48 protein-coding genes (2 of these 48 running past the window's edge) are annotated in these 57,671 nt (G+C 65.1%); 23 read left to right on the top strand and 25 right to left on the bottom strand.

The window, feature by feature from the left end; all coding sequences use genetic code 11:
* The 3 genes from xseA to J7548_RS12425 all read left to right on the top strand — a co-directional run.
* On the top strand, positions 1 to 844 hold the 3' portion of the coding sequence (xseA, locus tag J7548_RS12435; protein WP_290974894.1) for an exodeoxyribonuclease VII large subunit. Its footprint begins 539 nt before the window's first position; 844 of the gene's 1,383 nt are visible here — the last part of the coding sequence; its start codon lies off the left edge, out of view; its stop codon occupies positions 842 to 844.
* Positions 845 to 1,153: 309 nt separating this feature from the next.
* Positions 1,154 to 1,732 (top strand): superoxide dismutase [Fe], encoded by a 579-nt coding sequence (gene sodB / locus J7548_RS12430; RefSeq protein WP_290974893.1) that lies wholly within the window; start codon positions 1,154 to 1,156, stop codon positions 1,730 to 1,732.
* Between the two features lie 175 nt (positions 1,733 to 1,907).
* Entirely contained in the window at positions 1,908 to 2,819 is a 912-nt protein-coding gene (locus tag J7548_RS12425; RefSeq protein ID WP_290974892.1) for a LysR family transcriptional regulator, read from the top strand.
* Positions 2,820 to 2,894: 75 nt separating this feature from the next.
* On the opposite strand, the gene J7548_RS12420 is transcribed toward J7548_RS12425, so the two are convergent.
* On the bottom strand, positions 2,895 to 4,196 hold the full coding sequence (locus J7548_RS12420) for an MFS transporter (RefSeq protein WP_290974891.1): 1,302 nt from the start codon (positions 4,194 to 4,196) through the stop codon (positions 2,895 to 2,897).
* A gap of 149 nt (positions 4,197 to 4,345) precedes the next feature.
* Complete coding sequence (locus J7548_RS12415; RefSeq protein WP_290974890.1) at positions 4,346 to 5,188, bottom strand: class II aldolase/adducin family protein; 843 nt, start codon at positions 5,186 to 5,188, stop codon at positions 4,346 to 4,348.
* Positions 5,189 to 5,362: 174 nt separating this feature from the next.
* On the opposite strand from J7548_RS12415, the gene J7548_RS12410 reads away from it, so the two are divergent.
* The gene (locus tag J7548_RS12410) at positions 5,363 to 5,749 is read left to right on the top strand and encodes an OsmC family protein (protein ID WP_290974889.1); all 387 of its coding nucleotides are present in this window, start codon (positions 5,363 to 5,365) and stop codon (positions 5,747 to 5,749) included.
* Here the strand turns inward: J7548_RS12410 and J7548_RS12405 are convergent.
* The 7 genes from J7548_RS12405 to J7548_RS12375 form a co-directional block, all read right to left on the bottom strand.
* Positions 5,731 to 6,654 carry a DedA family protein/thiosulfate sulfurtransferase GlpE gene (locus tag J7548_RS12405; protein WP_290974943.1) on the bottom strand — a complete coding sequence of 308 codons (924 nt, stop codon included), beginning with the start codon at positions 6,652 to 6,654 and terminating at the stop codon, positions 5,731 to 5,733. The genes J7548_RS12410 and J7548_RS12405 overlap by 19 nt on opposite strands.
* 245 nt (positions 6,655 to 6,899) lie before the next feature.
* Positions 6,900 to 8,285 (bottom strand): MFS transporter, encoded by a 1,386-nt coding sequence (locus J7548_RS12400; RefSeq protein ID WP_290974888.1) that lies wholly within the window; start codon positions 8,283 to 8,285, stop codon positions 6,900 to 6,902.
* A 121-nt stretch (positions 8,286 to 8,406) separates the two neighbouring features.
* Entirely contained in the window at positions 8,407 to 9,762 is a 1,356-nt protein-coding gene (gene gudD, locus J7548_RS12395; RefSeq protein ID WP_290974887.1) for a glucarate dehydratase, read from the bottom strand.
* A gap of 170 nt (positions 9,763 to 9,932) precedes the next feature.
* Positions 9,933 to 11,015, bottom strand: coding sequence for a LacI family DNA-binding transcriptional regulator (locus J7548_RS12390; protein ID WP_290974886.1), 1,083 nt, complete (start codon positions 11,013 to 11,015; stop codon positions 9,933 to 9,935).
* Between the two features lie 115 nt (positions 11,016 to 11,130).
* On the bottom strand, positions 11,131 to 12,423 hold the full coding sequence (locus tag J7548_RS12385; protein WP_290974885.1) for an MFS transporter: 1,293 nt from the start codon (positions 12,421 to 12,423) through the stop codon (positions 11,131 to 11,133).
* A gap of 58 nt (positions 12,424 to 12,481) precedes the next feature.
* The gene (locus J7548_RS12380) at positions 12,482 to 12,919 is read right to left on the bottom strand and encodes a MarR family transcriptional regulator (RefSeq protein ID WP_290974884.1); all 438 of its coding nucleotides are present in this window, start codon (positions 12,917 to 12,919) and stop codon (positions 12,482 to 12,484) included.
* A gap of 154 nt (positions 12,920 to 13,073) precedes the next feature.
* Entirely contained in the window at positions 13,074 to 13,667 is a 594-nt protein-coding gene (locus J7548_RS12375) for a helix-turn-helix domain-containing protein (protein ID WP_290974883.1), read from the bottom strand.
* A 106-nt stretch (positions 13,668 to 13,773) separates the two neighbouring features.
* Here J7548_RS12375 and J7548_RS12370 point away from each other — a divergent pair, with 106 nt between their 5' ends.
* Positions 13,774 to 14,226, top strand: coding sequence for a MaoC family dehydratase (locus J7548_RS12370; protein WP_290974882.1), 453 nt, complete (start codon positions 13,774 to 13,776; stop codon positions 14,224 to 14,226).
* A 25-nt stretch (positions 14,227 to 14,251) separates the two neighbouring features.
* Here J7548_RS12370 and maiA read toward each other — a convergent pair whose 3' ends face one another.
* Genes maiA through J7548_RS12350 form a run of 4 tightly spaced genes read right to left on the bottom strand, consistent with a single transcriptional unit; the run spans position 14,252 to position 18,950 of the window.
* Positions 14,252 to 14,899 (bottom strand): maleylacetoacetate isomerase, encoded by a 648-nt coding sequence (maiA, locus tag J7548_RS12365; RefSeq protein WP_290974881.1) that lies wholly within the window; start codon positions 14,897 to 14,899, stop codon positions 14,252 to 14,254.
* A 35-nt stretch (positions 14,900 to 14,934) separates the two neighbouring features.
* The gene (fahA, locus tag J7548_RS12360) at positions 14,935 to 16,281 is read right to left on the bottom strand and encodes a fumarylacetoacetase (RefSeq protein ID WP_290974880.1); all 1,347 of its coding nucleotides are present in this window, start codon (positions 16,279 to 16,281) and stop codon (positions 14,935 to 14,937) included.
* Positions 16,278 to 17,600 carry a homogentisate 1,2-dioxygenase gene (gene hmgA / locus J7548_RS12355; RefSeq protein ID WP_290974879.1) on the bottom strand — a complete coding sequence of 441 codons (1,323 nt, stop codon included), beginning with the start codon at positions 17,598 to 17,600 and terminating at the stop codon, positions 16,278 to 16,280. Before hmgA ends, fahA begins: the two co-directional genes overlap by 4 nt.
* Positions 17,601 to 17,621: 21 nt before the next feature.
* Positions 17,622 to 18,950: an MFS transporter gene (locus J7548_RS12350; RefSeq protein WP_290974878.1), complete on the bottom strand. Its 1,329-nt coding sequence runs from the start codon at positions 18,948 to 18,950 to the stop codon at positions 17,622 to 17,624.
* 197 nt (positions 18,951 to 19,147) lie between these two features.
* Here J7548_RS12350 and J7548_RS12345 point away from each other — a divergent pair, with 197 nt between their 5' ends.
* Both J7548_RS12345 and J7548_RS12340 read left to right on the top strand, forming a co-directional pair.
* Positions 19,148 to 20,056, top strand: coding sequence for a LysR substrate-binding domain-containing protein (locus J7548_RS12345; protein ID WP_290974877.1), 909 nt, complete (start codon positions 19,148 to 19,150; stop codon positions 20,054 to 20,056).
* Positions 20,057 to 20,088: 32 nt separating this feature from the next.
* Entirely contained in the window at positions 20,089 to 20,925 is an 837-nt protein-coding gene (locus J7548_RS12340) for an alpha/beta hydrolase (protein ID WP_290974876.1), read from the top strand.
* Positions 20,926 to 20,958: 33 nt separating this feature from the next.
* On the opposite strand, the gene J7548_RS12335 is transcribed toward J7548_RS12340, so the two are convergent.
* Positions 20,959 to 22,047 carry a LuxR C-terminal-related transcriptional regulator gene (locus tag J7548_RS12335; RefSeq protein ID WP_290974875.1) on the bottom strand — a complete coding sequence of 363 codons (1,089 nt, stop codon included), beginning with the start codon at positions 22,045 to 22,047 and terminating at the stop codon, positions 20,959 to 20,961.
* A gap of 402 nt (positions 22,048 to 22,449) precedes the next feature.
* On the opposite strand from J7548_RS12335, the gene J7548_RS12330 reads away from it, so the two are divergent.
* Complete coding sequence (locus tag J7548_RS12330) at positions 22,450 to 25,056, top strand: sulfite reductase flavoprotein subunit alpha (RefSeq protein WP_290974874.1); 2,607 nt, start codon at positions 22,450 to 22,452, stop codon at positions 25,054 to 25,056.
* 133 nt (positions 25,057 to 25,189) lie between these two features.
* Here J7548_RS12330 and J7548_RS12325 read toward each other — a convergent pair whose 3' ends face one another.
* Both J7548_RS12325 and ilvD read right to left on the bottom strand, forming a co-directional pair.
* The gene (locus J7548_RS12325) at positions 25,190 to 25,504 is read right to left on the bottom strand and encodes a c-type cytochrome (RefSeq protein WP_290974873.1); all 315 of its coding nucleotides are present in this window, start codon (positions 25,502 to 25,504) and stop codon (positions 25,190 to 25,192) included.
* A 227-nt stretch (positions 25,505 to 25,731) separates the two neighbouring features.
* Positions 25,732 to 27,402, bottom strand: a complete 1,671-nt coding sequence (gene ilvD / locus J7548_RS12320) for a dihydroxy-acid dehydratase (RefSeq protein WP_290974872.1) — start codon at positions 27,400 to 27,402, stop codon at positions 25,732 to 25,734.
* 183 nt (positions 27,403 to 27,585) lie between these two features.
* Between ilvD and J7548_RS12315 the strand changes: the two genes are divergently transcribed.
* Together J7548_RS12315 and lgt are read left to right on the top strand one after the other, a co-directional pair.
* Complete coding sequence (locus J7548_RS12315; RefSeq protein WP_290974871.1) at positions 27,586 to 28,488, top strand: LysR family transcriptional regulator; 903 nt, start codon at positions 27,586 to 27,588, stop codon at positions 28,486 to 28,488.
* Between the two features lie 64 nt (positions 28,489 to 28,552).
* Positions 28,553 to 29,374 carry a prolipoprotein diacylglyceryl transferase gene (gene lgt / locus J7548_RS12310; protein WP_290974870.1) on the top strand — a complete coding sequence of 274 codons (822 nt, stop codon included), beginning with the start codon at positions 28,553 to 28,555 and terminating at the stop codon, positions 29,372 to 29,374.
* 74 nt (positions 29,375 to 29,448) lie between these two features.
* On the opposite strand, the gene J7548_RS12305 is transcribed toward lgt, so the two are convergent.
* A complete protein-coding gene (locus J7548_RS12305; protein ID WP_290974869.1) occupies positions 29,449 to 30,078 on the bottom strand; it encodes a bifunctional 4-hydroxy-2-oxoglutarate aldolase/2-dehydro-3-deoxy-phosphogluconate aldolase in 630 nt (209 codons plus the stop codon).
* Positions 30,075 to 31,946 carry a phosphogluconate dehydratase gene (gene edd, locus J7548_RS12300; RefSeq protein ID WP_290974868.1) on the bottom strand — a complete coding sequence of 624 codons (1,872 nt, stop codon included), beginning with the start codon at positions 31,944 to 31,946 and terminating at the stop codon, positions 30,075 to 30,077. The genes J7548_RS12305 and edd overlap by 4 nt, the downstream gene beginning before the upstream one ends.
* A gap of 320 nt (positions 31,947 to 32,266) precedes the next feature.
* Between edd and pgi the strand changes: the two genes are divergently transcribed.
* From pgi to tal, 4 genes are all read left to right on the top strand, one after another.
* Complete coding sequence (gene pgi, locus J7548_RS12295) at positions 32,267 to 33,922, top strand: glucose-6-phosphate isomerase (protein WP_290974867.1); 1,656 nt, start codon at positions 32,267 to 32,269, stop codon at positions 33,920 to 33,922.
* Between the two features lie 70 nt (positions 33,923 to 33,992).
* Complete coding sequence (gene zwf, locus J7548_RS12290) at positions 33,993 to 35,462, top strand: glucose-6-phosphate dehydrogenase (RefSeq protein ID WP_290974866.1); 1,470 nt, start codon at positions 33,993 to 33,995, stop codon at positions 35,460 to 35,462.
* 21 nt (positions 35,463 to 35,483) lie between these two features.
* On the top strand, positions 35,484 to 36,338 hold the full coding sequence (locus J7548_RS12285) for an SIS domain-containing protein (RefSeq protein WP_209607375.1): 855 nt from the start codon (positions 35,484 to 35,486) through the stop codon (positions 36,336 to 36,338).
* Positions 36,339 to 36,454: 116 nt separating this feature from the next.
* Complete coding sequence (gene tal, locus J7548_RS12280) at positions 36,455 to 37,390, top strand: transaldolase (RefSeq protein WP_290974865.1); 936 nt, start codon at positions 36,455 to 36,457, stop codon at positions 37,388 to 37,390.
* A 239-nt stretch (positions 37,391 to 37,629) separates the two neighbouring features.
* Here the strand turns inward: tal and J7548_RS12275 are convergent, their stop codons facing one another.
* The 4 genes from J7548_RS12275 to J7548_RS12260 are packed head-to-tail and all read right to left on the bottom strand — an operon-like array spanning position 37,630 to position 42,505.
* Positions 37,630 to 38,667: an L-idonate 5-dehydrogenase gene (locus J7548_RS12275; RefSeq protein WP_290974864.1), complete on the bottom strand. Its 1,038-nt coding sequence runs from the start codon at positions 38,665 to 38,667 to the stop codon at positions 37,630 to 37,632.
* A 31-nt stretch (positions 38,668 to 38,698) separates the two neighbouring features.
* The gene (locus J7548_RS12270; protein WP_290974863.1) at positions 38,699 to 39,493 is read right to left on the bottom strand and encodes an SDR family NAD(P)-dependent oxidoreductase; all 795 of its coding nucleotides are present in this window, start codon (positions 39,491 to 39,493) and stop codon (positions 38,699 to 38,701) included.
* 54 nt (positions 39,494 to 39,547) lie between these two features.
* On the bottom strand, positions 39,548 to 41,101 hold the full coding sequence (gene gntK, locus J7548_RS12265) for a gluconokinase (protein WP_290974862.1): 1,554 nt from the start codon (positions 41,099 to 41,101) through the stop codon (positions 39,548 to 39,550).
* A 51-nt stretch (positions 41,102 to 41,152) separates the two neighbouring features.
* The gene (locus J7548_RS12260; RefSeq protein ID WP_290974861.1) at positions 41,153 to 42,505 is read right to left on the bottom strand and encodes a GntP family permease; all 1,353 of its coding nucleotides are present in this window, start codon (positions 42,503 to 42,505) and stop codon (positions 41,153 to 41,155) included.
* 402 nt (positions 42,506 to 42,907) lie between these two features.
* Here J7548_RS12260 and J7548_RS12255 point away from each other — a divergent pair, with 402 nt between their 5' ends.
* Positions 42,908 to 43,966, top strand: coding sequence for a LacI family DNA-binding transcriptional regulator (locus J7548_RS12255; protein ID WP_290974860.1), 1,059 nt, complete (start codon positions 42,908 to 42,910; stop codon positions 43,964 to 43,966).
* A gap of 299 nt (positions 43,967 to 44,265) precedes the next feature.
* On the top strand, positions 44,266 to 46,026 hold the full coding sequence (gene ggt, locus J7548_RS12250) for a gamma-glutamyltransferase (RefSeq protein ID WP_290974859.1): 1,761 nt from the start codon (positions 44,266 to 44,268) through the stop codon (positions 46,024 to 46,026).
* A gap of 137 nt (positions 46,027 to 46,163) precedes the next feature.
* Here the strand turns inward: ggt and J7548_RS12245 are convergent, their stop codons facing one another.
* A complete protein-coding gene (locus J7548_RS12245; RefSeq protein WP_290974942.1) occupies positions 46,164 to 47,066 on the bottom strand; it encodes a LysR family transcriptional regulator in 903 nt (300 codons plus the stop codon).
* Positions 47,067 to 47,164: 98 nt separating this feature from the next.
* On the opposite strand from J7548_RS12245, the gene J7548_RS12240 reads away from it, so the two are divergent.
* Positions 47,165 to 47,863 carry a type 1 glutamine amidotransferase domain-containing protein gene (locus tag J7548_RS12240; protein ID WP_290974858.1) on the top strand — a complete coding sequence of 233 codons (699 nt, stop codon included), beginning with the start codon at positions 47,165 to 47,167 and terminating at the stop codon, positions 47,861 to 47,863.
* Between the two features lie 93 nt (positions 47,864 to 47,956).
* Here J7548_RS12240 and J7548_RS12235 read toward each other — a convergent pair whose 3' ends face one another.
* Both J7548_RS12235 and J7548_RS12230 read right to left on the bottom strand, forming a co-directional pair.
* The gene (locus tag J7548_RS12235) at positions 47,957 to 49,279 is read right to left on the bottom strand and encodes a hemolysin family protein (protein ID WP_290974857.1); all 1,323 of its coding nucleotides are present in this window, start codon (positions 49,277 to 49,279) and stop codon (positions 47,957 to 47,959) included.
* A 161-nt stretch (positions 49,280 to 49,440) separates the two neighbouring features.
* Positions 49,441 to 50,994 carry a PLP-dependent aminotransferase family protein gene (locus tag J7548_RS12230; RefSeq protein ID WP_290974856.1) on the bottom strand — a complete coding sequence of 518 codons (1,554 nt, stop codon included), beginning with the start codon at positions 50,992 to 50,994 and terminating at the stop codon, positions 49,441 to 49,443.
* A gap of 117 nt (positions 50,995 to 51,111) precedes the next feature.
* Here J7548_RS12230 and gabT point away from each other — a divergent pair, with 117 nt between their 5' ends.
* From gabT to gabD, 6 genes are all read left to right on the top strand, one after another.
* A complete protein-coding gene (gene gabT, locus J7548_RS12225) occupies positions 51,112 to 52,395 on the top strand; it encodes a 4-aminobutyrate--2-oxoglutarate transaminase (protein ID WP_290974855.1) in 1,284 nt (427 codons plus the stop codon).
* A gap of 61 nt (positions 52,396 to 52,456) precedes the next feature.
* Positions 52,457 to 53,575, top strand: coding sequence for an ABC transporter ATP-binding protein (locus J7548_RS12220; protein WP_290974854.1), 1,119 nt, complete (start codon positions 52,457 to 52,459; stop codon positions 53,573 to 53,575).
* 101 nt (positions 53,576 to 53,676) lie between these two features.
* Positions 53,677 to 54,729, top strand: a complete 1,053-nt coding sequence (locus tag J7548_RS12215) for an ABC transporter substrate-binding protein (RefSeq protein WP_290974853.1) — start codon at positions 53,677 to 53,679, stop codon at positions 54,727 to 54,729.
* A gap of 81 nt (positions 54,730 to 54,810) precedes the next feature.
* Positions 54,811 to 56,094: an ABC transporter permease gene (locus tag J7548_RS12210; RefSeq protein ID WP_290974852.1), complete on the top strand. Its 1,284-nt coding sequence runs from the start codon at positions 54,811 to 54,813 to the stop codon at positions 56,092 to 56,094.
* A 28-nt stretch (positions 56,095 to 56,122) separates the two neighbouring features.
* Positions 56,123 to 56,956 (top strand): ABC transporter permease, encoded by an 834-nt coding sequence (locus tag J7548_RS12205; RefSeq protein ID WP_290974851.1) that lies wholly within the window; start codon positions 56,123 to 56,125, stop codon positions 56,954 to 56,956.
* 20 nt (positions 56,957 to 56,976) lie between these two features.
* Positions 56,977 to 57,671 carry the start of an NADP-dependent succinate-semialdehyde dehydrogenase gene (gene gabD / locus J7548_RS12200; RefSeq protein ID WP_290974850.1) on the top strand. Its footprint extends 760 nt past the window's final position, so the window shows 695 of its 1,455 coding nt (coding positions 1-695); the start codon lies at positions 56,977 to 56,979; the stop codon falls past the right edge of the window.

Raw genomic sequence — 57,671 nt, 5'->3', positions numbered from 1 at the left:
TGTGGAAGTGATCCTCTACCCGACGCCGGTGCAAGGCGAAGGCTCGGCCCAGCGCATCGCCGCCGCCATCGAGACCGCCTCCGCGCGCGCCGAGTGCGACCTGCTGCTGGTCTGCCGCGGCGGCGGCAGCATCGAAGACCTGTGGTCGTTCAACGAAGAGACCGTGGCGCGCGCCATCGCCGGCTGCTCGATGCCCGTCATCTCGGGCGTGGGCCACGAAACCGACTTCACCATCGCCGACTTCGCCGCCGACCTGCGCGCCCCGACCCCCACCGCCGCCGCCGAGATGGCCGCGACGGCGCGCGAAGACTGGCTGGCCGGACTGCGCGCCCACGCCCAGGACCTGACGCGCGCGCTGCGCCGCGCGCTGGCGGACAAGGCGCAGGCCGTCGACTGGATGTCGCGCCGGCTGGTCAACCCGGCCGCCTATATCCAGCATGAACGCGTCAAGCTGCTGGCGCTGCAAACCCGCCTGTCGCACGCCACCCGCGTGCCGCTGACGCAGGCGCGCCACCGTCTGCAGCAGTTGTCCACCCGGCTGGCGCACCAGTTGCCCGACACCGCCCATGCGCGACGCGATCTTGGCGACCTGGCGCGCCGCCTGCATGGCGCGCTGGCGACGCAGCAGTCGCGCCAGCGCCAGGCGCTGGCCGGCCTCAACGCCCAGCTGGAACTGCTCAACCCGCAACGCACGCTGGAACGCGGCTACGCCATCGTCACCGACCGCCAGGGCCGGGTGCTGCACTCGCCCGCCGAGCTGTCGGCGCGCAGCCGGATCACGGTCCGGCTGGCGCAAGGCAGCGCCGAAGTCAACATCGCCGGCGTCCAGCCACGCTTGGACTGACGCCGCCCATTCGACTTTTTTCTTATAAGCATTTTCCCTCCGGACGAGGGAGATGCCATGCCGGCTCCCATCGCCGCTTTCATGGATGAGCCGCAAGCTCCGGCCACATGCGGCCGGAGCCCGATTCGCCCGGGCTCCCGATGCGGCGATGCAGATGAGAACAATTCCAATTTACAAAACAGCCAGCACCGGCGCGGCCTGGCGGTCTATTGACCGGGTGCAAAGAATCCATATCCGCTTTAGAATCACAGGTTCAGAACAGCCCCTCGGTAACCACCCGATACATCAACAAGACAGAAAGGATTCACCATGGCACATACCCTGCCGGCACTGCCTTACGCTCTGGACGCACTGGCGCCCACGATTTCCAAAGAGACCCTGGAATATCACTACGGCAAGCACCACCAGACCTATGTGACCAACCTGAACAACCTGATCCCGGGCACTGAGTTCGAAAACCTGTCCCTGGAAGAGATCATCAAGAAATCCTCCGGCGGCGTCTTCAACAACGCAGCCCAGATCTGGAACCACACCTTCTACTGGAACGGCCTGACCCCGAAGGGCCAGGGCGCTCCGAGCGGCGCGCTGGCTGACGCCATCAACGCCAAGTGGGGTTCGTTCGACGCCTTCAAGGCCGAGTTCACCAAACAAGGCCTGGCCAACTTCGGTTCCGGCTGGACCTGGCTGGTCAAGAAGGCCGACGGTTCGCTGGACATCGTCAACACCACCGGCGCCGGCACCCCGCTGACCACCGACAGCAAGGCGCTGCTGACCGTGGACGTATGGGAACACGCCTACTACATCGACTACCGCAACGCCCGCGCCAAGTACGTGGAAGCGTTCTGGGGCATCATCAACTGGGATTTCGTCGCCAAGAACTTCGCCTAATCGGCGCCGCCTTTCCGGCACGAAAAAAGCCACGCACCGCGTGGCTTTTTTCTTTTACAAATACGTACGCAGCAAGCACGCCGCCCCCTCTCCTATCCGGTATCATCGTCCCCACCACAGGCGCCCCTGCCGGCAAGAGCGCCAAAGTTTTCCCGATCATACCGAGACGCTCCCCATGAAAGACGAACGCTTGCTCGAGATGCAAGTCTTCAAGGCCGTGGCCGACCACGGCGGATTCACCGCCGCTTCGCATGTGCTGGGCGCCAGCCAGCCCTTCGTCAGCCGCACCCTCAACAACCTGGAAAAACGCCTCGGCGTGGCGCTGCTGCGGCGCTCGACCCGCCAGGTCCACCTGACCGAGGAAGGCAGGATCTTCCTCGCCTCCTGCAACCGGATCATCGGCGACATCGAGCTGGCCGAAGGGCAAATCTCCTCTACCGGCGCCTCGGCCTCGGGCGACCTGCGCATCACCGCCGCGACCTCGTTCGGGATGGACCAGGTCGTGCCGCTGCTGCCCGAGTTCATGGAGACGTACCCCAACGTGCGGGTGCGGCTGTCGCTGTCCGACAACCTGGTGGACATCATCGGCAGCGGCGTCGACGTCGCCATCCGCATGGGCCACCTGCAGGATTCCATGCTGCTGTCGCGCAAGCTGTGCCACCTGCAGCGCCTGATCGTGGCCGCCCCTTCCTACATCGCACGCCACGGCGCCCCGAAAACGCCGGACGACCTGCGCCGGCACAACTGCCTGCAATGGGAAGCGCCGATGGACCATCTCAACCACTGGCCCTTTATCGTCGACGGCCAGCGCATCAGCGTGGAGATCCGCGGCAACTTCCAGTTCACCAGCGGCATGTCGTCGGTCGAGATGGTGCTGGCCGGCGTGGGCATGACGCGCATGGCCGAGCACTTCGCGCTACCGGCCATCCGCAGCAACAAACTGGTGCCTTTGCTGACCGAGTACCAGGCCCAGGACGATACCGCCATCTACGCCGTCTACGCCAAGGAGCGGCACGTGCATCCGCGCGTGCGCGCCTTCGTCAATTACCTCGCCGAGAAATTCAAGGAGCCGCCCTGGACGCGCTGAAGCGACCACCGGCGCAGACATAAAAAAAGCCGCCCCGAGGGGCGGCAAACACTTGCATGGTCGATGCCTGCGGCGTCACTTGTCCAGCCGCTTGGGCAGCATCATGGTCACCACCGCGCCGAACACCATGATCGCGCCGATGATGTACATGCCGATGTCGGTACGCCCGGTCGACACGTTGAGCCAGCCCACCAGGTAAGGCGACACGAAGCCGGCGATGTTGCCGAAGGAATTGACGAAGGCCAGCGCCGCCGCCACCGAGGCGCCGACGAACATGCTGGTCGGCAGCGCCCAGAACAGGCTGATGCAGGAGTACACGCCGGCTGCCGCCAGCGACAGGCAAGCCACCGTCACCGCCGGCCCGCCGTTGAGGATCATGGCCAGCGCCAGGCCGATGGCGCCGATCGTCAGCATGGAGGCGAAATACAGCCGGCGCTTGCCGCTGATGTCGGCGCCGCGGCCCGACAGGTAGAGCGCGATGGCGGCGACGATATTAGGGATGGCCGAGTACAGGCCGATCTGGAACGGGTCGGCGACACCGGCGCGCTTGATCAGCGAAGGCATCCAGAATCCGACCGCGTACAGTCCCATGATCAGGCAGAAATAAATCAGCACGAACACCCACAACTGGCGGCTGGCCAGGAATTCGCGCACGCTGCCGTGCTCGACCTTGCCGGCGTTCTCGGCGCGCAGGTCGGACTCGATCCGCTCCTTCTCGGCCGCGGTCAGCCAAGAAACCTTGCGGAAATCGTCGGCCATGCAGAAGAACACGACCACGCCCAGCACCAGCGCCGGAATCGCCTCCACCAGGAACAGCCATTGCCATGCCTGCAGCGGCTGCACATCCTTGAACGCATCCAGGATCCATCCCGACAGCGGGCCGCCGACGATGAACGCCAGCGGCGCCCCCATCACGTAGATCGCCATCGCGCGGCCGCGGCGCTGCGCCGGAAACCACAGGGTCAGCAGGTACATGATGCCCGGCGCGAAACCTGCCTCGGCCACACCCAGCAGGAAGCGCGCGATATAGAACTGCATTGGCGTGCGCACCAGCAGCATCGCCGCCGAGATGATGCCCCAGGTGATCATGATGCGGGCGATCCAGACACGGGCGCCGACGCGGCGCAGGATCATGTTGCTCGGCACCTCGAAGAGCATGTAGCCGATGAAGAAGATGCCCGATCCGAGGCCGTAGATGGCGTCGTCGAAACGCAGCGCGTCGAGCATCTGCAGCTTGGCGAAGCCGACGTTGACGCGGTCGAGGTAGGCCACCAGGTAGCAGGCGAGGATCAGCGGCAGCAGCCGCCAGTAGGCTTTCTTGTAAACGTCTGCGCCGTCGGCGTGCGCCAGCGAGCCGCTGTCGTATGCGGTAGTCATCTTGGTTGTCTCCTGAATGGCGTTGGCTGTTTTTTATCGTTGGAGCGGGTTGCGCCGTTTCCCGGCTGTCGCGCCTGCCCCACAAGGGCGCCCGCCGAGACGGGAACGCCCTGCCAATGCCTGTTGCCTGATTGTAGTAGGGGCCGGCCTTAGTCGAACAGGTCGGGCTGCAAGTGGGAAATTTCCGCGAACAGCGTCTGGAAGTGCAGCCAGCCGATGAACTCGTTGCCTAGGTGCTCGCGCGAATAGCCGGCGAACTTGGCGTCGATTTCCTTGGGCCGGATTTCCTTGGCGGCTTCGATCATCAGTTGCATGCGGCAGCAGTGGTCGAGCGCGATGAAGTGCCAGCAGGCATCGTCGATGCTGTGGCGGCTGGCCACCAGCAAGCCGTGGTTCTGGTGGATGATCGCCTTGTTGTTGGCGAACGCGCGCGCCACCGGATGGCCGGACTCCTGCGCCACCGGCACCTTGCCGGCGCCGTCGCCCAGCACCGCGTGGTCGCCGTAGAACATGCAGGCATCCTGCGTCACCGGCGACAGCGGGCGGCCGAACGCGGCCCAGGCGCCGCCGTGCACGGTGTGCGCGTGGCAGGAAGCGATGATGTCGGGGTTCTGCTCATGGATGGCCGAGTGCAGCACATAGCCGGCCTGGTTGATGGCGTACTTGCCTTCCACCACGCGGCCGCCGTGGTCGACCAGCACCAGCATCGAGGCCTTGACCATCGAGAACGGCACGGCCATCGGATTGGTCCAGAACAGGTCCGGATGCTCCGGGTCGCGCACCGTCAGGTGGCCGCCGAAGCCGAACGAAAAACCGTGCTTGGCGAACAGGCGGCAGGCCGCGGCCAGCCGTTCCTTGCGGTGCTGTCGCTCTTCGGCGACCGAGTTGAATACCGGCTCCTGCGGGAAGATCAGGCCTTCCTGGTCAGGCTGGTAAACGGATTTTTTCTGGGTTCCCGATTGGGGCTGGGCGGGCTTGGCTTCCATCAGCATGGCTGTCTCCTGGGTAATCGAGCAGCCATTATAGGAAGCGCCTATGGGCCGATTAAGCACCTGGCCGGCATAGGACTTATGCGGCGGCGAACGTAAATCGGAAGCGAATCCGGCGATGTGACACAATCAGACCCTGGCGCCCCGCCCTTCAAAACGACACCACGGAGAACCGACATGGCCCACGTCACCCTGCACAACACCGCCGGCTACGCCCAGGAAATCAAGGCGCGCAACCACCAGCTGAAGGCCGACGAACCCGAGAACAACGGCGGCAAGGATACCGGCCCGGCGCCTTACGAACTGCTGCTGGCGGCGCTGGCGGCCTGCACCTCGCTGACGCTGCGCATGTACGCCGACCGCAAGGGCTGGGACCTGGGCAGCATTTCGGTGGACGCGCATTTCGGCCGCGACGACAGCGGGCTGGAAACCATCACCCGCAAGATCAGCTTCGGCAATGCCCTGCCGGCCGAGCAACTGGCCCGCCTGGCGGAAATCTGCGAGAAGACGCCGGTCACCAAGACCATCCGCCAGGGTACCGCGATTCAGACGTCGATCGCGTAACCGGCGGCGCGCCAGGCATCGATGCCGCCGGTCAGCGGCCGCACCTTCTTGTAGCCGCGCTGCATCAGCTGGCGCGCCACCATCGCGGCCGACGCCTCGTTGGGACAGGCGCAGTACACCACCACCTCATCCTCGATCGGGCCGTCGAAGACGAAGGTCTGGATTTCCTGGTTGGACATCGTCACCGCGCCCGGAATCCTGCCGTCCTGCTGCGACAGCGGCGAACGCACATCGATGATGGTGGGCGCGATGCCCTCCTCCAGCATGTTGTTCAATTCCTGCACCGAGATGCGCGCCATTTCCAGCGACTTGCGGAAGCGACGGCGCTGCCACCACTTGTTGGCGATGAAAGCCGCCAATGCGATCCCGATGAGCAGCATGCCGTAATGGCCGAGCTGCGCCAGCACGTTCAGCAAGTCGTCCACCGCCGAGCTGAACAGCGAACCGAGGAAGATGCCCAAGCCGGCCCACAGCGCGCTGCCGATGGCGTCATACAGCAGGAAACTGGAACGGCGCGTGCCCATGGTGCCGGACAAGGCGCTGGCGATCGAGGCGAAACCGGGGATGAACTTGGCCGCCAGCAGCGAACGCGCGCCCCAGCGCAGGTAAATCGACTCGGTCTGGCGCACGCAGGAATCCGGCGACAGCGAGATGCGGCACAGGCGCGACATGATCTGGCGGCCGTAGCGCCGGCCGGCCAGGTACCAGAAGTAATCGGCGATCAATGCGGCCAGCACCGCCAGCGCCAGCAGCAAGGCGGCCGGATACTGCCCGCTGTGCGCCAGCGCGCCGGTGATGATCAAGGTGGGATAGGCGGGCACGGGCGCGCCCAGCTGCTCGACCAGCACATTGAAGAAGACGATGAGCAATCCGTATTGCTCGATCAGGTGGTACAGGGTTTCCATTGCATTGTCGCCATCGTTCTTGCCGCATGACAATCCGGCAAGCGCCTCCTGGTTGTCCACCATGGCCAACCGCAGAATGCCATTATAGGTTTGCCGCCCGCGTCTTGCTGTTGCATCGGCGGCGGCAACGGGAAATAAATGGGGGCGGAGGCGCGAAAGAAAAGCGCCCCGGCATCCGCCGGCAAGCGGAACGCGCGGAGCGCAAACGAGGAAGGCCTCGGAGAAAAACCTGTATCAGGACCGGGTCATGCCGGCAGCTTCATGCGCGCCTTGGCATCGCCCGGGACGGCCGGACTGCCGCCGGCGCTGCCGCTGCCGCCTTGCGGCGCCGGCCTGGTGCGGGCCAGGAACACCAGCACCGCGGCCGCCACCGAGGCGATCGACAGCGCATACAGGCCGCCCTGGATGGAACCGGTCTTCTGCTCCAGGTAGCCGAAGGTGGCCGGCGCGAAGAAGCCGCCCAGGTTACCCAGCGAATTGATCAGCGCCAGTACGGCGGCGGCGATGCGGCCGTCGAGATACCCCTGAGGTATCGGCCAGAACAGCGAGGATGCCGCCTTGAAACCGATGCCGGCAAAGCACACCGCGACGAAGCCGACCACCGGGCCGCTGCGGGCCGACACCGCCATCCCCACCGCCGAGATCAGCAGCGTCAGGGCGACCCAGAACTGCTGCTTCCTGAAGCGCCCCGCCAGCACCGCGAACGCATACATCGCGGCGATCGAGACGATCCAGGGAATGGAATTGAACAAGCCGACCTGGAAGTCGTTGAAATGCCCCATTTTCTTGATGATGGTCGGCAGCCAGAAGGTCGCGCCGTAGATGGTCAGCTGGATGGCGAAGTAGATGAAGCAGAACAGCACGATCTGCGGGTCGCGCAGCAGCGTGAAGGCGGAGACGTGCGCCGGACGGCTGGCGGCGCGCTGCTCCTGCTCGGCATCGATGACGGCGACCAGCGCCTGGCGCTGTTCGGGCGTGAGCCATTTGGCGTCGCGCGGGGCCGAATCGAGCAGGAACCACACCACGAAGCACAGCGCCATCGAGGCGCCGCCTTCGATCAGGAACATCCATTGCCAGCCACGCAGGCCGCCGCCTTCGATCAGCAGCAAGGCGCCGGTGATCGGCCCCGACAGGATGGAGGCGATCGCCGAACCGGAAAGGAACACCGCCATCGCGCGGCCGCGCTCATGGTTGGGCAGCCACTGCGTGAAGTAATACACCACGCCCGGGAAGAAACCGGCCTCGGCCACGCCGAGCAGGAAGCGCATGAAGTAGAAGCTGCTTTCGCTCTGCACGAACGCCATGCATGCCGCCACAAGGCCCCAGGTGAACATGATGCGGGTCAGCCAGGCCTTGGCGCCGTAGCGCTGCAGCAATATGTTGGACGGCACTTCGAACACGGCGTAGCCGACGAAGAACAGCCCGGCGCCCAGCCCGAAGGCGGCCGCGCCGATGCCGAGATCGGCGGCGAGATGGGCGCGCACGAAACCGATATTGACGCGGTCGATGTAGTTGACGATGAACATCACCACGAACAGGGGCAGGATGCGCCACTTGATCTTGCCCACCGCGGCGGTGAGCGTGAGATTGGCCGGTTCGGGAGCGCCGGCCGGCGTTGCGGATGTATTCACGAGTGTGTCTCCTCTTTCAGGACTCGGTATTACGCGTTGATGGAAAAACCGGTATTGCCTGTGTTTTTGTTTTTTCTTGTGCTTCTGCTGCCGTTCTTTTTTCCAGCCTTGCCGCCGGCGTTCAGCGCACCAGGCAGGGCTTCTTGTTGTCGAACTTCCAGCCGGGAATCAGGTACTGCATGGCCACCGCGTCGTCGCGCGCGCCCAGGCCCATGTTGCGGTAGGTCTGGTGCGCCGCTTCGATCTGCGCCATGTCGACCTCGATGCCCAGGCCCGGCTTGGCCGGCACCTTCACCTTACCGCCGACGATCTGCAGCGGATCCCGGGTCAGGCGCTGGCCGTCCTGCCAGATCCAGTGGGTGTCGATGGCGGTGATCTTGCCGGGCGCGGCGGCGGCCACGTGGGTGAACATCGCCAGCGAGATGTCGAAGTGGTTGTTGGAGTGCGAACCCCAGGTCAGGCCCCACTCGTGGCACATCTGCGCCACGCGCACCGAACCCTGCATGGTCCAGAAGTGCGGGTCGGCCAGCGGGATGTCGACCGACTGCAGCGAGATCGCATGGCCCATCTGGCGCCAGTCGGTGGCGACCATGTTGGTGGCGGTCTGCAAGCCGGTGGCGCGACGGAATTCGGCCATCACCTCGCGGCCGGAATAGCCGTCCTCGGCGCCGCACGGGTCTTCGGCGTAGGCCAGCACGTCGTGCTGGTCGCGGCACAGGCGGATCGCATCTTTCAGCAGCCAGCCGCCGTTGGGATCGAGCGTGATGCGCGCATGGGGGAAACGTTCGGCCAATGCGGTCACGGCCTCGATCTCTTCCTCGCCGCGCATGACGCCGCCCTTGAGCTTGAAATCGTTGAAGCCGTAGCGCTGAAAAGCGGCCTCGGCCAGACGCACGACAGCTTGCGGCGTGGTCGCTTCTTCATGGCGCAGGCGCAGCCAGTCGTCGCCCTCGCCTTCGGCCGAGAGGTACGGCAGCTCGGTCTTCTTGCGGTCGGCCACGTAGAACAGGTAGCCTAGCATCTCCACTTCATCGCGCTGCTGGCCCTCGCCCAGCAATGCCGCCACCGGCACTTCCAGGAACTGGCCGAGCAGGTCGAGCAGCGCCGCCTCCAGCGCGGTGACCGCATGGATGGCGATGCGCAGGTCGAACGTCTGCAAGCCGCGGCCGCCGCTGTCGCGGCCGGCGAACGCGGTGCGCGCGCGGTTCAGAATCGCCTGGTAGTTGCCGATGGCCTGGCCCACCACCAGCGTGCGCGCATCCTCCAGCGTCTGGCGGATGCCTTCGCCGCCCGGCACTTCCCCCACGCCGGTGCGGCCGGCGCTGTCGGTCAGGATGACGATGTTGCGGGTGAAATACGGCCCGTGCGCGCCGGACAGGTTGAGCAGCATGCTGTCGTGCCCGGCGACGGGGATGACGCGCATGTCGACGATCTTGGGGGCGCCGTGGACGGCGGATGCGGCTTGGGTGCTGCTCATGCTGGACTCCTGTTGGTGGCGCCGCGGCGGCGGCGTATTTCGGCGATGTTTCTTTTTTATATTTGGTAGCGCTACCAAATTAATTTTGAATGATGGTAGCGGTACCAAATATCGGTGTCAACTGTTGATTTCAGGCATCGGATGGAAATGGGAGAAGGCCGGCCGCGCCCTCAGGCGCTTTGCCGCTTGATGATGGAAAAGCCGATATCGACGATCGGTTCGGCGATCTCCAGCCCGGCGGCGCGGTCGATGATGAACTTTGCCGCGCGCTGGCCGATGCCGGTGCCGTCGATGCGCACCGTGGTCAGTTGCGGCTGCAGGTCGCGCGAGAATTCGAGGTCGCCGAAGCCGACCACGGCCAGTTGTTCGGGAATGCGGATGCCGCGGCTCTGGGCTTCGATCATCACGCCCAGCGCCAGCAGGTCGGAACTGCAGAAGATGGCATCCATGTCCGGCTGGCGCTCCAGCAGGTCGGCCAGCCCCTTGCGGCCCTGGCCCAGCGTGGTCGGCGCGCTCACATGGTGCATCGCCATCGGCGCACCGCCGGCCGTCATGCCGAGCGTAGCGGCTTCCTTGGCGAAAGCATTCATGCGGCGCTGGCTGCGCTCGTCGCGTCCACCCACCGCCACCGCCATGCGCCGTCCGGCGCCGTGCAGGTAGCGCGCCACTTCGCGGCCGATATCGTCGTGCGAAAAACCGACCAGCATGTCGATCGGCGTGGGCGTCAGGTCCCAGGTCTCGACCACCGGGATGCCGCTGGCCAGCAGGCGCTTGCGGGCCTCGGCCGAACGCATGATGCCGGTCAGCACCACGCCGTCGGGACGACGGCCGATGATGGCTTCGAGCAGCGCATCCTCGCGCGAATTCTCATAGCCGCTCTGCCCCAGCATCACCTGGTAGCCGGCCGCGGCCAGCGATTCAGTGAGCGTGTGGACGATCTCCTGGAATACCGGGCCGATCACGGTCGGCACCACCACCGCCACCAGCCGGCTCTTGTTCGAGGCCAGGCCGCCGGCCAGCAGGTTGGGCACGTAGCCGGTACGCTCCACCGCATCCTTGACCTTCTGCAGCACCTTGGGCGACACCGCCGAAGGCGTGTTCAGCGCGCGCGAAGCGGTGATCGGCGCCACCCCGGCCAATTGCGCCACGTCGCGCAGCGTAATGCCGCCAGCGCTCTTGCGGCTGGCGCGCCGGCGCGGCTCGGTGCTGTCGTCGTTGGAATCGGGATGGGAAGGAGGGACATTCTGTGACATGCGGGCATTCTAGCATCGCCGCTGGTAGCGTTACCAAAGGAAGCGACCTGCTCTCTCGCAATGAAAAAGCCGGCATCCGCCGGCTTTTTCCACATCGGAAAACTGAATCGATGCGTCAGGCCGCAGCCGGCACCGCCGTCGCCTTCTGCCCCTTGATGCGCAACACCATCACCGCGCCGATCAGGCAAGCCACGCCCATCATGATCGACGACAAGGTGTAGTTACCCAGCGTGGCGCGCAGGTAGCCCGCCAGCGTGGTGGCGGTAGCCGCGCCCAGCTGGTGGCCGGCGACGATCCAGCCGAACACAATGGGCGCCGCCAGGCGGCCGAACACGTCGTTGGCCAGGCGCACGGTGGGCGGCACGGTGGCGATCCAGTCCAGGCCGTAGAAGATGGCGAAGATGGCCAAACCGTAGTACTGCAGGCCGAAGGCGTAAGGCAGGAAGATCAGCGCCACGCCGCGCAGGCCGTAGTACCAGAACAGCAGCACGCGCGGGTTGTAGCGGTCCGACAACCAGCCCGACAGCGTGGTGCCGACCAGGTCCAGCATACCCATCGCCGCCAGGATGGAAGCGCCGCCGACCTCGTTGATGCCGTAGTCGTTGCACATGGCGATGAACTGGGTGCCGATATAGCCGTTGGTCGACAGGCCGCAGACGAAGAAGCTGAAGAACAGCAGCCAGAAATCGGGCATGCGCACCGAGCTGCGCAGCGCGTCGAAGGCGATCGCCAGCGGGTTCTTCTTGCTGGCGGCCTCTTCCTTGACATCAGCGGTCTGGCCGAACATCTTCTGACCGATCGCGGCCGGGCTTTCCGGCAGCAGCAGCCACACCAGCGGGATCGCCAGCAACGCCACCGCCGACACCAGGAACGCCACCGAACGCCAGCCGTAAGACCCCACCATCGCCGCCATCAGCGGCAGGAACACCATCTGCCCGGTAGCCGCGCTGGCGGTCAGCAAACCCATGGCCAGGCCGCGCCGGGCTTCGAACCAGCGGCTGACGATGGTGGCGCCCAGCGTATTGGCGGCCACGCCGGTGCCGGCGCCGACCAGCAAGCCCCAGGACAACAGCATGTGCCAAGGCATCTGCATCAGCGTCGACAGCGCGGTACCGCTGGCCAGCAGCAGCAGCGCGCCCAGCACCACGCAGCGGATGCCGAAGCGCTGCATGGCGGCGGCCGAGAACGGGCCGATCAGGCCGTACAGCGCGATGTTGACCGAGATCACCACGGAGATGGTGGAGCGGTTCCAGCCGAACTCCTGTTCCAGCGGCAGGATCATGACCGAGGGCGTGGCGCGGATGCCGGCCGAGCACAGCAGCACGAGGAAGATCACGCCGACCACGATCCAGGCGTAATGGAAGCGCGGCGTGACGGCATTGGCGAACGATTGGGTGAGCTTGTTCATTGCATTCTTTTTCGGGAGGTGGGTTGGCGGAAGTCCGTCCTGGTTTCGGCAGCTGTCGCTATACGTCCTGCAGCTTGCCGTAGGCGTCGTTGATGATCTCGGTCAGTTCGCCTGCCAGCCTGGGGCCGAGCTGGCGGTCGATCTCGTCCTGGGCGCGGCGCCAGTTGGGGCGCGCCTCGTCAAGCTTCTTGCGGCCGGCCGCGGTCAGTTGCAGCGCGAAGGAGCGCTTGTCCAGATGCGCCTCTTCCGGCAGATCGACCGTCTCCACCCATCCCGCGGCGGTCAGCGGCTTGAGCGCCCGGCTCAGGGTGCTGCGGTCCATGCCCATGTCGGTGGCCAGGGCGATGTTGGCGATCGGCCCGCCGCGGCCGATGCGGCTGAGCAGCGAGTACTGGGTGATGGTGAGCGCGTTGGGCTGCAGATGGTGGTCGTAGATGACCGTGATCTTGCGCGTCAGGCGGCGCAGCGGGGAGCAGGTGCAGATGTCGTTGCTCATCGGGAATCCTCAGGCGGGGCTGATCGGGCATGTTGGCGCCGATCAATTTAATGCATATACATCGATGTGTATGCATCATATTTTTCAAACCAATGGCTGTCAAGGCCATCCTTTGAAAAACGGGAGAGCTTGCGTTGCGCCGCTGGCAAGCCGCTCAGGCGCGCTTGCCAGCCTTCGCGGCCTTGGCCGACGCGGCGACCTTCTTCGCCTTGACCGGCTTGGCCGGCGGCGCTTCATCAACGGCTTCGTTGGCGGCTTCGCGGCGGTGCGCGATCAGCGCCAGGCGCTCGCGTGTGGCGCCGTCCGCCTGCGGGCCGGGCACGAGGGCGTAATCGCGTGAATTGATTTCACGGCCGGTCTTGCGGTCCACCAGCGCCAGGTCGACCTCCTTGCCGGTGTTGGCATCGACCAGCATCACGCTCGGGCCTTCCGGCGCGAAATGCTTGTTGCCCCAGGCATTGAGCGCGATGAGGATGGTGCGGAAATCGCGGCCGAGGTCGGTCAGCACATACTCGAAACGCGGCGGACGCTCGCTGTACTGGCGGCGCTCCAGCATGCCGGCTTCGACCAGGCTGTGCAGGCGGCGCGTGAGGATGTTGGGGGCGATGTCCAGGCTTTTCTGGAACTGGTCGAAGCGCGTCAGTCCGTGCAGCGCATCGCGCAGGATCAGGATGCTCCACCACTCGCCCACGCGTTCGAGCGTGCGCGCCACCGGGCATTGCATGTTGCCAAAACTCTTGCGTTCCATATCAGCCCCTCATGGCCTGTTCTTCACAGCCCTTTTTCCGCTATCATCAGTCACTATCATTTTGCAATGATAATGGGATTATATCCGAAGCAAAACGGGAGGCGCCATGAAAGAACCGATGTTCCTCGAAGACTTCGAGGTAGGACAAATCTTCCGCCACCCAGGCGGCGTGGCTGTGACGGCCGAGGAAATCAAGCAATTCGCCGGGCAATTCGATCCCCAGCCGTTCCACCTGGATGAAGCCGCCGCGCAACAGTCCTTCTTCCGCGGCCTGGCCGCCAGCGGCTGGCATACCGCCGGGCTGACCATGCGCATGCTGGTCGATACGCTGCCCGTCCACGGCGGGCTGATCGGCGCCGGCTTCGAGGAATTCCGCTGGCCGCGCCCGACCCGGCCGGGCGATGTGCTGCGGCTGGAAGCGGAAGTGCTGGGCATCAAGCTTTCCCAGTCCAAGCCGCTGCAGGGCTTCCTCTACCACCGCGTGACCACCTACAACCAGCACGATGAAGCGGTGCTGGTGATGACCGGCAACCTGCTGGCGCCGCGCCGGCCGCAATAAGCCCCCGCCCTGCCCGCGCCTGGCGTCAGGCCGCGTCCGGTTGCCGCGACGGATGCGCCTGCTGGAAAGCAGGCAAGGCATTACAGGCATCCTCGATGGCGCACAGCGTCGGATAGGGCCGCATGTCGAGCTCGAAGCGGCGCGCATTGAACATCTGCGGCACCAGGCAGCAATCGGCCATGGTGGGCATGTCGCCCACGCAGAAATGGCCACGCGCCTTGTCCGCGGCCAGTTGCTTTTCCAGCGCGGCGAAGCCGAGGGCGATCCAGTGCCGGACCCATTCGTTCTTCTGGTCGTCATCCACGCGCAGCTCATGCTTGAGATAACGCAGCACGCGCAAGTTGTTCAGCGGGTGGATCTCGCAGGCGATGGCCAGCGACAGCTCGCGGATACGCGCGCGCTGCGCCACATCGCCCGGCAGCAGCGAGGGCATCGGGAAGCGTTCTTCCAGGTATTCCAGCATCGCCAGCGATTGCGTCATCTGGTGGCCGTCATGTTCCAGCACCGGCACCAGCGAATGCGGATTCATCTCCGCGAAGGCCGGCAGGAACTGCTCGCCGCCCTGGTTGAGCAGGTGCACCGGCGCCGTGTCGTAAGGCAAACCCTTCAGGTTCAGGGCGATGCGCACGCGGTAAGACGCCGAACTGCGAAAGTATCCGTACAGGGTAGTCATTGCTCATCCTTCCTTCAGGAAACGTCTTGCCGGAATCAAGGCAGACTGCGCGCCGGCAGCACGGTTCCGGCGACTTCGCCGAAACCGATGCGCGGCAGGCCGTCTCGTTGCGCCACCGCGCGCATGACAATGGTATCCCCATCCTCGATGAAAATGCGCTTCTCGCCCCCCGGCAGCACGATCGCCTGCTTGCCGCCGGCGGTCAGTTCCAGCAGCGATCCGGCCTGATCCGGCTGCGGGCCGGATTGGGTGCCCGAACCGAGGAAATCGCCGGGACGCAGGTTGCAGCCGTTGACGGTATGGTGCGCCACCAGTTGCGACACGCTCCAGTACGAATCGCGGAAGTTCGACAACGACAGCCGCTGCGGCGGCTGCCCCGCTTCACGCATGGCGCGGGTCTGGATCAGCACTTCCAGTTGCAGGTCGATGGCGCCGCTCTCGCGCAGCGCCGCCGAATCGAGATAGGGCAGCGGCTGCGGATCGCCGGCCGCGCGCGTCCAGGCGCAGCGATAAGGCGCCAGCGCTTCCAGCGTGACGATCCAGGGCGAGACGGTGGAGGCGAAGCTCTTGGACAGGAACGGCCCCAGCGGCTGGTATTCCCAGGCCTGCACGTCGCGCGCCGACCAGTCGTTCAACAGGCACAGGCCGAATATCTTGTCCTCGGCCTGTTCCATCGGCACCGGTTCGCCCAGGGCATTGCCGCCGCCGATGTAGATGCCGACTTCCAGCTCGTAATCCAAGCGCTTGCACGGGCCGAACGACGGCGCCTCGGCATCCGGCGCCTTGGTCTGCCCGACCGGGCGGCGGAACTGCTGGCCGGAGACGGCGATGGAAGAGACGCGGCCGTGGTAGCCGATCGGCACCCACTTGTAATTGGGCAGCAGCGGGTTGTCGGGACGGAACAGCTTGCCCACCGCGGTGGCGTGGTGGATCGAGGTATAGAAATCGGTGTAGTCGCCGATGGCCGCCGGCAAGGCGTACTCGGCCTGCGCTTGCGGCACAAGGCAGGCGGCCAGTTCGGTCTCGTGCGCCGAGCCGGTGCGCAGCACATGCGACAGCGCCAGCCGCAGCTCGGACCAGGCCGCCGCATCCAGCGCCATCAGCGCGTTGAGCGTGGAACCTTCGGCGGCGGCATGCGCGGCCTTGCGCGCCAGCTCGTCGAAACCGGAAAAGGCGCTGGCAGCATGCGCCGCCTGCAGATCGAGGATCTGGTCGCCGATGGCCACGCCGGCGCGGAAGGCTTCATCGCTGCCGGCGCGGCGGAACACGCCGTACGGCAGGTTCTGGATCGGGAACGGACAGCCGTCCGCATTGGCGCTTTCCACCCAGCTGCGCAGTTCGGTGTCGTGGGTTTCGTTCAGTCGTTGAGTGGGCTGGCTCATGCTTGCTCCGGGTTGAAGTTCTTCTGGATGCCCAGCCAGCAGTTCTGGTAATCGCGTTGCAATGTCGGCGACTCCAGCGCATAGCGGGTGGGACGAATGATGTTGCGCGTCTCGAACATGAAGGCCATGGTGCTGTCGACCTTGTTGGGCTTGCTGGTGTCGGCGCGGCTGGCCTTCTCGAAGGTCGCGGCGTCGGGGCCGTGGCCGCTCATGCAATTATGCAGGCTGGCGCCGCCGGGGACAAAGCCGCCGGCCTTGGCATCGTATTCGCCGGTCACCAGGCCCATGAATTCGCTGGCCACGTTGCGGTGGAACCAGGGCGGGCGGAAGGTATGCTCGGCCGCCAGCCAGCGCGGCGGGAAGATCACGAAGTCGATCGTGTCCACGCCCGGCGTATCGCTTTGCGACTGCAGCACCAGGAAGATCGACGGATCGGGATGGTCGTAGCTGATCGAGCCGATGGTGTTGAAATGCCGCAGGTCGTATTTGTACGGCGCGTAGTTGCCGTGCCAGGCCACCACATCCAGCGGCGAATGGCCGATCTTCGCTTCCCACAGGTTGCCGCCGAACTTGGCGACCAGGCGGAAATCGCCTTCGCGGTCTTCATACCAGGCTTGCGGCGTGAGGAAGTCGCGTGGGTTGGCCAAGCCGTTGGAGCCCAGCGGGCCGAGGTCGGGCAGGCGCAGCAAGGCGCCGAAGTTCTCGCAGATGTAGCCGCTGGCCTGGCCGTCCGGCAGGCGCACCTGGAAGCGCACGCCGCGCGGGATCACGGCGATCTCCTGCGGCTCGACATCGATCACGCCCATTTCCGTCAACAACTGCAGGCGGCCGGCCTGCGGCACGATCAGCAGTTCGCCGTCGGCCGAATAGAAGAAGCGGTCGGTCATCGGCTGGTTGGCCGCATAGATGTGGATGGCGCAACCGCTCTGCGCCTCCGGCGAACCGTTGCCGGCCATGGTCACCATGCCGTCGATGAAATCGGTCGGCGCCGCGGGCATCGGTTGCGGGTCCCAGCGCATCTGGTTGGGCGGCGTGGGCACGCCGTCGAAATGGCTCAGCAGCTTGCCGCCGTCGATCTGCACGAACGCCTCGTGCACCGCAGCCGGGCGGATGCGGTACAGCCACGAGCGGCGGTTGTGGCCGCGCGGCGCCGTGAAGGCGGTGCCGGACACCTGCTCGGCATACAGGCCGTAGGCGACCTGCTGCGGCGAGTTCTGGTGCGCCGGCAAGGCTCCCGGCAGGGCTTCGGTGGCGAACTCGTTGCCGAAACCGGACAGGTAGCCGGCCGGCGCCAGGTGCGATGCTGCGATGGCGTTCATGCGTTTTCTCCTTCAATCATTTCAGCGCACGCGGTGCAGGCGCGCCACCGTCAATGCCGAGATCAGCGCCGGCACGGCGGCCGCGACGAACAGCGAGGCGTTGCTCCACTGCATGGCGATCAACTGGCCGCCGATCACCGGGCCCACGACCGAGCCGATGCGGCCGATGCCCAGCGCCCAGCCGATGCCGGTCGAACGCAGCGCGGTCGGATAGTAGGTGCCGGCCAGCGCATTGACGGCCGGCTGCCCGCCGACGATGCAAAAGCCGGCCACCACCACGGCGATGAACAAGAAGGCCGGCACCGCCGCCACCTTGCCGATCAGCGCGATGGCCACGCAGGCGGCCACGAAGCAGCAGCCCAGCACCTTGGTGAAGCCGTAGCGGTTGATGAACCAGCCCAATGTCAGTGTACCGACCACGCCGCCCACCTGCAGCGAAGTGCCGATCAGCACCGCCATGCCGGTCGGATAGCCGGCGTCGTGGATCAGCGTGGGCAGCCAGTTGGACAGGAAATACAGGTTGATCAGGTTCATGAAGCTGATCAGCCACAGCAACAATGTGATGCCGGTGCGGCCTTCGCGGAACAGCTCGGCCACCGGCATGCCGTCGGCCTTGGCTTCCTTGACCACGATGCGGGTCGAGGCGTCGACCGCGATCGACGGGTCCAGCTTGCGCAGCCAGCGCGCGGCCTTGGCCTGCGGGCGGCGGCGCAATACCAGGAACTGGATCGACTCCGGCAGCCAGAACAGCATGGCGATGCCCAGCAGCAGCGGCACCGCGCCGCCCACCCAGAATACCGAGTGCCAGCCGTAGGCCGGGATCAGCGCGGCGCTGACGAAGCCGCCGGCGGCGGCGCCCACGGTGAAGCCGCAGGAGACCAGCATCATGCGCGTCACGCGCGAGGAAGACGGGCTGAATTCACCCACCAGCGCCATCGCGTTGGGCATGATGCTGCCCAGGCCGAAACCTGTGATGAAACGCAGCACCAGCAACTGGTTGATCGTGGTGACCTGGGTCGTGGCCAGCATGCACACGGCGAAGAACAAAGTGGAAACGATCAGCACCGGACGCCGGCCGTAGCGGTCGCCCACCGGCGTCAACACCAGCGAGCCCAGCAGCATGCCGAACAGGCCGGCGCCGAACACCGGGCCCAGGCTGGCTTTACTCACGCCCCAGTCGCCGATGATGGCCGGCGCCACGTAGCCCATGGCCTGCACATCGAAACCGTCGACGATCAGGCACAGGCCGCACAGCAGCAGCAAGCCGAATTGAAACGCGCCGAAGCGCCCCTGCTCCACCACCTGGTCGACATTCACCGTGGGCGCGGCGCCCCTTGCTTGAGAACTCATGGTTCTGCTCCTCTCTTCTCTTTATGGATCCGGCTTGGCATGCGTGTGCGGATTGGCGTGGCCGCCGGCAACAATCGCATGCAAGGCATCGTTGATTGTTTTTATTTTGTCGACACTGTAGTGCAAGCGACTTTCTTTTACGATATAAATGCCGGAATGTGATCCATTGATTTTATGAATAAAGGGTACGGCTGCGCATGATCGAACCCCGCGATATCGACCTCAACCTGCTGGTGGTCTTCCAGGAAGTGTTCCAGGAGCGCCAGATCTCTTCCGTGGCGCGCCGCCTGGGGCTGTCGCAGCCGGCCGTCAGCAACGCGCTGGCGCGCCTGCGGCGCAGCTTTGGCGACGAACTGTTCGTGCGCACCGCGCAAGGCATGCAGCCCACGCCGTTCGCCGAACACCTGGCCGAGCCGGTGGCTGCCGCGCTGCAGCAAGTCTCGCGCGCGCTCAACCTGCAGGAAGGCTTCGCGCCGCAATCCAGCCAGCGCCATTTCACCATCGCCATGACCGACGTCGGCGAGGTCTATTTCATGCCGGCGCTGATCGAAACCTGCGGCCGCCTGGCGCCGGGGGTGCGCATCAGCACCGTGCGCGCCGGCGCCATCGACCTCAAGAGCGAAATGGAATCCGGCCGGGTGGACCTGGCCATCGGCGCCTTCGACAACGTCTCCGGCGCGCTCTACCAGCGCCGGCTGTTCCGCCAGAACTATGTCAGCATGTTCCGCATCGGCCATGCGCTGGACGGCAAGGACGACATTACGCTCAGGGAATTCCTGGCGGCCGAGCACCTGATGGTGTCGTCGCTGGAAAGCCCCTACGACCGCATCAACCAGAACCTGGAAAAGGCCGGGGTATTGCCCAGCGTGCGTTTCCGCGTGCCGCACTTCACCGCCGTGCCGTATATCGTCAGCACCACCGACCTGGTGGTGACGGTGCCGCGCAAGCTGGCCGAAAGCGCCGCCGCGCCGTTCGGCTTGCACTACGTCAGGCCGCCGCTGCGCCTGCCGTCGCTGCAGACCAATATCTTCTGGCATCGCCGCTACAATCAGGACGAGGGCAACCAGTGGCTGCGCGGCTTCATCTCCGAGCACTTCGCCGAATGAAAACAATGGAAACGACCGCACCGGGAAACGACATGCACATCTACCGCGGATACACCCGCGATGCGCTGGACCGGCAATACAACGTCAGGCTGGGCATTCCCGACTTCCAGGATTACTTCGACCGCTTCGCGCAGCAAGCCCTGACGGCGCGCAGCGCCCATCCGCATCTGGCCGACGTGCCTTACGGCGACGATCCGCTACAAACTTTCGATTTCTTCCCCGCCGCCGCCAACGGCCAGCCGCTGCTGCTGTTCATCCACGGCGGCTACTGGCGCTCGCTGGACAAGCACCAGTTCAGCCACCTCGCCCTGCCCTACCTGCAGGCCGGCATCAACGTCGCGCTGATCAATTACCGGATGGCGCCGCAGGTGCGGATGGACGCCATCGCCATCGACTGCGCCACGGCGCTGATGCACCTGCATGCCAGGGCCGGCGCCCTGGGCTTCGATGCGGATGCGATCTGGCTGATGGGCCATTCGGCCGGCGGCCACCTGGCGGCGCTGATCGCCGCGCTGGGGCCGGCGCCGGTCAAGGGGGTGTGCGGCATCAGCGGCATCTACGACCTGGAGCCGATCCGGCTGAGCTACCTCAATGAGCTGCTGCACCTGTCGCCGGGCGACGCCATCCAGGCCAGCCCGCTCTTGCGGCTGCCGCCGCCCGGCGTGAAAACGCTACTCTGCGCGGGCGGCCTCGAATCCGACGAATTCCGGCGCCAGCGGGATACCTACGCGGCCTGCCTGCGCCAGTCCGAGCATGAGGCGGCCATCGCCGAGGCGCCCGGCGCGCACCACCTGAGCATCATCGATGTGGCGGCCGATGCCGGCAGCGCATTGACCCGCGCCATGCTGGAAATGGTCCGGGCCGGCTGACCGGGCACCTGTATCCGGAAAGCGGCGAACAGGCTAAATGACCACGTTGAGGCGATTCAACAAGCGCTGCAACTCCGCTTGCCGGCTTACGTTCATTTTTGAAAAGATGGCTTTCAGATGGGTACGGGTCGTGGACTCGGAAATCTCCAGCACCGCGCTGATCTCCTTGACGCTGCCCCCATTCATTAGTTGCTGAAGCACACGAATCTCGCCAGGGGTCAGGTGGAACAGGTGCTTAAGGATGTCATCGCTACTACGGTTTTCGCCATCCGAACTGTGGATCCATACCAATGCCTGCGGCATGATGTCTCCCCAGCCATCGACCGGCAAAGATAGCGGGACCGCATTGACAAACTGCCGGGAGCCATCCGCAAGCGGCATGATGAAACCCGCAGCCCGCCGGGTGCCGTTCAAACCGGTTGCGGTCTTCAGCAAGCCGGTGAAGTGGCTGGAGAACGGCGAGGAGGCCGACATCGGATTGCCCGGCAAGGCAAGCCATTGCTGGCCAAGCGCATTGGCCAGCAGCACTTTCTTGTCGTACGTCACGACCAGCAAGGGGAAATTGATCCTGTCGAGGACGAGGGCGCTCAGTTCCTGTTGCTGCGCCACGCCCAGCAGCCGCACACGCAATGCGCTGGCGCGCTCAAGGTGCGGCAGCAACGGCGCCAGCCTGCGCACGACAGCAGCCTGGTCTCGCTTGCCGGCCCGGGCGCTGAGGGAGAGGAAGCCATCGATATGCACGCCCTTGAGCATCGGCGTGACCATGGTCGAATCCAATTCGTAACGCTTGAGGAAGTCCTGGTAAAACGAAGACTTCCGGATGAAGGGCAAACCCAGCTCACGCTCGTCCAGGTACCACTCGCCGCGCTTCACCTTGTCGCCAAAGTATCGTCCGGGATCTTCCTTGTCATAGTGCTCGCGATAATCGATCAGCAACTGGTCCGGCAAGCCGGCATACTCGCCGATCAGCGCCATGCTGTCCTCCCGGCGCCAGAGCATGATGGAAGCCGCATCCGAATCGGCATAGGCGGCCAATCGGCACAGCACTTTGGCCCAGCCCTGCGGATCGGTCACCCCGTCATAAAGCTCCCCAACGAGCTGCGCAAAATCTTCCGATCCCATGTTCTTTGACTTTTCATGAAGCAGATGATGGCAAATGGGCCGCGGCCGCACCCCGAGCCATGCCGGTTGATGGCGCAGGCATGCTGCCGCGGGCCTTTGAAATATAAAGGCAAGCCGGCGCGAAATGCTGACAAAACACTGACACGCCGTCTTTTTTGTTGGCAAGGGCAAGCCGCCTCCCGACAGGTATCGTTCGCCCCTCCCTCACCCAACGCTGCCGGCAAAAAAATTAATGCTAATCATTATCATTTCTAATAATCTATAATGGCGCCTTACCCGCATTTCCTGCCTGCGATGGACCTGCGGAAGATTTTCCCGGCGGGAAAAACCGGGCGTATCCGCCCGCCGGACATCGAACAACAATAGCTGCGCCACCAACCCGCAGCCCAACGCCGCACGAGCATGTTCAAGAATATCTGGTTCCAAATCCACTGGTTCATCGGCATCACCGCCGGCACCATCCTCATGGCCATCGGCGTTACCGGCGCCGTCCTCGCCTTCCGCGAAGAGATCATGGATGCGCTCAGCCCGGGCGTGATGCATGTGAAGGTACGCGAGCAGCAGCCATTGACGCCGCAGCAGTTGCTGGAAAAGATCCGCGCCGCCGAACCGGGCCGCCGCGTCGCCGTGCTGTCGGTGGAGTCCGAAGCGGGCGCTTCCGCGCGCGTGGTGTTCGCGCCGCCGCCGGGCGTGCGCCGCGGCGAAGCGGTGTACGCCGATCCCTATACCGGCCAGTTGCTGGGCCAGGCCACCGGCATGGAATTCTTCGAGATCGTGGAACGCTTCCATCGCTGGCTGCTGCTGCCCACCGAGACCGGCAAGATCGTGCTGGGCACGCTGGCGCTGGTGCTGCTCACGCTGGCGCTGTCCGGCCTGTACCTGCGCTGGCCGCGCCGGCCGCTGTCGCTGCGGGCCTGGTTCCGGCTCGACTTCAAACTCCAAGGCCGCTCCTTCCTGTGGAACCTGCATTCCGTCGTCGGCACCTGGTCGCTGGTGATGTATGTGATCTTCGCCACCACCGGCGCCTATTGGTCGCTCGACTGGTTCAAGCAAGGCGTGAACGCCCTGGCCGGCGAAGAGCGCGCGCCGCAGGCCAGACGCGGCGGCGGCAACGACCGCAAGGACAAGGACGAGGCTTTAGCGCCGCTGGACCTGACGCTGGCCTGGAACACCTTCCTGGCCAAGGCCCCCCGTTACGAAAACGCCCAGCTGCGCCTGCCCGAGAAATCGACGCAGCCGGTGCAGATCTTCTTCCTCGACGAACATGCTCCGCACGAGCGCGCGCGCAGCCGCATGACGGTGCTGCCGCAAAACGGCGAAGTCAGGCAACTGGAACGGTACGAGGACAAAAGCGCCGGCGGCAAATTCATCGCCGCCATTTACCCGCTGCACATGGGCACCTTCTTCGGCCTGCCCGGCCGCATCGTCATGGCCATCGCCAGCCTGATGATGCCGCTGTTCGGCATCACCGGCTGGATGCTGTACCTCGACCGCCGCCGCAAGAAAGCGGCGCTGCGCGCCGAACGCGCCGCGCTGGCGCAGGCGGCGGCCGCTGCGGCGCCGACAAGCGATGCAGGCGCCCAAGCCGGCCGTTACCTGGTGGCCTACGCCTCGCAAACCGGCCAGGCCGAACGCATGGCGCTGCATACCGCCGCCCTGCTGCGCCAGTCCGGCGCCGAAGCCACGGTACAGCCGCTGGCGCGCATGACGCCGGAAAAACTGCGCCACCACCCGCGCATCCTGTTCATCGCCAGCACCTTCGGCGAAGGCGAAGCGCCGGACAGCGCGCGCGCCTTCGAGCGCCGCCTGCGCTTGGCGACGGGAGAATCGCTGGCCCACGTCGAATACGCGCTGCTGGCGCTGGGCGACCGCAACTACGTCAAGTTCTGCGGCTTCGGCCACACGCTCGACCACTGGCTGCGCAATCGCGGCGCCAAGGCCCTGTTCCCGCTGCTGGAAGTCGACCGCATGGATGGCGCCACGCTGCGGCAATGGGAACGGATGCTGGCCGGCAACGGCATCCTCAGCCCCGCCGCTGTTGCTGCCGCCACGGCCTCAGCGCCGTCCATCGCGCAGCCGCACCCCGGCTGGCAAGCCTGGTCGCTCTCGAAGCGCCTGCAGCTGAACCCCGGCAGCCAGGGCGAACCGATCTTCCACATCGAATTGCAACGCGGCGATACCGCCCATGACGCATGGCAGCCGGGCGCGCTGGCGGAAATCCTGCCGCGCCACGCCCCTGACCGCATCGCGCTGCTGCAGCAGCGGCTGCGGCTGGATGGCGCCGCCATCGTCGAGCACCATGGCGTGCGCCTGCCGCTGCAAGACCTGCTGGCGCGCAGCGTGCTGCCGGCCGGCTATGCCGCCGCCCATGCCCGCGATGCGCAAGCCTTGGCAGACACCCTGCAGCCGCTGGCCCCGCGCAGCTACTCGGTGGCGTCGGTGCCGCAGGATGGCGCGCTGCACCTGCTGGTGCGCCAGACGCGGCACGAGGATGGCCTGGGCCTGGCGTCGGGCTGGCTGACCGAATACGCGGAGGTGGGCGCCACGCTGGATGTGCGCCTGGTCGCCAATGCCAACTTCGCAGCGGCCGAAGGCAATGCGCCGGCCATCTTCATCGGCAACGGCTCCGGCATGGCCGGCCTGCGCGGCCACCTGCGCGCGCGCATCCATGCAGGCCAGACCCGCAACTGGCTGCTGTTCGGCGAACGCAACCGCCGCTGCGACTTCCTCTACCAGGACGAACTGGAACAATGGCTGGCCGCCGGCAAGCTGGCGCGGCTGGACCTGGCTTTCTCGCGCGACCAGGGTGAACGCGTCTACGTACAGGACCGCCTGCGCGAAGCCGCCGAGGAATTGCGCCGCTGGATCGCCGATGGCGCCGTGGTGTATGTCTGCGGCAGCCTCGACGGCATGGCCGCCGGCGTCGATGCGGCGCTGGCCGAGGCATTGGGCGAACGGGCGGTCGAAGACCTGATCGAACAGAACCGCTACCGCCGCGACGTCTACTGACCTGCCGCGACAAATGCGCCTTGGCGGGCGCGCAAATAAAAAGAGGAAACGCAGTGCGTTTCCTCAACCTCATCGACCAGCGAGGCCCGCGGGCCTCGCGATGTCATGCTGCAAAATCTGTCATGCCTGCCGCTTATTTCAGCGACAGCACCCACTTCACCAGCTCGCGCGCCTCGGCTTCGCTGACCTGGGCCTTGTTGGCCGGCATCGGCACCGCGCCCCACACGCCGCCGCCGCCGTTGAGGACCTTCTGGGTCAGCTTGGCTTCGGCATCCTTCTGGCCGGCATATTTCTTGGCCACATCCTTGAAGGCGGGGCCGACCACCTTGGTGTCGACCGAATGGCAAGCCATGCAGTTCTTGGACTTGGCCAGTTGCGGATTGGCCAGCGCTTCGGCGGAAATGGCCGATCCGGCAACCAGGGTAGCGATCAACAGCAGGTATTTCATAGGATCTCCTCAGAATTCTTGGCGCGCCTCATGCGCTTCCTTGCTTGCGAAGGCGCGGGCAGCGCCAACTGGCACAAGCCGTCCCCGGCTCGCAAGGGATGCGGGGAAGTCCGCAGGCGGGCCTATTCTACCCGCCTTCGGGACTTCCTCATCATCTGCCGCCACGTATATCTGTCATAGATCAAATCCCATGTCGACAGATCGCGGCGGGAACGGCTTCACGGCGCTCAGCCGGTGACCGCGCCCTTGCTGGCGGTGGACGCCAGCGCCGCGAACTTGGCCAGCACGCCGCGCGTATAGCGCGGGGCCGGCTGCTGCCAGGCCGCGCGGCGCTGCGCGATCTCGGCCTCGGGCACGTTGAGCTGGATCAGTTGCCGGTGGGCGTCGATGGTGACCGAGTCGCCTTCGCGGACCAGCGCGATGGTGCCGCCGACGAACGCCTCCGGCGCCACGTGGCCGACCACCATGCCCCAGGTCGCGCCGGAAAAGCGGCCGTCGGTAATCAGCCCGACCGACTCGCCCAGCCCCTTGCCGATCAGCGCCGAAGTCGGCGCCAGCATCTCGGGCATGCCGGGGCCGCCCTTGGGGCCGAGGTAGCGCATCACCAGCACGTCGCCCGGCTTGATCTTGTCGCCCAGGATCGCGTCCATGGCGCTGTATTCGTCGTCGAACACGCGCGCCGGGCCGGTGATCACCGGATTCTTCAGGCCGGTGATCTTGGCCACGCAGCCTTCGGTGGCCAGGTTGCCCTTGAGGATCGCCAGGTGGCCCTGCGCATACAGCGGCCGGTCGATCGGGTGGATCACGTCCTGGTCGGCGCGCAGCGCGGGCACGCCTTCCAGTTCCTCGGCCAGCGTCTTGCCGGTGATGGTGAGGCAGTCGCCGTGCAGCAGGCCGGCCTGGTGCAGCACCTTCAGCACGGCCGGGATGCCGCCGGCCCGGTGCAGGTCGGTGGCGACGTACTTGCCCGAGGGCTTCAGGTCGCAGATCACCGGCACTTTCTTGCGCATGCGCTCGAAGTCGTCGATGCTCCATTCGATCTCGGCGGCATGGGCGATGGCCAGGTAGTGCAGCACCGCGTTGGTCGAGCCGCCGGTGGCCATGATCAGCGCGACGGCGTTCTCGATCGATTTGCGGGTGATGATGTCGCGCGGCTTGATGTCTTTCTTGACCGCTTCCACCAGCACGCGCGCCGATTCGGCGGCGGAGCCGGTCTTTTCGTCGTCGGGGTTGGCCATCGTCGAGGAATACAACAGCGCCATGCCCAGCGCCTCGAACGAGGACGACATGGTGTTGGCGGTGTACATGCCGCCGCAGGAACCGGAAGAGGGACAGGCGTTGCGCTCGATGCCGTCGAAATCCTCCTGCGACATGCGGCCGGCTGAAAACTCGCCCACCGCCTCGAAGGCCGACACGATGGTCAGGTCGCGGCCTTTCCAGTTGCCCGGCTTGATGGTGCCGCCGTAGACGTAGATGCCTGGCACGTTGGTGCGCGCCAGCGCGATCATGCCGCCCGGCATGTTCTTGTCGCAGCCGCCGATGACCACCACGCCATCCATCCACTGCCCGTTGACGGCGGTCTCGATGCAGTCGGCGATGACTTCGCGCGAGATCAGCGAATACTTCATGCCTTCGGTGCCCATCGACATGCCGTCCGAGATGGTCGGCGTGCCGAACACCTGCGGATTGGCGCCGGCCTGCTTGATGGCCGAGATGGCGACATCGGCCAGCTTCTGCAGGCCGGAGTTGCACGGCGTGATGGTGGAGTGGCCGTTGGCCACGCCGATCATCGGCTTGTCGAAGTCGTCCTTCTCGTAGCCCAGCGCGTAATACATCGAGCGGTTGGGGCTGCGCGAAACGCCCTGGGTAATGTTCCTGGAACGGCGGTTGTATGGCATGGGGTCTCCTGGGTGAACAAGGCGAACTCTCTGCGTCGCCCGCCCGGGAATGGGAATGGAGCCATGCCTGGCGGGAAGGAGTTCTGGCTGGGGAGACCTAGATTGCGCTTGTATGCAAGCGCCTGTCAAATATATTATTCATCGACAACTAATACGCCGGATATATCAGGAAACCGCCCCGCCATGTCCTCCGACCCCCGCCTGGAATTGCGCCAACTGCGCTACTTCGCCGCCGTCGCCGAAGAAAAGCACTTCGGCCGCGCCGCCATCCGGCTGCACATGACGCAGCCGCCGCTGTCCCAGGCCATCGCCGCGCTGGAGGAGATGCTGGGCACGCCGCTGTTCCTGCGCACCAAGCGCAGCGTGGCGCTGACCCCGGCCGGGGAAGCGCTGCTGCCGGAGGCCCAGCGCATCCTGCAGCAGGCCGCCGCCCTGCCCGACCTGGCGCGGCGCGCCGCCAGCGGCGCCTCGGGCCTGCTGTCGCTGTCGTTCATCTCGACCGCCGACTACAGCATCCTGCCGCCGCTGCTGCAGCGTTTTCGCGCGCGCTACCCGCAGGTGCAGATCGACCTGCGCGAAGCCACTACCGACATCCAGCTGGAAGACCTGATGCAAGGCAAGATCGACGCCGGCCTGCTGCTGCCGCCGCTGCCTGACAAGGCGGCCGCCGTGCTCGACTATCGCCCGGTATTGTCGGAACCGCTGATCGCCGCACTGCCCGCCGGTACCGTGCGCGGGCGCGATGCCGTCGCATTGAAAAGCCTGCGCGAGCTGCCGCTGATCATCTTCCCGCGGCGCATCTCGCCGGCTTTCCACGACACCATCCTGTCCTGCTTCCGCGATGCCGGCCTGACGCCGCACATCGGCCAGGAGGCGATCCAGATGCAGACCATCGTCGGCCTGGTATCGGCTGGCATGGGAATGGCGCTTGTGCCACAATCCGTGTCGAACCTGAAACGGCCGGGGGTCGACTACCGCCGGCTGTCGGATCCGACGCCAGAGATCCAGACCGGCCTGGCCTGGCGGCGCGACAGCCAGTCGACCGTATTGCGCGCCTTCCTCGAATTGCTGGAGCCATCCGCCTGAACTTGTTACGGGAGCGCATGCTCCAAGCCTCCCCCGCCTCGCCTATCACTGAAAGACCGAATTCATGCTGATCCACCCCATGCCCAACCCGATCGCCCTCCAGATCGGCCCGCTCGCCGTCCACTGGTATGGCCTGATGTACCTGCTGGCCTTCGCCCAGTTCATCGCCCTCGGCCGCCTCCGCATCAAGCAGCCGCATATCGCCGCGGCCGGCTGGAAAAAGGAGGACCTGGACGACATGCTGTTCTACGGCGTGCTGGGGGTGGTCATCGGCGGCCGCCTGGGCGAGATCCTGTTCTACAACCCGGCGTATTACTTCGCCCATCCGGCCGACATGATCGCGGTCTGGAAAGGCGGCATGTCCTTCCACGGCGGCTTCCTCGGCGTGCTGCTGGCGATGTGGCTGTGGGGCCGCAAGCGCGGCCGCCACCTGATGGACATCATGGACTTCATCGCGCCGATGGTGCCGCTGGGCTATGCCGCCGGCCGCCTGGGCAACTTCATCAACGCCGAACTGCCGGGCCGCGCCGCCGACCCGTCGCTGCCGTGGGCGATGATCTGGCCCAACGTCGACAACATCCCGCGCCACCCGTCGCCGATCTACCAGATGCTGGTGGACGGCATCCTGCTGTTCGTCATCCTGTGGTTCTTCGCGCGCCAGCCGCGCCCGCGCATGGCGGTGGCCGGCATGTTCTCGCTGCTGTACGGCTGCGCCCGCTTCTTCACCGAATACTTCCGCGTGCCGGACTACGAGGTGCATTTCGCCGGCATCACCATCTCGGCCGGGCAGATGCTGTCGGTGCCGATGATCGTATTGGGCATCCTGCTGCTGATCGTGGCCTACCGCAATAACCAGCAAGCGCAAGCGCCCGCACAGGCCGGGTAAGTTTTTCAGCACAAAAGAAAACGGGCGGTACCGAATCGGTACCGCCCGTTTTCTTTTGGCTGGAACGAAGCTGCTTAAGTCTTCTTCAACGCGCTGGCCGCGCGGGCCAGTTCGGTGATCTTGTCCCAGTCGCCGGCATCGATGGCCGCCTTCGGGGTCAGCCAGGAACCGCCCACGCAGACCACGTTCTTGCACGCCAGGAACTGCGGCGCGGTTTCTTGCGAAATGCCGCCGGTGGGGCAGAAGGACACGTCGCCCAGGGGACCGGCGATACCGTTGAGCATGCCGATGCCGCCGGCCGGCACCGCCGGGAACAGCTTCAACTGGCGGAAGCCCGCTTCGCGCGCGGCCATCACTTCGGACGGCGTCATCACGCCGGGCAGCAGCGGCAGGCCGCTGCTCTTGGCCGCTTCGATCAGCGCCGGGGTCAGGCCGGGCGAAACGCCGAACACCGCGCCGGCATCGCGCGAGGCGACGAACTCTTCCGGGGAAGTCAGCGTGCCGACGCCGACGATGGCGTCAGGCACCGACTCGGCGATGGCGCGGATGGCCGGCAGGCCGTGCTCGGTGCGCAGCGTGATTTCCAGCACGCGGATACCGCCCGCGACCAAAGCCTTGGCCAGCGGAATGGCGTGTTCGAACTTGTCGATCGCGATCACCGGGATGACCGGCGAGGCGCGCATGATTTCCAGTGTGGTCTTCATACCGTTGCTTTCTCTTTCTCAAAAATCGGCGGCAAACCGAAAGTGGCGCCGCCCTCTTCCGCGGTGCCGACGGAATTGCGGAACATGGCGAACAATTCGCGGCCCATGCCGTGCTGGTTGTCGAACAGGTTGGCGCTGTCGTTGGCGCGCTGCTCCCATTCGGCCTGCGGCACCAGCGCTTCCAGCACGCCGGCCTCGGCGTCCAGGCGGATCATGTCGCCGGTGCGCACGCGGCCCAGCGGACCGCCGCCCAGCACTTCGGGCGTGACGTGGATCGCAGCCGGTACTTTACCCGATGCGCCCGACATGCGGCCATCGGTGACCAGCGCCACATGGCGGCCCTTGTCCTGCAGGATGCCCAGCGCCGGGGTCAGCGCGTGCAATTCCGGCATGCCGTTGGCGCGCGGGCCCTGGAAGGTGATGACGGCGACGAAGTCGCGGTCCAGCTCGCCGGCCTTGAAGGCGGCCATGAAGGCTTCCTGCGAATGGAACACGACGGCCGGGGCCTGCACCGCGCGGTGCTCATGCTTGACGGCGGAAATCTTGATCACGGCGCGGCCGAGGTTACCCTGCAGCAGCTTCAGGCCGCCATCCGCCGAGAACGGCTTGGCCACGGTGCCCAGCACGCTTTCGTCGCCGCTCTTTTCCGGCACGTCCTGCCACTTGACCTTGCCGACCTGGCCTGCGGCCGCCTCGCCGTCCAGCATCGGCTCCTTGCAATGCTGGCGCAGTCCCTGGCCGAGGATGGTGGTGACGTCGTCGTGCATCAGCCCGGCGTCGATCAGCTCGCGCAGCACGAAACCGGTGCCGCCGGCGGCGTGGAAGTGGTTCACGTCGGCGGTGCCGTTGGGGTAGATCTTGGTGATCAGCGGGACCACGGCCGAGAGCTTGGAGAAATCGTCCCAGTCGATCACGATGCCGGCCGCCTTGGCGATGGCCACCAGGTGCAGCGTATGGTTGGTGGAGCCGCCGGTGGCGTGCAGCGCGACGATGGCGTTGACGATGGACTTCTCGTCGATCATGCGGCCCACCGGCGTATATTGCGCGCCCTGGTCGGTGATGCGCGCGGCCTGGCGCGCGGCTTCGGCGGTCAGGGCGTCGCGCAGCGGCGTGTTGGGCGTGATGAAGGCGGCGCCCGGCAGGTGCAGGCCCATCGCTTCCATCAGCATCTGGTTGCTGTTGGCGGTGCCGTAGAAGGTGCAGGTGCCGGCGCCGTGGTAGGACTGCGATTCGGCTTCCAGCAGCTCGGCGCGGCCGATCTTGCCGGCGGTGTAGAGCTGGCGGATCTTGACCTTGTCGCTGTTGCTCATGCCGCTGGTCATGGGGCCTGCCGGCACGAACACCGCCGGCAGGTGACCGAAGTGCAGCGCGCCGATCAACAGGCCCGGCACGATCTTGTCGCACACGCCCAGGTACAGCGCGGCGTCGAACATGTTGTGCGAGAGCGCGATGGCGGTCGCCATGGCGATGGCGTCGCGCGAGAACAGCGACATCTCCATGCCGGTCTGGCCCTGGGTGACGCCGTCGCACATGGCCGGCGTGCCGCCGGCGAACTGCGCCACCGCGCCGGCTTCGCGCGCGGCCTGCTTGAGGATCTGGGGGAAGCGCTCGAACGGCTGGTGCGCCGAGAGCATGTCGTTGTAGGCGGAGACGATGGCCAGCGACGGCGCCTTGTCTTCCTTCAACTTCAGTTTGTCGTTGGCCGGGAAGGCGGCGAAGCCGTGGGCCAGGTTGGTACATGCCAGCGCGCCGCGCTGCACGCCCTTGCGGCGGGCTGCTTCCAGTCGTTCGAGGTAGGCGGTCCGGTAGGGACGGCTACGTTCGGCGATGCGTCGGGTGACACTGGCTAAGGTAGCGTTGAGAGGCATTGTCGGTTCCTGTTAGCGATAACAATGTAATTTTACTACACAATTTTCAACAAATAAAATCAGATACTTAGCTTTTCGATGGCGCGCCGCAGCACCCGTTTTACCGAAGAGGCTCAATTATGCTCCAAAACCCTGCGCCATCAAGCGGAACAGCTTATTTCCTTTTGTAGCGGGAAATGTCACTCATCCGTCATAAACTGTAGTGAAATTACCATTATCAGGACATTTGATGTATAGTTCATACGTCGTACCCAAGAATTCAGCCGTGTCCGAAGTCGAAAAATGTCCGCCATGCCACGGCCTTCAACAACACTGAAAACATGCACACCACCGCCCTGACCGACACGGCAGCATTCAAAGCCCTGCAGCAGCACCACGCCGGACAAGCCATCCACTGGCACATGCGCGAGCTGTTCGCGCAGCAGCCCGACCGTTTCGAACGCATGTCGGTGCGCGCCGCCGGCCTGCTGCTGGACTACTCCAAGAACCGCATCCAGTCCGAAACCCTGTCGCTGCTGCTGGACCTGGCGCGCGAACGCCAGGTGGAAGCCCTGCGCGACGCCATGTTCAGCGGCGCGAAAATCAACTTTACCGAACATCGCGCGGTCTTGCACACCGCATTGCGCACACCGGCCGGCGCGTCCTCCGTGCAGGTGGACGGACAACAGGTCGGCGCAGACGTCCAGGCCGTGCTCGGCCATATCCGCGAATTCACCGAACGCGTGCGCAGCGGGCAATGGCGCGGCTACACCGGGCGCGAGATCACCGACATCGTCAACATCGGCATCGGCGGCTCCTACCTCGGCCCGCAGATGGTGTGCACCGCCCTGCGCCAGTTCAGCCATGCGCGCCTGAAGGCGCACTTCGTCTCCAACGTGGACGGCCACGACCTCGATGAGGTGCTGTCCCGGGTCGATCCCGAGACCACGCTGTTCATCGTTGCCTCCAAGACATTCACCACGCAGGAAACCATGCTCAACGCGCAGTCGGCGCGCCAATGGTTCTTGCGCCACGGCAAGGAGGCCGACCTGGCGCGCCACTTCGTGGCGGTCTCGACCAATGCGAAGGAAGTATCCGCCTTCGGCATCGATCCCGCCAACATGTTCCCGTTCTGGGACTGGGTCGGCGGCCGCTACTCGGTATGGTCGGCGATCGGCCTGTCGATCGCGCTGATGGTCGGTTTCGAGCACTTCTCCCAGTTCCTCGGCGGCGCCCACGCGATGGATCGCCATTTCCAGGAAACCCCGCTGGAAGCCAACATGCCGGTGATCCAGGCGCTGATCGGCATCTGGAACCGCAACTTCTTCAACAGCGAATCGCTGTCGATCGCGCCCTACCACCACGGCCTGCGCTATTTCCAGGCGTATCTCCAGCAGCTGGAGATGGAAAGCAACGGCAAGCGCATCACGCGCGACGGCACCGCCGTGGGCGTGGCCACCTGTCCGTTCATCTGGGGCGACGTCGGCACCAACGGCCAGCACGCCTTCTTCCAGTTGCTGCACCAGGGCACCGACATTACGCCGATCGACTTCATCGCCGTGCTCAAGCCCTCGCACGACATCGCCGGCCACCACCAGGTGCTGCTGGCCAACTGCTTCGCCCAGTCCGAAGCCTTCATGCGCGGCAAGGATGCCGACGAGGTGCGCGCCGACCTGCAAAAGCAGGGCCTGGACGAGGCGGAACTGAACGCGCTGCTGCCGCACAAAACCTTCGACGGCAACCGCCCGAGCAACACCATTTTGCTGCCCGAACTGACCCCTGCAACGCTGGGCTCGCTGATCGCGCTGTATGAGCACAAGACCTTCGTGCAAGGCGCGATCTGGGGCATCAACAGCTTCGACCAGTGGGGCGTGGAGCTGGGCAAGGTACTGGCCAAGACCATCCATGGCGAACTGCATGCCGAACCCAACCCGGCCCTGCACGATGCCTCGACCAATGCCCTGATCGCCCTGGCCAGGCAGGCCCAGCAACAATGACGGATCGCCGGCGCCGCACGTTGCAGACGCGCCGGCCTGGATAAACAACGCAGACCACCCAACCTACATCATGGCTATTTCCGATTTCGACCTGGTTTTATTCGGCGGCACCGGCGACCTCTCGATGCGCAAGCTGCTGCCGGCGCTGTACGCGCGCGACCGCGCCCGCGACCTGCCGCCGGATGCGCGCATCGTCTGCATCGGCCGCGAGGACAAGACCCGCGAGGATTTCCTGAAACTGGTGGAGAAAGACTCGCGGCCGCACATCCCCGCGGCCAACCTGGATGCCGCCGTCTGGGAGCGTTTCGCCGCGCGGCTGCGTTATGCCTCGGTCAACGCCAAGGAAGGCGCCAGCTTCGAACACTTGAAGGAAGCGCTGCGCGACACCGCCGGCCTGCCGCGCGTGTTCTACCTGGCCACGCCGCCCAGCCTGTTCGCCTCGATCTGCGAGAACCTCTCCAAGGCCGGGCTGGTGACGCCCAGCTCGCGCGTGGTGCTGGAAAAGCCGCTGGGCCGCGACCTCGCCAGCGCGCGCGACATCAACAAGCAAGTCGGCCAGTACTTCGAGGAATCGCAGATCTTCCGTATCGACCACTACCTCGGCAAGGAAGCGGTGCAGAACCTGCTGGCGCTGCGTTTCGGCAACGTGCTGTTCGAACCGCTGTGGCGCCGCGAATGGATTTCCGACGTGCAGATCACCATCGCCGAAGAGCTCGGCGTGGGCGGGCGCTTCGACTATTACGACACCTCCGGCGCGCTGCGCGACATGCTGCAGAACCACTTGCTGCAACTGCTGTGCATCGTCGCCATGGAACCGCCGGTGACCAACTCGGCCGACGCCGTGCGCGACGAAAAGCTCAAAGTACTGCGCTCGCTCAAGCGCTTCACCCCGACCACGCTGGCCATGAACGTGGTGCGCGGCCAGTACCGCTCCGGCCACGTCAACGGCACGCCAGTGCCGGGCTACCGCAAGGAAGCCGACGCCAACCCGGAATCGCGCACCGAGACCTATGTCGCGGTCAAGGCCGAGATCGACACCTGGCGCTGGGCCGGCGTGCCGTTCTACCTGCGCACCGGCAAGCGCATGGCCGACTCGCTGGCCGAGATCGTGGTGCGCTTCAAGAGCGTGCCGCACTCGATCTTCGCGCAGCAGAATTCCACCCTGCCCAACTGCCTGGTGATCCGCCTGCAGCCCGACGAGGGCCTGCATATGAACCTGATGGCCAAGCAGCCCGGCGACGGCATGCGCCTGCGCCCGGTCGAGCTGGAACTGGACTTCCGCGAGAAGTTCAAGACCCCGCGCATGGATGCCTACGAACGCCTGCTGCTGGACGTGCTGCGCGGCCATCTCACCCTGTTCATGCGCAGCGACGAACTGGAAGCCGCCTGGGAATGGGTGGAGCCGATCCTCGAACACTGGGAACAGCAGGAATCCGACCCCATCCCCTACAACGCCGGCACCTGGGGCCCGGCCGCCGCCAGCGCGCTGATCGGCCGCGACGGCCTGCAATGGCGCGAAGAAGCGCTGCCCGAGGTTTGACGCGGAGCTTGTGACATGTCCATGCTGCTCGATTCCATCCGCACCCACATCAACTCCCTCTCGAAGTCGGAGAAGAAGGTGGCCGCGACCGTGCTCGCCAATCCGCAGCTGGCCTTGGCAGAGAACCTGACCGCGCTGGCCAAGAACGCGGAAGTGTCGGAGCCGACCGTGATCCGCTTCTGCCGCGCCATCGGCTACGAGGGCTGGCACGACTTCAAGCTGAAGCTGGCGCAAAGCCTGGCGCTGGCGCTGCCGGGCGCGGACGAGACGCTGGCCCAGGACGACCTCGCCGCCGACCTGGTCAACAAGATCTGCAGCCGCTCGATCAACACCCTGCTCGACCTGCGCAACCACCTCAACCCGGACGCGATCCAGCTGGCGCTGGACGTGCTGGCGCGCGCCAACAAGATCGAGTTCTACGGCCAGGGTACCTCCGGTATCGTGGCCAACGACGCCCAGCACAAGTTCTTCCGCTCCGGCGTGCCGACCGTGGCCTACTCCGACCCGCACATCCACAGCATCGCCGCCTCGCTGCTCAAGGCCGGCGATTGCGTGGTGGCCATCTCGCAGCGCGGCGGCAACGCGGCGCTGCTGCGCTCGATCCAGCTGGCGCGCAAAGGCGGCGCCGACATCATCGTGCTGGGCCCGTCCGGCACGCCGCTGGCCGAACTGGCCACGGTGCTGGTGCCGATCGACCTGTCCTTCAACATCGACCCCTACACGCCGATCTCGGCGCGCCTGGCGCACCTGGTGGTGATCGACATCCTGGCGGTCGGACTGGCATTGCGGCGCGGCCCGGAATTCCGCAAGAAGATGCAGAACGCGCAGAAGTCGCTGCAGAAGTTCGACATGCAGTTCGACTCGTTCTTCCGCTGATTCCGTACTGCAACCCAAGCTGATCCAGGATCAGGCGTTCGCCGACAGACAGTCCTCGGCAATTGCGTACAATGGCGTCATCGCATTTCTTTCCAACTTAGCAACCAGGACATCCCATGAGCCAGCTTGACCAGTTGAAGCAGCACACCACCATCGTGGCCGACACCGGCGACTTCCAGGCGATGAAGGCCTTCGCGCCGCAGGACGCGACCACCAATCCCTCGCTGATCCTCAAGGCGGTGCAGAAGGACGAGTACAAGCCGCTGGCCGAGGCGGTGGTCAAGACCCATGCCGGCAAGAGCACCGAGCAGGTGATCGACCGCCTGCTGGTCGCCTTCGGCCTGGAAATCCTGAAGCTGATCCCGGGCCGCGTGTCCACCGAAACCGACGCGCGCCTGTCCTTCGACACCGAAGGCACCGTCGCCAAGGGCCGCGAACTGATCCGCCTGTACGAGGAAGCCGGCATCAAGCGCGAGCGCGTGCTGATCAAGATCGCCTCCACCTGGGAAGGCATCCGCGCCGCCGAGATCCTGGAAAAGGAAGGCATCCGCTGCAACCTGACCTTGCTGTTCTCGCTGCCGCAGGCGATCGCCTGCGCCGAGGCCAAGGTGCAATTGATCTCCCCGTTCGTCGGCCGCATCTACGACTGGTACAAGAAATCGACCGGCCAGGAATACACCGGCGCCGACGATCCGGGCGTGCAATCGGTCAAGGCGGTCTACAACTACTACCGCAAGTTCGGCTACGCCACCGAGGTGATGGGCGCGAGCTTCCGCAATACCTCGCAGATCGTCGAGCTGGCCGGCTGCGACCTGCTGACCATCAGCCCGGAACTGCTGCAAAAGCTGTCCGAAACGGATGCGCCGGTGGAACGCAAGCTGAGCAAGGAAGCCGCGCAAGCAGCCGCGATCGAACGCGTGACGCTGGATGAGAAGGCGTTCCGCCTGGCATTGAACGCCGATGCGATGGCGACCGAGAAGCTGGCTGAGGGCATTCGCCTGTTCGCGGCCGATGCGGTCAAGCTGGAGAAGATCGTCGAGGCGTTGAAGTAACAGGCAAAGCCGGCCCGACGGCCCGCGTCGCGCGACGAACGACGCTGGATCCCGGCCTGCGCCGGGATGACGGCGATAGGGTAAGGCCGAAACTCTTCCACACCTCGCCGTCATCCTGACGAAAGTCAGGATCCAGCGACGTTCAGGCGGTCGCGAATACCCTGCTCCGTTTTCTGACATAAAGACGAAAAAAATCCCGGCACGCAGCCGGGATTTTTTATTGGCGATGCCAGCAATCATCAGGCAAAGCTGATCTGCACCTTCATCATCTTCGAGCGGTCGCCGGCGATCTCAAACGCCTCCACCGATTTCTCGAACGGATAAGTCGCCGTGATCAGCGGCTTCACATCCACCAGCTTCTTGTTCATCAGCTCCACCGCCATCGCGAACTCTTCGTGGAAGCGGAAAGCGCCGCGCCAGTCCAGCTCCTTGCCCACCAGCAGGTTGGCAGGGAAATTGATGTCGCCGCCCAAGCCCACCTGCACGATGACGGCTTGCGGACGCAGCGCTTCGAGCGCGCCGACCAGCGCGCGCTCGTTGCCGCTGACTTCGAACAGCACGTCGAAGGTGCCTTTGTCGGCGGCGTATTCCTTCAGGGCGTCGGGCGTCTCGGCCATGTTGATGGCGCGGTCGGCGCCGACCTTGACGGCGGTTTCCAGCGGCATCTTGGCCACATCGGTGGCGACCACTTCCAGGGCGCCGGCGCGGCGGGCGGCAATCACCACCAGCGCGCCGATCGGGCCGCAGCCGGTGACCAGCACGCGCTTGCCGACCAGCGGGCCGGCGCGGCGCACCGCGTGCAGCGCCACCGACAGCGGCTCGGCCATCGCGGCTTCGCCGTCGCTGACGTGGTCGGCCACCACGTGCGCCTGGGCGCGCTCGATCACGATTTCCTGGCGGAACGCGCCCTGCACGTGCGGCATGCGCATGGCGCTGCCGTAGAAGCGCATGTCCAGGCAGTGGTTCTGCTTTCCTTCCTGGCAGTATTTGCAGGCGCCGCAAGGGCGGCTCGGGGAAATCGCGATGCGGGTGCCCGGCTTGATATCGGCGATGCCGGAACCGACTTCGGCGATCTGGCCCGACACTTCATGGCCCAGCACCATCGGTTCCTTGATGCGCACCACGCCGAAACCGCCGTGATGGTAGTAATGCAGGTCGGAGCCGCAGATGCCGCCGGCCTTGACCTTGACCTTCAGCTGCTGCGGCTGCAGCGCGCCGGTTTCCAGTTCCTGGATGCGCAGGTCGTGCGGCGCGTGGATGACGATGCCTTGTTGCATGGTGGTCTCCTGGTTGTTGTGCTTGAAAGACTTAAAGGGTGGCGGTGACGCCGCCATCGACATAGAGGATGTGGCCGTTGACGAAGCGCGAGGCGTCGCTGCCGAGGAACACGGCGGCGCCGACCAGGTCTTCGACATCGCCCCAGCGGCGCGACGGCGTGCGGCCGATCAGCCAGTCGGAGAATTTCGGGTCGTTGACCAGCGCCATGTTCAGTTCGGTCTTGAAGTAGCCGGGGCCGAGGCCGTTGACCTGCAGGCCGTACTTGCCCCAGTCGATCGCCATGCCCTTGGTGAACATCTTGACCGCGCCCTTGGTGGCGGCGTACGGCGCGATGCCGGGACGGCCCAGTTCGCTCTGCACCGAGCAGATGTTGATGATCTTGCCGCGTCCGCGGGGAATCATATGGCGCGCCACCGCCTGCGCGGCGTAGAACACGCTGTTGAGGTTGGTGTTGATGATGTCGTGCCAGTCGGATTCCTTGAAATCCTCCAGCGGATTGCGGCGCTGGATGCCGGCGTTGTTGACCAGCACGTCGATGGCGCCGATCTCGCTTTCGATCTTCTGCACCGCAACCTTGACCGCCTCGTTCGAGGTGGCGTCGAAGCTGGATTCATGGATGGTGTGCCCTTCCTCGCGCAACTGCTGCGCCACCTTGGCCAGCTTGCCGGCATCGCGCCCGTTGAGCACGATCGCCGCGCCCGCCTGCGCCATGCCGCGCGCCAGCGCCAGGCCAATGCCGCCGGAAGAACCGGTGATCAGGGCCAGCTTGCCCTCCAGCGAAAATTCCTTCAGTCCTGCGGGCAAGGCGCTCGTCTTCACTGTCATGTCTTCTCCTGTTGTCGGTGGTGTTTTTGTCGGTGGTGTTTTGTTTTATTGGTTTTATTCAGGCTTGACCATCTCGCGCTGGAACGCGGCGATGGCGTGGTACTCGGCTTCCAGCTTGGCCGGAATCGCCGCGAAGATCGGCTGCAGGCGGCCGTAGACCTTGACGGCCCGCGCATCCGGCGCGTGGTGGTGGTTGGAACCGACCATGCCGGAAATCGCTTCCAGCGAATCCACCAGGCCCAGCGCATACGCGCCCAGCACGGCCGCGCCGAGGCAGGACGACTCCACGCTCTCGGGCACCATCACTTCGCGGTTGAAGATGTCGGCCATCATCTGGCGCCACAGTGCCGAACGGGCGAAGCCGCCGGTGGCCATCATGCGCTTGGTGGGGCCGACCAGGTCTTCCAGCGCCGGCAGGATGCTGTAGAGGTTGAAGATCACGCCTTCCAGCGCGGCGCGGATCATGTGGTGCTTGCCGTGGTGCAGGCCCAGCCCGAAGAAGGAACCGCGCAGGTCGGCATTCCACAGCGGCGCGCGTTCGCCAGCCAGGAAGGGATGGAACAGCAGGCCTTCGGCGCCCGGCGCCACCTTCTCGGCGATGCGCGTCAGCGCCTCGTAGGGGTCGACGCCTTCGCCGCGGGCGGAGGCGGCCTCGGCGGTCGCCAGTTCATCGCGCACCCAGCGGAAGATGTTGCCGCCGTTGTTGACCGGGCCGCCGACCACCCAGTGCTTCTCGGTCAGCGCGTAGCAGAACAGGCGGCCGTGCGGGTCGGTCAGCGGCTCGTTGATCACGGTGCGCATGGCGCCGGAGGTGCCGATGGTGACCGCCACGTGGCCGGTCTCGATGGCGTTGACGCCGAGGTTGGACAGCACGCCGTCGTTGGCGCCGATGATGAAGGGCGTCGAGGTCGACAGGCCCAGGCGCTGCGCCATGTCCGCCGGCAAGGCCGGCAGGCGGTGGGTGGTCGGCACCGGCCTGGGCAACTGGGCGGCATCGATCTTCAGAAACGCCAGCGCTTCCTTGTCCCAGCCCAGTTCGCGCAGGTTGAACATGCCGGTGGCCGAGGCGATCGAGTGGTCCACCACCCATTCGCCGAACAGGCGGAACAGCACATACTCTTTAATGCCGACGAAGCGCGCGGCCTTGCCGAACACTTCCGGCTTCTCGTGGCGCATCCACATCAGCTTGCACAGCGGCGACATTGGGTGGATCGGCGTGCCGGTGCGGCGGTAGATGGCGTTGCCGTCGAATTCCTTCTTGATGCGCTCGGCCCAGAGCGAAGCGCGGATGTCGCCCCAGGTGATGCTGTTGGAAAGAAGGCCATTGCCCTCGTCCAGCGCGATCACGCTGTGCATGGCGGCGCTGAAGGACAGCACGGCGACGTCTTGCGGCGCCGCCTTGGCGGCCTTCACCGCGCCGGCGATCGAGCCCAGCGCGGCTTCATAGATTTGCTGCGGGTCCTGCTCGGCCATGCCCGGTTCGGTGCAGAGCACCGGATACTCTTCCGCGTGCTGGGCAACCACCTTGCCGTCGAGAGTGAAGACGACGGTCTTGGTGCTGGTGGTGCCGATATCGACGCCAAGCATGTAACGGGGAGTAGCGGACATGGTGTTTCCTTTATGGCAAAACGCCCGGCGCAGGCCGGGCGGGTAGATCGGTTACACGACCAGGTTGAGCAACATGATGAAGATGATAGCAACAACTGAAATCAGGGTTTCCATCAGCGTCCAGGTTTTGAAGGTTTCCCCCACGCTCATGTTGAAGTATTCCTTGACCAGCCAGAAGCCCGCGTCGTTCACATGCGACAGGATCAGCGAGCCAGCGCCGGTGGCCAGCACCAGCAATTCCTTGTTGGTGCCGGGGATCATCGCCACCAGCGGCGCCACGATGCCGGCGCCGGTGATGGTGGCCACGGTGGCCGAACCGGTCGCCACGCGGATCACGCCGGCCACGAACCAGGCCAGCAGCAGCGGCGAGATTTGCGCATGCACGGCCAGTTGGCCGATGGCGGTGCCCACGCCGGAATTCACCAGCATCTGCTTGAAGCCGCCGCCGGCGCCGATGATCAGCACGATGGCCGCGGTCGGCGCAAGGCTCTGGTCGACGAACTTGAGCACTTGCTGGCGGGTGAAGCCGCGCGCGGTGCCGAAGGTCCAGATCGCCAGCAGCAGCGCCGCCAGCAGGGCCACGATGGGGTTGCCGATGAAGTCCATCAGGTCGCGCACGGCATGGCCTTCCGGCAGCGCGACGTCGACGAAGGTCTTGAGCAGCATCAGGAACACCGGCGACAGCACGGTGACCAGGGTGATGGTGAAGCCCGGCAAGTCCTTGGTCTGCGGCTCGCGCGCCAGTTGCGCCATCAGATCCTCGGACGGCTTGATGTCGACATACTTGGAAATGAAGGAGCCGAACAGCGGGCCGGCGATGATGACTGTCGGCAGGCCGACGATGAAACCGTAGAGGATGGTCTTGCCGATGTCGGCGCCGAACACGCCGATGGCCAGCAGCGGCCCCGGATGCGGCGGCACCAGGCCGTGCATCACCGACAGGCTGGCCAGCATCGGCATGCCGATCTTGAACAGCGGCACGCCCGAGCGGCGCGCCACGATGAACACCAACGGGATCAGCAGCACGAAGCCGATTTCAAAGAACAGCGGGATGCCGACCAGGAATGCGCCCATCATCATGGCCCAGTGCACGCGTTCGCGGCCGAAGGCGCGCACCAGCGTCTGCGAAATCTGGTCAGCGCCGCCGGACTCGGCCATCAGCTTGCCCAGCATGGTGCCCAGGCCCAGCACGATACCGACGAAACCGAGCACGCCGCCGAAGCCGTCCTGGAAGGATTTGACGATCTTGGGCAGCGGCATGCCCGAAATCAGGCCGAGGAAGCCCGATGTGATGATCAATGCGATGAAGGGATGGACGCGCAGGCGCGTGATCATCAGGATCAGCGCGAGGATGGCGATAACTGCGTTGAACAGCAATGTTGCTTCGTGGCTCATGCCCAGCATGGGGATCTCCGTATGCCGATAGCCGACGGCGCGCGGCCCGGCTGGCCGCCGGCACACGCGCCCGGCGCCATCAAGGCTGCGGGCATGCGTCTCCTGCGGCCGGCTTTAAAAAGCGGCGCGTCCGTCTGCACTATCTTCGTAGTGTTTTATTGAATCTTCCTGAGTGTGGTAGCCAACGCCGGCGCCGCCGCCGTGTTCCCGGCGGTCGATGTTAGCGTTAACATGGGGCGCGATGATAACGCTAACATTTGAAATCGGTCAAACATTTGTTGTGCTGCGCTGCGGCACGGCCGGATCGGGCAATGGTGTTGATCGTCCAGCCAAAGCGGCCGATGCGCGGCGCGGGTCGCGGGCCGCGCCGCGCCGGGGTATGATGTCGCCCAAACCGACCATCCCACCGCCATGAGCAAGCGCGCAGCACAAGACAGCAAACCCGTTTCCCCGTCCCCGCAGAAAGGCAGCCGGGCCACCGGCCGCGTCACCATCACCGATGTGGCAGCCGAAGCCGGCGTGAGTTCGATGACGGTATCACGCGCGCTGAAGACGCCGGCGCTGGTGCAGGAACAGTCGCGCGAACGCATCTTCAAAGCCATCGACAAGCTCGGCTACGTGCCCAACCAGGCCGCCGCCACGCTGGCCTCGGCGCGCTCGCAGGTGATCGGGGTGCTGGTGCCGTCGCTGACCAACGCGGTGTTCATCGAAACGCTCTCCGGCATCCGCGACTACCTGGCCGAGGCCGGCTACCAGTTCCTGATCGGCGAGACCGGCTATGCGCGCGACAAGGAAGCGCAGTTGATCGCCACCTACCTGGCGCACGCGCCGGCCGGCTTCCTGCTTTCCAGCAGCGAGCAATACGAGATCCTGCAAAGCCGCCCGGCCAGTCGCGCGATCCCCGCGGTGCGCATGTTCGACCTGGGACGCGGCAATGACGAATACTCGGTCGGCTTCTCGCAGACCAAGGCCGGCTACGCCGTGGCGCGCCACCTGGCCGAACGCGGCTACCGGCGCCCGGCCTTCATCGCCGCCCAGCTAGACCCGCGCATGATGAAGCGCCGCGAGGGCTTCCGCAAAGGCCTGCAGGACGCCGGCATCGATCCCGCCGTGGAAGTGCTGCTGCCGCTGCCGACCACGGTCGACATGGGGGCGCAGTTGCTGCGCCGCGTGCTGGAAACGCTTCCCGACTGCGACGCCGTGTTCTGCTGCAACGACGACCTGGCCCTGGGCGCGCTGTTCGAATGCCAGCGCCAGGGCATCGCGGTGCCGGGCCGGCTGGCCATCGCCGGCTTCAACGACCTCTCCTGGGCGGCTTGCGCCACGCCCTCCATCACCACCGTCATCACGCCGCGCTACGACATCGGCTACAAGTCGGCGGAAATGCTGATCCGCCAGCTCCGGGGCGAAGAGATTCCCAAGGGACGGCTCGACCTCGGCTTCGAACTGGCTGTGCGCGAGAGCACCTGAACGGCTGCCGCAGCGCAGCAGCCGCACCCTGCCGCCTGGCTCCATCAAAAGCACATCCGCTGGCTCTGCCCCGGCCGTGCGGGCAATGCTATCGTCTGCCCGCCGTGACTGTGCGATACGACGCATGGGTGGATGAAAGCCGTTCCAATAATCCACCGTATCCCGAACGATTCCTCTGGACAGATGCGAGCCAGACTCTACAATCGTCGGGTGCCGTCACCCTGCGCATCGCGCTACAGGAACGGCACGCCAATAACAAACAACAATCCACTCAAGTCCAGAAATTCAGGAGAATCCACATGCAAAAGTTCACGGGACTTGGCAAGCCGGCCGCATTGGCCTTGCTGCCCCTGTGCGGCGCGCTGTCCTTCATGCCGGCGACCGCCCAGACTCCCCCGCCGGCCGCGCCGGTCGTCAAATACGACCTCACCTACGACATCATCAGCCCGGTCCAGGCCAGGAACGGCATGGTCGCCACCGAGCAGGAACTGGCCACCAAGGTCGGCGTCGATATCCTGAAGAAAGGCGGCAACGCGGTGGATGCCGGCGTGGCGGTCGGCTTCGCGCTGGCGGTGGTGCTGCCCAATGCGGGCAACATCGGCGGCGGCGGCTTCATGATGATCCACGATGCCAAGACCGGCAAGAACGTGGCGCTGGACTTCCGTGAAATGGCGCCGCAGCGCGCCACCCGCAACATGTACCTGGACGACAAGGGCAACGTGGTGCCCGGCCGTTCGCTATACACCCACCTGGCCGTCGGCGTGCCCGGCACGGTCGCCGGCCTGTCGCACGCGCTGGCCAAGTACGGCACCATGAAGCTGTCGCAGGTGATGCAGCCGGCCATCGAACTGGCCGAAAAGGGTTACACCGTCAGCCCCAGCCTGGCCCTGATCCTGGCCGCCGAGCGCGAGCACCTGGGCCAGTGGGACTCCTCCAAGGCCATCTTCTTCAAGGACGGCCGCCCGCTGCAGGCCGGCGAAAAGCTGGTGCAGAAGGACCTGGCCAAGTCGATGCGCCTGATCGCCAAGCAAGGCCCGTCGGCCTTCTATGAAGGCGACATCGCCAAGAAGATCGTGGCCGAGATGGACAAGCACGGCGGCCTGATCTCCGCCGACGACCTGAAGAACTACAAGGTGGTGGAACGCGTGCCGGTCACCGGCAACTACCGCGGCTACCAGGTCATGTCGATGCCGCCGCCGAGCTCGGGCGGGGTGCACATCATCCAGATGATGAACATCCTGGAACGCTATCCGCTCAAGGAATACGGCGCCGACAGCGCGCAGTCGATCCACCTGATGGCCGAGACCATGAAGCTGGCCTACGCCGACCGTTCCGAATACCTGGGCGATCCCGACTTCACCAAGGTGCCGGTCAAGGGCCTGACCTCGCGCGCCTACGCCGACGAGCTGGCCAAGAAGATCAACCCGGAGCGCGCCACCCCGTCGTCCGAGATCAAGCCGGGCAAGCCGCAGCCGTATGAAAGCGACCAGACCACGCACTATTCGGTCGCCGACAAGGACGGCAACCTGGTCGCCACCACCTACACGCTGAACCTGAACTTCGGCAGCGGCATCGTGGCCACCGGCACCGGCATCACCCTGAACAACGAGATGGACGACTTCTCGGCCAAGCCGGGCGTGCCCAACGCGTTTGGCCTGGTCGGCGGCGACGCCAACGCGGTCGGCCCGTACAAGCGCCCGCTGTCGTCGATGTCGCCCACCTTCGTGCTCAAGGACGGCAAGCCCTTCCTGGTCACCGGCAGCCCGGGCGGCAGCCGCATCATCACCACCACGCTGCAGACCATCCTCAACGTGATCGACTACGACATGAACGTGGCCGAAGCCACCATCACCCCGCGCATCCACCACCAGTGGGCGCCGGACCAGTTGCGCGTGGAAAAGGGCTTGTCGGCCGACACCGTCAAGATCCTGCAGGACAAGGGCCAGAAGGTCAGCGTGCAGCCGTCGATGGGCCGCACCCAGACCATCCAGATCAAGCCGGACGGCTTCTACGGCTTCTCCGATCCGCGCAATCCGGACGGCCGTACGCTCGGCTTCTGATCCGCAGCACCCAATGCGAACCGGCGGCTGCGGCCGCCAAAAAACAAAATGCCGCGACGTGATGAATGTCGCGGCATTTTTCATTTCACGGTGGTATTGGATAAGGCGGTTCCAGTGTCGCGGAGAACAAGACGACCTTACCCGCCCGGGTTTCCAAGCGCATCAATCAGCGCCCGAGCCGCCGCCGATTGATGCCGATGCGGCGCATACACCAGCGAGAATGGTCTCGTGCGTCCGCTGAACTGCGGCAACAGCTCGACCAGGCGCCCGTTGGCCAGGCGCTCGCGCACGATGAAGTCATACGTCTGGCAGACACCAATGCCCTGTTCGGCCATCGACACGGTTCCCAGCACGTCGTCAGACACCTCCAGAACCGAGTTTGGCTGCCATTCAACGTTTTCGCCGTCAACGATGAACGACCAATCCCCATGCTTTCCCGTGCGCGGCATGACGAAGGGCAAGCAGACATGCTTCGCCAAATCATCGAGCTTCTTCGGGACCCCGGCCCTTTTCAGGTAGTCGGGCGCAGCGACGAGCCGCAACTCGGCATCCTCCAGCTTGCGGGCGACAAGGCCGCTGTCGGGAAGCTGCCCGAGCCGGATCGCCATGTCAAAGCCCTCCTCTACCAAGTCGACGTTGCGATTGGTGATGTTCAGCTCCAGCCTGACCTCCGGATGCCGGGCGAGGAAGGGCTTGAGCAACACAGGCAAGCGGAAATGGCCGAACGTGGTGGGCGCGCTGATGCGTACACGTCCGCTCAGCGCCGCGCTGCGCGACTGTGCTTCCTGCTCGGCCACCCTCAGCAGGTCGAAGGCCTCCCGCGTCTGTTCCAGATACCGGCGACCGGCATCCGTCAGCCCGATGCGCCGGGTCGTGCGACGCATCAATTGCTGCCCGAGCCGGGCTTCCAGCCGTCCGACCGCCCTGCTGAGCACGGACGCCGTCGTCGACAGCGCGGCTGCGGCCGCAGTGAAAGAACCGTGCTCCATCACCGCAAGGAAGGCTTCTACATCGCCAAGGTATTCAAAACTTCGCCCCATTTTGTCCTTATGAGAACTAATGAATTTCATTAAAGCCAGTTTATCTCCTTAACTGACATCAATAAAGTGGCGAAACCGAACCTTAAAGGAGCAGCCAAATGACCATAACCAAACCCAGCATGACGAAGCCCGTGCTGTTTGTTCTTACCAGCCACGGCATCAAAGGAAGCACCGGGGAAGCTACCGGCTACTACCTGGGAGAAGTCACGCATCCACTTGCTGAACTGAAGAAGGCCGGCATCGCCGTCGAGTTCGCCTCCATCAAGGGCGGCGAGCCCCCCGTCGATGGCCTGGACCTGAGCGATCCGATCAATGCCCATTTCTGGAACGATGCCGAATTTCGCGCCCAGGTCGCCAACACGATGCGCCTGGCCGACATCGATCCGTCGAAGTACGCAGGCATCTTCTTCGCAGGCGGCCACGGCGCGATGTGGGACTTCCCCTTCGACGAAGCCGTCCGCAGCGTTACCCGCTCGATCTACGAGGCAGGTGGCATCGTAGGCGCGGTCTGTCATGGCCCTGCCGCACTCGTGAACGTCACTCTCGGCAATGGCGAACCGCTCGTCGCCGGCAAGCGTGTCGCCGCGTTCACAGATAGTGAAGAGCATGCCGTCAAGCTGGAGAAAGTCGTTCCCTTCCTGCTGGCCAGCACGCTCGTCGAGCGTGGCGCACACCACCAGCCGGCGGCGGACTGGACCGCGAACGTCGTCGTCGATGGTCGTCTGGTGACGGGACAAAATCCGCAATCGGCGGCCGGCGTCGGCGCGGCAATGCGCGACTTGCTTCGCACGGCCTGAACCGGAGCGCCAGATGGGGCTTCAATTGCAAGGCAAGTAGCCCCTGGCGCCGGGCGCGGAAATCGGACGCGACAGCTTGCAGGACAGCGTGGATCAGTCGCGCGCTTCCTGCATTTTTGGATAGACCTTCACCAGCACGATCTTCGGCCCCGACATGCGCTTGATCACCACGTCGAACGCCGGGAACTCGATGCGCTGGCCTTCCTTGGGCAGGTCGCCCAGCTTCTCCATCACCAGGCCGCCGACCGAGTCGATGCTGTCGTCGTACTCGATGTCGATGCCCAGCATGTTTTCCAGCGTCACGATCGGCAGGCTGCCCTTGCCCAGCAGCGTGCCGTCGTCCTGGCGCGCCCATTCGCCGGTGTTGTGGCGGAATTCGTCGCGGATCTCACCCACCAGCAGGCTCAGCATGTTGTCCAGCGTGATGAAGCCGTCCGGCGGCTGGCCCTTCTTGCCGATGATGGCGAAGTGCGGCGAGCCGGTGCGGAAGCGCCGCAGCAAATCCAGGGCCGGCAGCGCCGGGGAAATGAACTGCACCGGGCGCAGGTAATCCTTCAGGTTGACGATGGCCTTGCCGTCCTGCTGCGCCAGGAACACATCCTTCAGGTGCACCAGGCCCAGCACCTGCTGGCGCTCGGCATCGAAATACGGATAGCGCGAGAAGCGGTTGCGGTAGATGGTGCCGAGGTTCTCTTCCAGCGTCATGTCGTCGCCCAGGGCCACGATTTCGCTGGCCGGGCGCATGATGTCGGCCACATCCAGTTCGCTGAAGTTCAGGCTCTGCGCCAGCACGTTCCATTCGTCGCGGGTGAACTTGCCGTTCTTGCCGCTCTTGTTGCCGGCGCGCAGGATCAGCTTGAGCTCGTCGGAAGAATAATGCGAGTCATGGCCATGCACGCTGCCCAGGCCGGCCACGCGCAGCAGCCAATTGGAGCTGGCGTTGAGCACCCAGATCAGCGGATACATGCCCCAATAGAACCCGTACAGCGGCAAGGCGCACCACAGGCCCAGCTTTTCGGGGCTGCGGATGGCCAGCGACTTGGGCGCCAGTTCGCCGGCCACGATGTGCAGGAAGGAGATGACGAAGAAGGCGAACACGAAGGAAACGCCGTGGATCAGTTCCTGGTTGCTCACGCCGGCCAGCGAGAACAGCGGTTCAAGCACGCGCGCGAAAGCCGGTTCGCCGATCCAGCCCAGGCCCAGCGAAGCCAGGGTAATGCCCAATTGGCAGGCGGAGAGATAGGCGTCCAGCTGGTTGTGGACAACGGCCAGGATGCGGCCGCGTACGCCTTGTGTTTTTGCGATGGCCCGGATGCGCGTTTGCCGCAATTTCACCAGGCTGAATTCTGCTGCGACGAAAAAACCGTTCAACGCGACCAGGAAAAAGGCCGCGACGATCAGTAATATGTTTTCCAACTAGGGTTCCTATGGGGGTTGTCGAGGGGCCCGGTTCGAAAACCATCGAACCGGACTCGCTAATTTACCATGCTGCGCATCGGGAGCACGGAAGATTGCAGGAAAGACAATTTCTCACGCAAACCTGACGCCCCCTTACCTGCGGCCTGATGCCTTCCACCTCAGGCCGGCAAGTGGCGCTTGACCACCGCCGCCAGCTTGTCGAAGCTGGCGGCGATCTCGGCGTTGGGCACGCTGGCGTAGCCCAGCAGCAGCCCTCGCCGCGCGCTGCGCGCGTGCATGTAATAGCGCGACAAGGGCCGTACGACAATGCCTGCGCGCAAGGCTTCCTCGCAGATGAGCACGTCGTCGCACTCCTGCGGCAGCCCCAGCACCAGGTGCAATCCAGCCTCGCCGCCGGTGATGGTCATCTCCTCGCCGAAGTGGCGGTTGATCGACTGCTGCAGCAGTTGCAGCCGCTCGGCATACAGGACGCGCATCTTGCGGATGTGCGAGGCGAAATGCCCTTCGCCCATGAAATCGGCCAGCGTTGCCTGCAGGAATACCTGTCCGTTGCGGTACAGCTCGGCGATGCCGGTGGAGAAAGCCGCCGCCAACGACTCCGGCACCACCAGGAAACCGATGCGCAAACCCGGGAACATGATCTTGCTGAACGTCCCCATGTAGAGCACGCGGTCGTGCGTGTCCATGCCCTGCAGCGAAGCCAGCGGACGGCCGCCATAACGGAACTCGCTGTCGTAATCGTCCTCGATGATCCACACCTTGTGCGTGGCGGCGTACTCCAGCAGCATGCGCCGGCGCGACAGGCTCATCACCATGCCCAGCGGATACTGGTGCGAAGGCGTGGTGCAGATGAAGCGCGGCGGCTGCCGCAGGTTGGCCAGGCGCATGCGCATGCCTTCCTGGTCGACCGCGATCGGCACCGACTGTATACCCAGCGAATTGAGCACGCTGCGCGTGCCCCAATAGCAAGGGTCCTCTACCCAGGCCGAATCGCCGTGCTCGCCCAGCAACTTGACCACGATATCGATCGACTGGTGGATGCCGGTCGTGATCAGCACCTGCGAAGCATTGCAATTGACCGAACGCGCCACCCGCAAATACTCCGCTACCGCCTCGCGCAACGGCGCATAACCGGCGCCCGGCCCATAGGTCAGCAAGTCCGAATTGGAACGGCGCCAATGCTTGTTCTGCAACCGGCTCCACACCTTGTGCGGCACGCAGGTCACGTCCGGCACGCCGGGCATGAAGGCGCCCCATTGCCGTTCCCCCACCCCGGCCTGGCGCGTGAGCATGGCGCCGCGCGCCGACAGTTCCGATTTGCCCGACGGGTCGGTCAGCGGCTCGCTTCGCTCGACCGCCTCGGGAATCTGGTCCGGCTCGGTATCGGCCACGAAGGTACCGGCTCCGGTGCGGCTTTCCAGATACCCTTCGGCCAGCAATTGCTCATAGGCGTAGGTCACAGTGTTGCGCGACATGCCAAGCTCGGCGGCAAGGTCGCGCGAGGACGGCAACTGCAATCCGGCCGGCAGCGTCTGCGCCAGGATGGCTTCGCGGATCAACTGGTAAATCTGGCGGTTGACGGGTACGTGCGCAGCCGTTTTCGCTGCGGCGCCTCCATTGCCAACTGCCTTTCCAGCCTTGCCTGGAGCGTCTTTCTGAGTCCCGCGTTCGATGCGGAGCAGCAGGTAATCGGAGAGCGAGGCGATCTTCAATTGGCACCATCAAATATTTAAAATTGGCTCTATATTACAGAGCCATTTCAGTTTTAGTATCGATTCCGGAACAAGAATTTCATGCGCCGCCGAGGCGCCCTTTCACCGGAGCAAGCAATGAACAGCAAGGCCGCCAGCAACCAGCAACTGCAACAGCGCAAGAACGCCGCCACCCCGCGCGGCGTGGGCGTGATGTGCGACTTCTACGCCGAACGCGCATCCAATTCGGAACTGTGGGATGTGGAAGGCCGCCGCTTCATCGATTTCGCAGCCGGCATCGCCGTGCTCAACACGGGCCACCGCCATCCGAAGCTGCTGGACGCCATCCGCGCCCAGATGGAAAAATTCACCCACACCGCCTACCAGATCGTGCCGTATGCAAGCTATGTGGAACTGGCCGAGCGCATCAACGCCATCACCCCCGGCGCCCACGCCAAGAAGACCGCGCTGTTCTCGACCGGCGCCGAGGCGGTGGAAAACGCCGTCAAGATCGCCCGCGCCCACACCGGCCGCCCGGCCGTCATCGCCTTCGCCGGCGGCTTCCACGGCCGCACCATGATGGGCATGGCACTGACCGGCAAGGTGGCGCCGTACAAGCTGGGCTTCGGCCCGTTCCCGGGCGAGGTGTTCCATGCGCCCTACCCCAATGCGCTGCACGGCATCAGCAGCGCCGACGCGCTGGAGGCGGTGGCGAACCTGTTCAAGAGCGATGTCGATCCCAAGCGCGTGGCAGCCATCATCCTGGAGCCGGTGCAAGGCGAAGGCGGCTTCTACGCCGCGCCGCCGGAATTCATGCGCGGCCTGCGCGCGCTGTGCGACGAACACGGCATCCTGCTGATCGCCGATGAAGTGCAGACCGGCTTCGCCCGTACCGGCAAACTGTTCGCCATGGAGCACTACGACGTGCTGCCCGACCTGATGACCATGGCCAAGAGCCTGGCCGGCGGCATGCCGCTCTCGGCCGTATGCGGCCGCGCCGAGGTCATGGACGCCCCCGCGCCCGGCGGCCTGGGCGGCACCTATGCCGGCAACCCACTGGCGGTGGCCTCGGCGCTGGCGGTGCTGGATGTGATCGCCGAGGAAAACCTGGTGGCGCGCGGCGCGCGCCTGGGCCAGAAACTGAAGGGCCGCCTCGGCGAACTCAAATCGGCCGTGCCGCAGATCGGCGAGGTGCGCGGCCTGGGTGCGATGGTGGCGGTGGAGTTCACCCAGCCGGGCAGCCGCAAGCCGGATGCCGAGTATGCGAAGAAGGTACAGCAGCACGCGCTGCAAAACGGCTTGCTGCTGCTGACCTGCGGCAGCTACGGCAACGTCATCCGCTTCTTGTTCCCGCTGACGATTCCCGATACCGTCATGGATGAAGCGCTCGACATCCTGTCGGCCGCGATGCGGCTGAGCTGAATCATCGATCGCATCGCGCCTGATTTTTGCCAGGGAGAGAACAACAATGAATGCAAACGCAATGAGGCAAGAAGACATCGCACCGCGGGCCGGAGACGTGCTGGTGCAATTCAGCGGCGTTAAAAAGACCTATGACGGCGAGAACCTGATCGTCAAGAGCCTGGACCTGGAGATCCGTCGCGGCGAGTTCCTGACGTTGCTGGGCCCGTCGGGTTCGGGCAAGACCACCTGCCTGATGATGCTGGCAGGCTTCGAATTCCCGACCGGCGGCGAGATCCGCCTGGATGGCCAATTGCTCAACCGCGTGCCGCCGCACAAGCGCAACATCGGCATGGTGTTCCAGAACTATGCGCTGTTTCCGCACATGACCATCGCCCAGAACGTGGCCTACCCGCTGTCGGTGCGCAAGATGAAGCGCGCCGAGCGCGAAGCCAAGGTCAGGCAGGCGCTGGACATGGTGCAGATGGGCAAGTTCGGCGACCGTTACCCGACCCAGCTCTCCGGCGGCCAGCAGCAGCGCGTGGCGCTGGCGCGCACGCTGGTGTTCGACCCGCAACTGGTGCTGATGGACGAACCGCTGGGCGCGCTCGACAAGCAATTGCGCGAGCACATGCAACTGGAGCTCAAGGCGCTGCACAAGCGCCTGGGCGTCACCTTCGTCTATGTCACCCACGACCAGAGCGAGGCGCTCACCATGTCCGACCGCGTGGCAGTGTTCGACCAGGGCGTGATCCAGCAACTGGCGCCGGTGACCGAGCTCTATGAATATCCCGAGAACCAGTTCGTGGCCAACTTCATCGGCGACAACAACCGTTTCAAGGGCAGCATCGAATCGGCCACCGGCGAACACTGCGCCCTGCGCCTGCCCGACGGCAGCTTGCTCACCGGCCTGAACGTGCACCGCGCCCATGCCGGCCAGGCAGTCATCGGCTGCGTGCGGCCGGAACGCATCCGCCTGCATGCCGGCGCGGCGTCCGAAGGCGCCGCCTCCAGCCGCATCAAGGCGCGCATCGCCGGCCTGATTTATTTTGGCGACCACGTGCGGGTGCGCTGTACCGTGGCCGGCCAGGACGACTGCTTCGTCAAGCTGTCGCTATCCGATCCGGCGTTGGCCGGCCTGGCCGAAGGCCGCGAGGTAACGCTCGAGATCGCACCGCAGTACCTGCGCTGCTTCATGTAGGCGCAACACGCAGTATCGGTTCCATCCCTTGAAGGCAGCGACAAGATTGCCGGCAGTTCCAAGTACAACTCCAACATCGCAACATAACCAACGAGGAACACATGAAACGCCTATCTCCCGCTCTGTTATCCCCACTCGCCCTGGGCGTGCTGTTTTCCGTCGGCGTCACTTCGGCGTCGGCGGCGGAACTGACCGTAGTCAACTTCGGCGGCGCCAACGCCAACGCGCAGAAGGTCGCCTACGTCGATCCTTTCCAGAAAAGCACCGGCACCAAGGTGGTGACCGCCGAATTCAACGGCGAACTGGCCAAGGTCAAGGCCATGGTGGAGGCGAAGAAAGTCAGTTGGGACGTGGTGGAAATCGACGGCGGCGACCTCAACCGCGCCTGTGACGACGGCCTGATCGAGAAGCTCGACCTGGCCAAGACGATCAAGAAGGACGACTACATTCCCGAAGCCACCGTCAGCGAATGCGGCATGGGCGCCTTCGTCTGGTCTACCGTGCTGGCCTACAACGCCGACAAGCTCAAGACCGCGCCGACCGGCTGGGCCGATTTCTGGGACGTCAAGAAATACCCCGGCAAACGCGGCATGAAAAAGAGCGCGCAATTCAACCTGGAGTTCGCGCTGATGGCCGACGGCGTGCCGACCAAGGACGTCTACAAGGTGCTGTCCGAAAAAGGCGGCGTGGACCGCGCCTTCAAGAAGCTGGACCAATTGAAGCCGTACATCCAGTGGTGGGACGCGGGCGCGCTGCCGGCGCAGTTCCTGGCCTCCGGCGACGTGGTGATGGCCAATGCCTTCAACGGCCGCATCGACGCCGCCCAGCGCGAAGGCAAGAACCTCAAGGTGGTGTGGGCCGGCAGCGTCTATACGCTGGATTACTGGGTGATTCCAAAGGGTTCGCCGAACAAGGCGCTGGGCGAGAAGTTCATCTCCTACGCCAGCCAGCCCGAGAACCAGAAGACCTACGCCAACAACATCGCCTACGGCCCGGTCAACAAGGGCGCGTTGAAGCTGCTGGATGCCAAGACCCTGGCCAACCTGCCGACTTCCGCCTCCAACGCCAAGGACTCCATCCAGTTGAGCCTGCAGTTCTGGACCGACCATGGCGAGGAATTGGAACAACGCTTCTCCGCCTGGGTCGCGAAGTAAGCTGACCTTGAAGGCACACGGGTACAACCCGTGTGCCAAACCGGCCTCGCATCACCCACGCCGTACCTGGAATACCGAACCATGACCACCATCGCCACCAGCCCCGCCGCGGCTACGCCACTGGCCGAACCGACACCGCAGCAACTCAGGCGCGAACTGCGGGCCGCCGAAACCCGCAAGCGGGTCGCCGCCCTGGCGCTGATCGCGCCGCTGGCAATCTTCCTGCTGCTGACCTTCGTCGCGCCCATCGTGGCGCTGCTGCAGCGCGCCGTCGAAAACCCCGAGATCGCGGCCACGCTGCCGCGCACCGTGGCCGTACTGGCCAAATGGGACCGCAAGGCGCTGCCGCCCGAACAGGCTTATGCCGCGCTGGCCGAAGATCTGGCACGCGCCAAGGAAGACACCACCGCCGGCCAGTTGGCGCGCCGCATCAACGTCGAACTGTCCGGTTCGCGCTCGCCGATCATGGGCACCACGCGCGCCATGCCGCTGCGCGATGCGGCAGGCAAACCATTGCCCCCGACGGCAGCCAAGGACGCCTTGATCGCCCTCAACGCGCAATGGGGCCAGCCCGATATCTGGCGCGTGATCGCCCAGAACGGCTCGCGCTACTCCCCCTATTATCTGCTGGCCTCGATGGACCTGCGCCAGAACATCGACGGCGACATCGTCCAGGCCGATCCCGATGCGTCCATCTACCGCACCATCTTCGGCCGCACGCTATGGATGAGCGCGGTCGTGACGGCGATCACGCTGCTGCTGGCCTATCCGCTGGCCTATTGGCTCTCCACCATGAGCGAGCGGCGCGCCAACTTGCTGATGATCCTGGTGCTGATCCCGTTCTGGACCTCGATCCTGGTGCGGGTGGCGGCCTGGATCGTGCTGCTGCAATCCGAAGGCCTGGTCAACAAGGCGCTGATGCTCACCGGCATCACGCAGGCGCCGCTGGAAATGGTGTTCAACCGCGTCGGCGTGTACGTGTCGATGACGCATATCCTGCTGCCCTTCATGATCCTGCCGCTGTACAGCGTGATGAAATCGGTGCCGCCGAGCTACCTCAAGGCCGCCGTGTCGCTGGGCAGCCATCCTTTTGCCGCCTTCTGGCGCGTGTACGTGCCGCAGACCTATCCCGGCATCGGCGCCGGCGTGCTGCTGGTATTCATCATGGCCGGCGGCTACTACATCACGCCGGCGCTGCTGGGCGGCCCCAATGAGCAGATGGTGAGCTATTTCATCGCCTACTTCATCAACACCACCATCAACTGGGGCATGGCCTGCGCGCTGGGCGCGCTGCTCCTGACCGGCACGCTGGTGCTATATGGCGTGTACCGCCGCTTCGCCAAACTCGATGTCGGCATCGGCTGATACGCCACAGAACCATACGGAAAACGCCATGAACAAACCGCCTCTCTTTCCTCCCTATGCCTCGCTGGCCGAGCGTGTGTGGTTCTTCGCCTCGCGCAGCTTCAACCTGCTGGTGCTGCTGTTCCTGGTCTTGCCGATCCTGGTGATGATCCCGCTGTCGTTCTCCGACAGCAGCTTCCTGATGTATCCGATCAAGGGCGTCTCGCTGCGCTGGTACCAGAACCTGTTCGCATCCGACGACTGGATGCGCGCCGCGCAAAACAGTTTCATCGTCGCCCCCGCCGCCACGGTGATCGCCACCGTGCTCGGCACGCTGGCGGCGGTCGGGTTGAACAAGGCCGATTTTCGCGGCAAGGGCGTGTTGATGGCGGTGCTGATCTCGCCCATGATCGTGCCGGTGGTGGTGGTCGGCGTGGGCGTGTACATGTTCTTCGCGCGCATCGGCCTGTCCGACAGCTATCTCGGCCTGATCCTGGCCCACGCGGCGCTGGGCGCGCCCTTCGTCGTCACTACCGTGCTGGCCACGCTGCAAGGATTCAACCACAACCTGGTGCGCGCCAGCCTGAGCCTGGGCGCCGGCCCGTTGCGTACCTTCTTCCGCATCACGCTGCCGGTGATCGCTCCCGGCCTGGTCTCCGGCGCGCTGTTCGCCTTCGCCACCTCGTTCGACGAAGTGGTGCTCACGCTGTTCGTGGCCGGCCCCAACCAGGCCACTTTGCCGCGCCAGATGTTCGCCGGCATCAAGGACAACATCAGCCCCACCATCGCCGCGCTGGCGACGATCCTGATCATCTTCTCGACCTGCCTGCTGCTGGCGCTGGAATGGCTCCGCGGACGCAACAAGGCGGCCGCGCGCTTCTGACCCATTTTAAGGAAATCGCCATGCTGCAACTGAAAGACCCTTCCCTTCTGCGCCAGCAGGCCTACCTGGACGGCCGCTGGTGCGATGCCGACGACGGCACCGCCTTCGATGTGTTCAACCCCGCCAACGGCCAACGCCTGGGACAGGTTCCGCAGATGGGCGCGGCCGAAACGCGGCGCGCCATCGCGGCCGCCAATGCCGCCTGGCCGGCCTGGAAAAAAAGAACCGCCAAGGAGCGCAGCGCCATCCTGCGCCGCTGGCACGAACTGATGCTGGCCAACGCCGACGACCTGGCGCTGCTCATGACCGCCGAGCAGGGCAAGCCATTGGCCGAGGCCAAGGGCGAGATCGGCTACGCCGCCTCCTTCATCGAATGGTTCGCCGAGGAAGGCAAGCGCACCTATGGAGATACCATTCCCTCGCCCTCGCCATCCAGCCGCATCGTGGTGGCCAAGGAAGCCATCGGCGTATGCGCGGCGATCACGCCGTGGAATTTCCCGGCGGCGATGATCACGCGCAAGGCCGGTCCGGCGCTGGCCGCCGGCTGTCCCATGGTACTGAAGCCAGCCGAAGCGACGCCGTTCTCGGCGCTGGCGCTGGCGGTACTGGCCGAACGCGCCGGCATTCCGGCGGGCGTGTTCAGCGTCGTCACCGGGGCGCCCCAGGCCATCGGCGGCGAAATGACTTCCAACCCGATCGTGCGCAAGCTGTCATT

The organism is Herbaspirillum sp. (assembly GCF_017744395.1).
In the GTDB taxonomy this organism is placed as follows: domain Bacteria; phylum Pseudomonadota; class Gammaproteobacteria; order Burkholderiales; family Burkholderiaceae_D; genus Herbaspirillum.
The sequence above is the reverse complement of the archived record's forward strand: the minus strand, read 5'-3'. Positions and strand labels throughout refer to the sequence as shown.

Bases quoted from the DNA above. Each gene is read 5' to 3' on its own strand.
- sodB (WP_290974893.1), top strand. From the start codon at position 1,154: ATGGCACATACCCTGCCGGCACTGCCTTACGCTCTGGACGCACTGGCG.
- J7548_RS12425 (WP_290974892.1), top strand. From the start codon at position 1,908: ATGAAAGACGAACGCTTGCTCGAGATGCAAGTCTTCAAGGCCGTGGCC.
- J7548_RS12420 (WP_290974891.1), bottom strand. From the start codon at position 4,196: ATGACTACCGCATACGACAGCGGCTCGCTGGCGCACGCCGACGGCGCA.
- J7548_RS12415 (WP_290974890.1), bottom strand. From the start codon at position 5,188: ATGCTGATGGAAGCCAAGCCCGCCCAGCCCCAATCGGGAACCCAGAAA.
- J7548_RS12410 (WP_290974889.1), top strand. From the start codon at position 5,363: ATGGCCCACGTCACCCTGCACAACACCGCCGGCTACGCCCAGGAAATC.
- J7548_RS12405 (WP_290974943.1), bottom strand. From the start codon at position 6,654: ATGGAAACCCTGTACCACCTGATCGAGCAATACGGATTGCTCATCGTC.
- gudD (WP_290974887.1), bottom strand. From the start codon at position 9,762: ATGAGCAGCACCCAAGCCGCATCCGCCGTCCACGGCGCCCCCAAGATC.
- J7548_RS12390 (WP_290974886.1), bottom strand. From the start codon at position 11,015: ATGTCACAGAATGTCCCTCCTTCCCATCCCGATTCCAACGACGACAGC.
- J7548_RS12385 (WP_290974885.1), bottom strand. From the start codon at position 12,423: ATGAACAAGCTCACCCAATCGTTCGCCAATGCCGTCACGCCGCGCTTC.
- J7548_RS12380 (WP_290974884.1), bottom strand. From the start codon at position 12,919: ATGAGCAACGACATCTGCACCTGCTCCCCGCTGCGCCGCCTGACGCGC.
- J7548_RS12375 (WP_290974883.1), bottom strand. From the start codon at position 13,667: ATGGAACGCAAGAGTTTTGGCAACATGCAATGCCCGGTGGCGCGCACG.
- J7548_RS12370 (WP_290974882.1), top strand. From the start codon at position 13,774: ATGAAAGAACCGATGTTCCTCGAAGACTTCGAGGTAGGACAAATCTTC.
- maiA (WP_290974881.1), bottom strand. From the start codon at position 14,899: ATGACTACCCTGTACGGATACTTTCGCAGTTCGGCGTCTTACCGCGTG.
- fahA (WP_290974880.1), bottom strand. From the start codon at position 16,281: ATGAGCCAGCCCACTCAACGACTGAACGAAACCCACGACACCGAACTG.
- hmgA (WP_290974879.1), bottom strand. From the start codon at position 17,600: ATGAACGCCATCGCAGCATCGCACCTGGCGCCGGCCGGCTACCTGTCC.
- J7548_RS12350 (WP_290974878.1), bottom strand. From the start codon at position 18,950: ATGAGTTCTCAAGCAAGGGGCGCCGCGCCCACGGTGAATGTCGACCAG.
- J7548_RS12345 (WP_290974877.1), top strand. From the start codon at position 19,148: ATGATCGAACCCCGCGATATCGACCTCAACCTGCTGGTGGTCTTCCAG.
- J7548_RS12340 (WP_290974876.1), top strand. From the start codon at position 20,089: ATGCACATCTACCGCGGATACACCCGCGATGCGCTGGACCGGCAATAC.
- J7548_RS12335 (WP_290974875.1), bottom strand. From the start codon at position 22,047: ATGGGATCGGAAGATTTTGCGCAGCTCGTTGGGGAGCTTTATGACGGG.
- J7548_RS12330 (WP_290974874.1), top strand. From the start codon at position 22,450: ATGTTCAAGAATATCTGGTTCCAAATCCACTGGTTCATCGGCATCACC.
- J7548_RS12325 (WP_290974873.1), bottom strand. From the start codon at position 25,504: ATGAAATACCTGCTGTTGATCGCTACCCTGGTTGCCGGATCGGCCATT.
- ilvD (WP_290974872.1), bottom strand. From the start codon at position 27,402: ATGCCATACAACCGCCGTTCCAGGAACATTACCCAGGGCGTTTCGCGC.
- J7548_RS12315 (WP_290974871.1), top strand. From the start codon at position 27,586: ATGTCCTCCGACCCCCGCCTGGAATTGCGCCAACTGCGCTACTTCGCC.
- lgt (WP_290974870.1), top strand. From the start codon at position 28,553: ATGCTGATCCACCCCATGCCCAACCCGATCGCCCTCCAGATCGGCCCG.
- J7548_RS12305 (WP_290974869.1), bottom strand. From the start codon at position 30,078: ATGAAGACCACACTGGAAATCATGCGCGCCTCGCCGGTCATCCCGGTG.
- edd (WP_290974868.1), bottom strand. From the start codon at position 31,946: ATGCCTCTCAACGCTACCTTAGCCAGTGTCACCCGACGCATCGCCGAA.
- pgi (WP_290974867.1), top strand. From the start codon at position 32,267: ATGCACACCACCGCCCTGACCGACACGGCAGCATTCAAAGCCCTGCAG.
- zwf (WP_290974866.1), top strand. From the start codon at position 33,993: ATGGCTATTTCCGATTTCGACCTGGTTTTATTCGGCGGCACCGGCGAC.
- J7548_RS12285 (WP_209607375.1), top strand. From the start codon at position 35,484: ATGCTGCTCGATTCCATCCGCACCCACATCAACTCCCTCTCGAAGTCG.
- tal (WP_290974865.1), top strand. From the start codon at position 36,455: ATGAGCCAGCTTGACCAGTTGAAGCAGCACACCACCATCGTGGCCGAC.
- J7548_RS12275 (WP_290974864.1), bottom strand. From the start codon at position 38,667: ATGCAACAAGGCATCGTCATCCACGCGCCGCACGACCTGCGCATCCAG.
- J7548_RS12270 (WP_290974863.1), bottom strand. From the start codon at position 39,493: ATGACAGTGAAGACGAGCGCCTTGCCCGCAGGACTGAAGGAATTTTCG.
- gntK (WP_290974862.1), bottom strand. From the start codon at position 41,101: ATGTCCGCTACTCCCCGTTACATGCTTGGCGTCGATATCGGCACCACC.
- J7548_RS12260 (WP_290974861.1), bottom strand. From the start codon at position 42,505: ATGCTGGGCATGAGCCACGAAGCAACATTGCTGTTCAACGCAGTTATC.
- J7548_RS12255 (WP_290974860.1), top strand. From the start codon at position 42,908: ATGAGCAAGCGCGCAGCACAAGACAGCAAACCCGTTTCCCCGTCCCCG.
- ggt (WP_290974859.1), top strand. From the start codon at position 44,266: ATGCAAAAGTTCACGGGACTTGGCAAGCCGGCCGCATTGGCCTTGCTG.
- J7548_RS12245 (WP_290974942.1), bottom strand. From the start codon at position 47,066: ATGGGGCGAAGTTTTGAATACCTTGGCGATGTAGAAGCCTTCCTTGCG.
- J7548_RS12240 (WP_290974858.1), top strand. From the start codon at position 47,165: ATGACCATAACCAAACCCAGCATGACGAAGCCCGTGCTGTTTGTTCTT.
- gabT (WP_290974855.1), top strand. From the start codon at position 51,112: ATGAACAGCAAGGCCGCCAGCAACCAGCAACTGCAACAGCGCAAGAAC.
- J7548_RS12220 (WP_290974854.1), top strand. From the start codon at position 52,457: ATGAGGCAAGAAGACATCGCACCGCGGGCCGGAGACGTGCTGGTGCAA.
- J7548_RS12215 (WP_290974853.1), top strand. From the start codon at position 53,677: ATGAAACGCCTATCTCCCGCTCTGTTATCCCCACTCGCCCTGGGCGTG.
- J7548_RS12210 (WP_290974852.1), top strand. From the start codon at position 54,811: ATGACCACCATCGCCACCAGCCCCGCCGCGGCTACGCCACTGGCCGAA.
- J7548_RS12205 (WP_290974851.1), top strand. From the start codon at position 56,123: ATGAACAAACCGCCTCTCTTTCCTCCCTATGCCTCGCTGGCCGAGCGT.